Origin of the sequence: Enterobacter cloacae complex sp. 2024EL-00711, assembly GCF_047529885.1 — a bacterium.
Lineage (GTDB): Bacteria > Pseudomonadota > Gammaproteobacteria > Enterobacterales > Enterobacteriaceae > Enterobacter > Enterobacter ludwigii.
Map to the genome: position 1 here is coordinate 113,755 of NZ_JBLIZC010000008.1, position 55,473 is coordinate 169,227.

Consider the following 55,473-nt stretch of genomic DNA (forward strand, 5'->3'; position numbering starts at 1 on the left):
GGGTCTGGGCTACGTGTTTGTCCCGGACGGCGCTAAAGCATGAGGCGAATGCGCTTCTCTCCGCGAAGCTCATTTGCCCGTACGCTGTTACTGATTGTCACCCTGCTGTTCGTCAGCCTGGTGACAACCTATCTGGTGGTGCTGAACTTTGCGATCCTGCCGAGCCTCCAGCAGTTCAATAAGGTTCTGGCATACGAAGTGCGTATGCTGATGACCGATAAACTGCAACTGGAGGACGGCACGCAGTTAGTTGTTCCCCCGGCGTTTCGCCGTGAAATCTACCGTGAGCTGGGTATTTCGCTTTACTCCAACGAAGCGGCAGAAGACGCTGGCCTGCGCTGGGCGCAGCATTATGAGTTCCTCAGCCAGCAGATGGCGCAGCAGTTAGGTGGCCCGACGGAAGTGCGCGTTGAGGTCAACAAAAGCTCGCCGGTCGTCTGGCTGAAAACCTGGCTGTCACCCAATATCTGGGTGCGCGTCCCGCTGACCGAAATTCATCAGGGTGACTTCTCACCGCTGTTCCGTTACACCCTTGCCATTATGCTGCTGGCGATAGGCGGCGCGTGGCTGTTTATTCGTATACAGAACCGACCGTTGGTCGACCTGGAGCACGCTGCGCTGCAGGTCGGTAAAGGGATTATTCCTCCGCCACTGCGTGAGTACGGCGCCTCAGAAGTGCGTTCCGTGACGCGGGCCTTTAACCATATGGCGGCCGGCGTGAAGCAGCTGGCAGACGACCGTACGCTGCTAATGGCGGGCGTGAGCCATGACCTGCGCACGCCGCTCACGCGTATCCGCCTGGCGACCGAGATGATGGGCGAAGAGGATGGTTATCTTGCGGAGTCCATTAACAAGGACATCGAAGAGTGTAACGCCATCATTGAGCAGTTCATTGACTACCTGCGTACCGGGCAGGAGATGCCGATGGAGATGGCCGATCTGAATGCGGTACTCGGTGAAGTGGTCGCGGCGGAAAGCGGCTACGAGCGGGAAATCGATACCGACCTTCAGGCCGGTGAAATTCAGGTGCGGATGCACCCGCTTTCCATTAAACGTGCGGTGGCCAATATGGTGGTTAACGCGGCCCGTTATGGCAATGGCTGGATTAAAGTCAGCAGCGGGTCTGAGCTCAACCGCGCCTGGTTCCAGGTCGAAGATGACGGTCCGGGCATTAAGCCAGAGCAGCGTAAGCATCTGTTCCAGCCGTTTGTGCGGGGCGATAGCGCGCGCAGTACCAGCGGAACCGGCTTAGGCCTGGCGATTGTGCAGCGTATTGTAGATAACCATAACGGCTTGCTGGAGATTGGGACCAGTGAGCGGGGCGGTTTAAGCATTCGCGCATGGTTACCGGTGCCGGTGACGCGCGGGCAGGTGAGAGAGAGTTAAAAAAGGGTGGCAAAAGCCACCCTTTTTTTTGCAGGTCGGGTCAGCTGTTACAGCTTCGGTCCCGCACTCACCAGCGCTTCACCTGCCGGGGTATCGGTATACTTCTCGAAGTTCTCAATAAACAGTTTCGCCAGCGATTCTGCTTTCTCACGCCACTGCTCCGGTGAACCGTAGGTATTGCGTGGGTCGAGAATACGGGTCTCTACGCCCGGCAGCGCCGTCGGGATTGCCAGATCAAACATCGGCAGCGTGAAGGTTTCGGCGTTATCGAGTGAACCATCCAGAATGGCGTCGATAATGGCGCGGGTATCTTTGATGGAGATACGTTTGCCGGTGCCGTTCCAGCCGGTATTCACCAGGTACGCCTGCGCACCGGACGCCTGCATGCGTTTAACCAGCACTTCCGCGTACTGCGTCGGGTGCAGCGACAGGAACGCTGCGCCGAAGCAGGCGGAGAAGGTTGGCGTTGGCTCCGTCACGCCGCGTTCGGTACCGGCCAGTTTGGCGGTAAAACCAGACAGGAAGTGGTACTGCGTCTGGCTGGCGGTCAGGCGGGACACCGGAGGCAACACGCCGAACGCATCTGCCGTCAGGAAAATCACCTTCGTCGCGTGGCCCGCTTTTGACACCGGCTTCACGATGTTGTCGATGTGGTAGATAGGGTAAGACACGCGGGTGTTTTCGGTTTTCGAAGCATCGTCGAAGTCGATCGTTCCATCGGCACGCACGGTGACGTTTTCCAGCAGCGCATCGCGGCGGATGGCATGGAAGATATCTGGCTCCGCTTCTTCAGACAGGCGAATGGTCTTCGCGTAGCAGCCCCCTTCGAAGTTAAACACGCCGTCATCATCCCAGCCGTGCTCGTCATCGCCAATCAGACGACGTTTCGGATCGGTAGAAAGGGTGGTTTTACCGGTGCCGGACAGGCCGAAGAACACCGCCACATCCCCTTTTTCACCGACGTTTGCCGAACAGTGCATGGAGGCGATACCGCGCAGCGGCAGCAGGTAGTTCATCACCGAAAACATCCCTTTCTTCATTTCGCCGCCGTACCAGGTACCGCCGATCAGCTGAATACGCTCGGTCAGGTTAAAGGCAATGAAGTTTTCGGAGTTAAGACCCTGCTCTTTCCACTGTGGGTTCGTGCATTTCGCCCCGTTCATCACGATGAAGTCAGGGGTGAAATCCTGCAGCTCTTTGTCGTCAGGACGAATAAACATGTTTTTCACGAAATGCGCCTGCCAGGCCACTTCAGTGATAAACCGCACGGAAAGGCGGGTGTCGGCGTTAGCGCCGCAGAAAGCATCAACGATGAACAGACGCTTACCGGAAAGTTGATGGGTAACGAGCCCTTTCAGATGCTGCCAGGTTTCCGGAGAGAGCGGTTTGTTATCGTTCTTCCCTTTGCCTTTATCAGCCCACCACAGTGTGTCGCGGGTGGTCTCGTCTCGGACGATGTATTTATCTTTCGGCGAACGACCGGTAAAGATACCGGTATCGACGGCGATAGCACCAAGGTTAGTCAACACACCTCGCTCGTATCCTTCCAGTGCTGGATTGAGCTCTTCCTGATACAGCGTATCGTAATCGGGGTTGTAGACGATTTCCTGGACGTCGTGAATACCATAAGCCTTGAGATCTTGCGGGGTTAAACCAGTAACACGCATATCACTGCTCCTTAGCCAATATGTACTGTCTGAAATTGTAGGGTTTTTGTGAGGTTGTTAACCGCGACGGGGCTCATAGATTTACGCATCTGGACAAAACCCTTACTAACGGAAAACGCTGCGACTCCAGTCACAGGGCAGGCGGATTATCGCAGGAATCGCTTTTTGGTTGGGGAAAATGTTCCGAAAAGGTTAATGGCTGGTGATTTTATCGGAAGGAATGTGAATGTAATCGCATACACGTAAGAAAATTACGTAAGAGTTACAGTGTTAAAAACGATTCAGCCAGAGAGGGCTTTTTTGCACGTTGCCCTCTCGCAAAAGGGAGAGGGCAAAGTGAGGGCAGGCTTTGCTTAGTGGACCTGAGGATCCGCCGGGGAGGCGTTGTTGCGGATCTCAGCAATATCCATCGAATTGAACACGTAGTGCGTACCGCAGTAGTCACAGTGCATATCGATTTCGCCGTCTTCCGCCATGATGCTGTCGATCTCTTCATCCGGCAGCGTCTTCAGCGCGCCAGCGCAGCGTTCACGTGAACAGGTGCACTTAAATTCCACCGACTGTGGGTCGTAAACCGTCACTTCTTCTTCGTGATAAAGACGCCACAGGACATCGGTCGCCGACAGGGTGAACAGCTCTTCTGCTTTGACGGTTTCCGTCAGGGTCGCGAGGTGCTCGAAGTCGTTGGTCTGCGCGTCCTGCGCAGGCAGAACCTGCAGCAGCATACCGCCAGCAGCAGGCTGACCGTCTACTTCACCGGTGCGGATGAACAGACGCGTCGGCAGCTGTTCAGAACGCATGAAGTAATCTTCCAGGCAGGCCGCCAGCGTATCGCCTTCGAGGCCAACCACGCCCTGATAGCGCTCACCTTCCTCCGGGGAGATGGTGATGACCAGATAGCCATTACCCACCAGCGTTTTCAGGTCCGCGTTTTCAGGAACATCGCCCTGTACGCGCGCCACGCCGCGCATCTGCTGCTGGTTATTACCGTTGATGACCGCCAGGGTCATAGGGCCATCACCCTGCAACTGCACGGTGATATCCCCGGCAAATTTCAGGGTGGCAGTCAGCAGGCTGGTGGCAACCAGCAGTTCGCCCAACAGGGTTTTCACCGGCAGCGGGTAGTTGTGGTTTTCCAGAATCTGTTTCCAGGTTTCGGATACGGTGACCAGCTCGCCGCGCACGGCGAATTGTTCAAACAGATAGCGGTGTAATTGGTCGTGTTGGGCCATAATAGTCTCTCGTGCAGGTGAGGGTTACTCGGTCTCACCGTGTTTAAATTTCATCAGATCGCGGCGCTCTTTTTTATCCGGACGCCGGTCCGGGTGGGGCATTGTCAGCGCATTCATTTTGCGCGCCAGCGCGGTCTTCTCGCGTTTTTCAATGCTCTCAGCCGTCTCTTCATACAGCAGGACGGCTTCGGTTGCGGGCCGTCGTTGTTCAGTAATGGCTTTAATCACCACGGTACGTTCATCGTTGCCCTGACGCAGCGTTAAGGTGGCATTCAGTTCGACCAGCTTGCTCGGTTTGCTGCGCTGGCCGTTGTAATGCACTTTACCGCCGTCAATCATGTCGCGGGCAAGGGCGCGCGTTTTATAAAAACGGGCCGCCCACAGCCATTTATCCAGTCTTACCCCTTCAGAGGGTTTTTCTTTCATGGCCTCTCCTTCACGGTCAGTGAGGGGATCATCTGGCGATAGTCGTTCAGCCCCGGATGGCGCAGATAGCTTTTTTCAGCCAGGCCAGAGTCAGGATTGGTAACGCCCAGACAATAGCGAATGCCAAACCTGGCCGCGGAATCCAGAATAGGCTCGCTGTCATCAATAAACAACGTGCGTTCCGGCTGCAAACCGGTCTCTTCCGCCACCGCATGCCACAACCGCTGATCCTCTTTCGGATAACCAAATGTGTGGGTGGAAAGTAATAAATCAAGGTGCGAAGCAAGACCCGTATGCTCCAGCTTCACGGCCAGATTGTGAGGATGGGCGTTGGTCAGCAAGATACGGCGCTTGCCGCTCGCTTTCAGCGCATCCAGAAAAGGCACGGTATCCTCACGCAGTACGGCGCGCGGGCCCTGGGCGGTGGTCATGGCACAAATATCCAAACCGAGGCGCTCGCTCCAGTAGTCAAGACAGTACCAGTTTAGCGTATGCTGCACCGCGCTATATTGCGAACGAATGAATTCCTGCGCTTCTGCCGGGGAGATCCCCTGCTGTTCACCATAGGTTTCCGGAACCAGCTTTTGCCAGAAATAGTTATCAAAGGCGAGATCGAGCAGCGTGCCGTCCATATCCAGCAGAACGGTATCAACCTCCTGCCAGGCGATATCAAGATGCATAAGGGGGAACTCCAGCCTGAAGAAACGTGCGCGACAGGGTAGCACATCTTGTCGCGCATCGACGTTATCAGATCAGGCTCTCAGAGGAGGGGATCAGCTTAGGGTTAAGGCAATTTTCGTAATACTGCTGGATGTCGGCAAGCCTGGTGCGTGAGCGCTGATAGCGACGCAGCGCCATAAAACCGTTCCAGCAAATGCATACCAGCATCGCAATCATCAGCAGCGAGGTGCCGATGTAGCGCCACAGGCCTGCGCTGTCCGGCATGCGGTGCAGGCCGATGTGGCGCGTGCCGTTGGCATCGGTAAAGATACTCGTCACAATCCCTTCAGCGCTAAACGGCGTCTGCATCAGCATCTGCGCCAGGCGCTGGAACTGGCCCCACTGTTCCTGAGCCGGGTAGTCATAAAGTGCGACCTGCGGGTATGGCTGATCGACCAGGTCGCTCCCTTCATCACTGACGATCACAAAGCCGCCCGGTGCCGGGCTGTTCAGCGCCTGCGCCGCGCGGGTAGTTTCGCGCATCACGAAGGGTGCGGTTGACGTGGCGACCAGATTATCCAGCGACTCGGCGCTGACCGGACGCAGCAGCACGTTAACGCCATCCAGCCGGCCCGCTTCCGCGCGTTTCACCAGCGAATCCCAGTCTTTACTGTTACCCAGGTTCACAAGGGCGTTTTTGAGACGTACGCATTCGTCATGAGCGGAACACAAATCCTGCGTTTTCAGAACGATGTCACCAAAGTCGTCCAGAAGCACCATCCCCGATTTCTGAATGGCCGAGCGCAGGGCAGGGCTCACGCGTGAGTCGTCATCGGGTTTCGGGTGCAGTTGGCGGTTGACCGTCTGGGTAAGCGACGTGGCTTTATTAACAACCTCAGATTCCGGCAGCGGCAGCGGCGGCGCATCATTCCAGATAATTTGTGAGCAATCGAACGGCATGAACGGCGAGCTCTGACGCGTATTCCATGCGCCAGGCGTATGAATGTTACACATCCCGGTGCCCTTCAGGCGCAGCGTATCACCGACCCGCACGCCAGCCTCGTCCAGTTGGTTGACGCTGGTTGCCTCAATGGTTTGCGCTCCTTTTATCCATGACAGGGTAAATTTAATGGGCATATCCAGCGGGACAAACAGCAGAAGCATGATAAACACCAGCGCTGCCCCCCCGGCAATGACCGTACTGCGTAACCAGTGCTGAAGCGGGAAATTTTTTACTTCATCATGCAGGGATAAAAAGCGCCCCTGGCGCACCACATGGCGGTCAAGGTAGATATCGATATCGGTTTTCTGCCCTAAATCCTGGGCAATCCACGGCTGCCAGTGGCGCGGGTAGATAAGATCGATAATACCGAGCGAGATATTATTGAGGTGCTCCTGGTCACTCTCACCGAACAGACCCCAGCGCTTAGGAGTACCGCGCAGGCAGTGGATCTCACGTAGCGAGGTTTTTGCCGGCGGGGCAAAGAGCCCCCACAGCCCGGCTGCCAGCAACAGCACCGCACCGCCAGCCAGCCAGGGGACAAACACATCCGGCGTCAGCAGGCAGATGAAAAAGAGCAGGAACGCGGCCACGATCAGAATCGCTTCGCGAATGCCGTCAGGGCGGCTCAGGGCGTACTCTTCATGCGTCTCCTGGCGAATGTTCAACAGCTCGATCTGCTCTGTCTCTTCGCCACGAATGGAGGCCTGCGTTGAGCTTGCGCGTTCCAGCGCAAAACGCGGGGCTTCCTGAAGATATTCATTCAACGTATGGCCGTTGAGTGAGATAACCAGCGGCAACGAATCGGTATGGATCAGCTCTACGCTGTTTTCGTCATTAATGTACTGCTCCCAGGACGGGGGCAGATGCACTTCAACCGAATCCAGATAATAGCGCCATTTGTTGGGATCGTCTGTGGTGATGCCATAGCGGGTGATGGAGCGCGTCACACTGAGCACTGTGTCACTTTGCGCATTTAACTTGAGCGCCACCGGCGCAGCAGTTGCCCCCGTCGGCCCAGGTGTTAACTGAGAACGGTTCAGTGTTTCGAGATAGTTTTCTACTGCATCGCGCTCTTCTTGCGTCAGTTTACGCGTCGTCGCACCGGCAAAGGCGTTTAAAAAGGGCAGCCGGTAACGACGCCTTACGCGACGCCTGTATACCCACCCTGCAACCAATGCGCCGGCCAGCATAGCAGCGAGAACAATCAAAATGGTGCTCATGCTTTCCCCATCTTACTTATCTTCTTACAGGTGTAGTCAGTAGCACCTTTAACATTGAATGAGAGTCTGTGGTTGGCTATCGGCAAGTATGGAGTCGAACTTGAGCATTCTGAAGCGCATCCCAGTGACCGATGATGATAGCAAAGCCTGTTATGGCGCGATATCAGCAAATTCCTGGAAACATTTCAACCTCTTGACATTTGTTTTGAATTGAGGATTGATTCCTGTTACGTTGCATAAATGTAAATACAGAACAATTGACATTGCCGAAACCGTGCGGCGTATCGCACAATAAAGCCAGTTCCCACTGCTAAGACCCCATCACGATGAGCAAACCACTACAAAAACCCACCATTCTGAATGTTGAAACAGTCGCAAAATCGCGCCTGTTTAATGTCGAAAGTGTGGATCTGGAGTTCAGCAACGGTGTGCGTCGCGTTTACGAACGTATGCGCCCTTCTTCGCGCGAAGCGGTGATGATTGTTCCTGTCGTCGACGACCATCTGATCTTAATCCGCGAGTATGCCGTGGGAACCGAATCTTACGAACTTGGGTTCTCGAAAGGGCTCATCGATCCGGGTGAAACGGTCTTTGAGGCGGCCAATCGCGAGCTCAAAGAAGAGGTCGGTTTTGGTGCGAACGAACTGACGTTCCTGAAAAAACTGAGCATGGCACCCTCCTATTTTTCCAGCAAAATGAACATTGTGGTTGCTGAGGATCTCTATCCAGAATCGCTGGAAGGGGACGAGCCGGAGCCACTGCCCCAGGTTCGCTGGCCGCTGGCCCATATGATGGACCTGCTCGAAGACCCTGACTTTAACGAGGCCCGCAACGTGAGCGCGCTGTTCCTGGTACGCGAATGGCTGAAGGGGCAGGGGCGGTTATAACAGCCTGATGTCCACAACATGTGAGAGAACAAAAAAAACGGCAACCTGAGGTTGCCGTTTTTACGTTGCCCGTTAGAACAACTCGTGCGTTTCGCCGTTATCAATGATTTCTGTACCCACCTCATGCACCGCCTGTGTGGTCGGCTGCGTGCCCTCGATGAAATACTCTGCACGGCTATTGCCGCCATTGGCGAGCTGCCCGGTGCTGCGGTCGATATTGACGGTAACCACGCCCGGTGGTGGCGTCAGCGGTTGCTCCGGAACGCCTTCCAGCACGGATTTCATATAGGCATCCCAGGCCGGTTGCGCACTCTTCGCGCCGCCTTCGTAGCCAGAAATCTGATCTTTAATCGCGCCTGAAGCCGTGGTGCGGCCTAAATCACGGCGATGATCGTCAAAACCGATCCAGACTGACGTCACCACGCCCGGACCGTAACCGGAGAACCACGCATCTTTCGAGCTGTTTGTTGTCCCCGTTTTACCGCCGATATCATGGCGCTGTAAATCACGTCCTGCCCGCCAGCCGGTCCCTTGCCAGCCAGGTTCGCCGAAGATGTTGGTGTTCAGCGCGCTCTTTATCAGGAACGACAGCGGCGTGTTGATGACATGCGGTGCATACTCCTGCGCCCCGCTCTGCGCCACCAGCGACTGGTTAGCCTGTTCCAGCTGCGGCTGCGGCAACACAGGGTTCGTCTGCTCCTGAGACACGGCAACGTCTTCCATGTCCTTGTTTTCAATCACCTCAGATTTTGGCGTATTGCCGTAAATGACCGGAATATCGCAGTCAGGGCAGGCAATTTTCGGCTTCGCTTCAAACAGCACGCCACCCTGGTCGTTCTCGATTTTACTGATGAAGTACGGGTCAATCAGGAAGCCGCCGTTAGCCATCACCGAGTACCCCCGCGCCACCTGAAGCGGCGTAAAGGACGCAGAGCCTAACGCCAGCGATTCGGTGCGCACGATGTTCTGAGCCGGGAAACCGAAGCGTTGCAGATATTCCGCGGCATAGTCGACACCCATCGCACGCATTGCGCGCACCATCACCACGTTTTTCGACTGCCCAAGACCCTGACGAAGACGAATAGGGCCTGAATATTCCGCCGGTGAGTTCTTCGGTTGCCAGTCAGAACCGGCACCGGCATCCCAGCGGGAGATAGGCACGTCGTTCAGGATACTGGCGAGGGTCAGGCCCTTATCCATGGCTGCGGTGTAGAGGAACGGCTTGATGTTGGATCCAACCTGACGCAACGCCTGGGTGGCGCGGTTAAATTTGCTCTGGTTGAAATCGAACCCACCGACCAGGGCCAGCACGGCACCGTTCTGCGGATTGATGGACACCAGGGCCGAGTTAACGTCTGGCACCTGCGCCAGCCACCAGCTGTCGCCCACCTTGCGTACCCAGATTTGCTGTCCGGTCTGGACGACATCCGTCACTTTACGCGGCGTCGGGCCTTGCAGGGTGTCTGAGCGGTACGGGCGAGCCCAACGGATCCCGTCCATACGCAGGGAGACAGACGTTCCATCCGCCAGCGTTGCCACCGCTTCCTGCGGATCGGCCTGAGTCACCACGGCAGGAAGGAGCGGGCCATAGGTGGGCAGCGCTTTCAGCGTACTGGTGATTTTTTTGCTGTCCCAGGCGCTTTCGCCGACTTTCCACAGCACATTTGACGGGCCGCGATAACCGTGGCGCATGTCGTAATCCATCACGTTGTTACGCACCGCTTCCTGAGCCGCCTGCTGAACGTTGCGGGTCACGGTGGTGTAAACGCGGTAGCCATCTTCGTAGGCTTTATCGCCGTAGCGGCTCACCATCTCCTGACGCACCATTTCGGTGAGATAAGGGGCAGAGAAGGCAATCTCCGGCGCATGGTAGTTGGCATCGATGACATCGTTGCGCGCCTGTTCGTACTCGCTCTGGCTGATATAGCCTTCGCTCAGCATACGTGACAGGACGACGTTACGACGCGCCGTAGCGCGTTCAAGCGAGTAGAGCGGGTTGAAGGTCGATGGTGCTTTAGGCAGACCGGCAATGGTCGCCATTTCGCTTAACGTCAGCTGCTCGACAGGTTTACCAAAGTACACCTGCGCGGCCGCACCAACACCGTAGGCGCGGTAGCCGAGGTAGATTTTATTGAGGTACAGCTCAAGGATCTCGTCTTTGCTCAACAACTGCTCAATACGGATCGCAAGGAACACCTCTTTGATCTTACGGGTCAGGGTCTTTTCTGGGCTAAGGAAGAAGTTACGCGCCAGCTGCTGTGTAATGGTGCTTGCCCCCTGAGAGGCATGACCGGAGAACAGCGCAATACTTGCAGCACGGAAAATCCCCACCGGATCGACACCGTGGTGCTCGTAAAAACGGCTGTCCTCGGTAGCGATAAAGGCTTTGACCATCACGGGCGGAATTTGATTTAAGGTCAGCGGGATACGACGCTTTTCGCCGTACTGCGCCATTAACTCGCCATCGGCGCTGTAGACCTGCATCGGGATCTGGAGTCGCACATCGCGAAGCGTAGCGACATCAGGCAGCTGCGGCTCAATATATTTGTACAAACCATAAATCGAGCCTGCTCCCAGCAGAATGCAACAGACTGCAAGGATTAATAAATACTTTACGAACTTCACCGGAGATTTCCCATTTGGTTTCACTTGGGCAGTTTCTAAACAATCGCGCGGTAGTATAAAGGCAAGCCTGATTCATTGATATAGCCGTCACCTGACGGGCGATAAGGAGATCGTGAAGCATGGCTTTCAAAACATGGCAAACAGGCGTTCATATTCAACAGGATAGGGTGCAGATAGTGGCGCTGGCCCGGGAGCGGTCGGGCTGGCGTTTGTGCCGCTGGTGGGCGATCACTCTGGCCGACGGGATTATCCGGGATGGCAAAATTTGCCAGCCTGAACAACTGGTTGACGCCCTGCGCGACTGGCGGAAAACGTTGCCCCACTCCCACCGGGTGTTTCTCTCATTTCCGGCGGCACGCACGCTGCAACGATCGCTTCCCCGTCCGGGCGTGGCGCTGCGCGACAGCGAACAGCTCTCCTGGCTGGGGGCGACGCTCGCGCGTGAACTGGAGATGGCTGCTGACACGCTCTGTTTTGATTATGCGCAGGATACGTTCAGCAATACATTCCATGTCACCGCGGCACAAAACAACGAGATTCACCCCCTGCTGACGCTGGCAAAGATGTTGCGTTTACGGCTCGTGACGATCACCCCGGATGCCAGTGCGCTGGCGAACCTTCTCCCTGCGGTAGCGCCGGCGCAGTGTGTCGCCTGGCGGGATGGGCATCAGTGGCTGTGGGCGATGCGCCATCAGTGGGGACGGCGTTTTACCACGGAAGCGGAAAACGTGGCCGATCTCGCGGCACTGCTGGCCCTCACGCCGCAGGACATTGCCCTCTTTGATAGCCAGCGAGCCCCCTGGGACGCGCTGATTCGTTGCCATGCTCCTCTGCCGGCATGCGGCGCTGATTATACCGTCGCGCTGGCGCTGGCCATGAGTGAGGTGCCGGAATGAGCATGACGAACTTTCTGCCGTGGCGACGGCAGCGACGCGTGCGCTGCCTGCGATTCTGGGGCGTACTGTTTGTCGCTACGTGGCTGCTGATACTGATGGGGGTTTTCAGCCTGCGGATGAATCCTCTCGTGATGACGCGTGCGCTGCATATTCAACTGGCGGGCATGCAGTCCGTGCAGCAGGCGCTGGTGTCTCGTACAAGGTCAGGCACGGAGACGCCGACGCCCGCGCCAGCCCCTCAACGACGCGCCTGGCAGCCGGTGCTGGAGTCCTTTGCCGGGATGATGCCATCTCAGGTCTGGCTGACCGAACTGCGCTATCAGCCCCCTTCACTGATGTTAACCGGATATGCCGCAACACTCCCCGCGCTCTCTGCTCTGCGGGATGGGCTCGGAAAGATGGCGGGGTTTACCCCGGGGCCGACGGGGGAATTACAGCAGGATGACCTGGGGCGCTGGAGGTTCACCTTTCATCTGCGAAGCGAGGGCTAATGCGTGGAAACCTTGTTCGAACGCTGGTGCGAAAGCAGCCCCCGATGGCGGGTGCTGTGCTGGTGTCTGAGCGTTCTCTTTCTGGGGAGTACGACATGGGGCATGGTGCTTCGACCGGTTGCAAAGCAGGTGGCTGAACTTCAGCGGCAGGTCAGCGAGGCCGCACAGGTTAATGTCTCGCTATGGCCCGCCGCCAGTCAGGTGCCGCGGCGTCACGCCCCCCGTGAAGCCACGGTAATGACGCCTTTTTCGCCACTCGAGTTTCAGGGGGCGGGTACAAGACTGGTTCACTGGAAGCCGTCGCAAAACGGAGGGGAACTGACGCTGGATGCTGAATGGCAGGCCATCCCGATTGTTTTCAGCCGGCTGGCGCAGCGGGATGTTCAGGTTGCCGCCTTTGCTCTCTCTGCACAGGGTTCGGCATTACGCCTGCGGGTGGAGCTGGAGGAGCAGCATGCGAAATAGCGCGCGTTGCCTGCTGGTGAGTTGCGCCCTGTTAGTGACCGGGATGCGGGATCCTTTTCGCCCGCCGGATGACCCTTGTGCGGTAGGGCAACTGGCGCAGTGGCATTACCACGGGATGGTGGGCGGCACTCAGGACACTGGCATTTTACAGGACGGGCAAAAGCGCTGGCATCGCCTGACACCGCAACAACATCTCCCGGTGGGCTGGCGGGTAACGGCCCTCAATGAAAGGGAACTGGTCGTCGATGTGGGGGATGCATGTGAACCCAGACAATGGACGTGGCAACGAGAAGGAACGAAAAGGAATGAACATAAGGATAACGCTGTGTCTGCTGGCGTTCAGTCATCCGCTGTGGGCCGCCGCGCCAAAGCCGGTCACGCTGGTGGTGGATGAGGTACCGGTGGTGCAGGTGCTACAGGCGCTGGTCGCACAGGAGAACCGTAATCTGGTGGTATCGCCAGATGTCAGCGGCACGCTGTCGCTCAATCTGACACGCGTCCCCTGGCGACAGGCGCTACAGACGGTCGTCACCAGCGCCGGGCTTGTTCTGCATGAAGAAGGGGGGATTTTTTATGTTCACACCGCAGCCTGGCAGCGTGAACAGCTGGAACGCAAAGAGCAGGAGCGGACACGCCGACAGCTTGATGCACCGCTGGTCTCGCACAGCATACCTTTTTCTTACGCTGACGCCGGGGAGCTGCAAAAAGCGGCGGAAAAACTGCTCAGTCCAAAAGGGAGTTTGTCTGTCGACAAGCGTACCAACCGTCTGCTGATACGGGATAACCAGGCGGTGCTTGATACGCTGCAGAACTGGGCGACGCAGATGGATATCCCTGTCGAGCAGGTGGAACTGGCGGCGCATATCGTGACCATCAATGAAAAAAGCCTGCGTGAGCTGGGGGTGAAGTGGAATCTCGCCGACGCAACGGAGGCGGGCAAGGTCGGGCAACTCACAACGCTTGGCAGCGATCTGTCCGTGGCAAACGCCACCACCCATGTGGGTTTTAATATCGGGCGGATTAACGGCAGGCTGCTGGATCTGGAGTTGTCGGCGCTGGAGCAAAAGCAGCAGGTCGATATCATCGCCAGCCCACGACTGCTGGCCTCGCATATGCAACCGGCCAGTATTAAGCAGGGCAGTGAGATCCCATATCAGGTCTCCAGCGGTGACAGCGGGGCGACCTCCGTGGAATTTAAAGAGGCGGTGTTAGGCATGGAGGTGACGCCGGTGGTGCTGCCCGGCGGTCGCGTACGCCTGAAGCTGCACATCAGTGAAAATATGCCAGGACAGGTGCTGCAGCAGGCCGATGGTGAAACGCTCGCCATCGATAAACAAGAAATTGAAACCCAGGTGGAAGTAAAAAGTGGAGAAACGCTGGCGCTGGGCGGAATTTTTTCGCAAAAGAATAAAACCGGAAGCGATCGCGTGCCCGGGCTGGGCAACATCCCGTGGCTTGGACAGCTTTTTCGCCATGACGGAAAGGACAATGAACGACGGGAGTTAGTGGTGTTTATTACACCACGACTGGTCGGTATTCGCTGAAGAGTCACGATCCTCCCAATGATTTTGCATTCAGATTGTTGCAGATGTTTGACGTGGGGCATGAATTAGCATACAAGGAGTACCGATTTGAGTTGGACTTACGTCTTATTGCCTTATGCGTCTGGTGCGGTGATTTAATCAGTTGCCAAACAAGCCGGAGTATTGAGATAATTTTTAGTCTGACTCTCGCTCTATTGCATATGAGGTTTCAGTTCATGTCCTGCTACGCCGGGTGTCTGCGAAGCGGGGATTACCATTAACGAATAGTCTTAGTAGTACCGATAAAATGGCAGAGAAACGCAATATCTTTCTGGTTGGGCCTATGGGTGCCGGCAAAAGCACTATTGGGCGTCAGTTAGCTCAACAACTCAATATGGAATTTTACGATTCTGATCAAGAGATTGAGAAACGAACCGGAGCTGATGTGGGCTGGGTTTTCGACGTAGAAGGCGAAGAAGGTTTCCGTGACCGAGAAGAAAAAGTGATCAACGAACTCACGGAAAAGCAGGGCATTGTTCTGGCAACAGGCGGTGGCTCTGTCAAATCTCGCGAAACCCGCAACCGTCTCTCCGCCCGTGGCGTAGTGGTCTATCTCGAGACGACCATCGAAAAACAGCTGGCACGTACGCAGCGCGATAAAAAGCGCCCGCTGCTGCAGGTTGAAACGCCACCACGCGAAGTTCTGGAAGCGTTGGCCGATGAACGCAATCCGCTGTACGAAGAGATTGCTGATGTGACCATTCGTACTGACGATCAGAGCGCTAAAGTGGTTGCAAACCAGATTATTCATATGCTGGAAAGCAACTGATTCTGGCTTTATATACAATCGCCTGCGGGTAAAAGCATTAAAGGTGGATGTCGCGTCATGGAGAGGATTACAGTTACTCTCGGGGAACGTAGTTACCCAATCACCATCGCGGCTGGTTTGTTTAACGACCCAGCTTCCTTTTTACCACTGAAAGCGGGTGATCAGGCGATGCTGGTCACCAATGAGACGCTGGCTCCGCTTTATCTCGACCGCGTTCGCCACCTGCTTGAACAGGCGGGCGTTAAAGTCGACAGTGTGATTCTGCCCGATGGCGAGCAGTATAAAAGCCTGGCGGTACTGGATACCGTCTTTACCGCATTGCTGCAAAAACCGCATGGTCGCGATACAACACTGCTTGCCCTGGGCGGCGGTGTTGTGGGCGATCTGACGGGCTTTGCGGCTGCAAGTTATCAACGTGGTGTGCGTTTTATTCAAATCCCTACCACGTTACTGTCTCAGGTCGACTCTTCTGTCGGCGGCAAAACGGCCGTTAACCATCCGCTCGGTAAAAATATGATTGGCGCGTTCTACCAGCCGGCATCGGTGGTGGTGGATCTCGACTGTCTGAAAACCCTACCGAAACGCGAGCTGGCTTCTGGCCTGGCTGAAGTGATCAAATACGGCATTATTCTGGATGGCGAGTTCTTTGACTGGCTGGAAGAGAATATGGATGCGTTGCTGCGCCTGGATGAGGCGAAACTGGCTTACTGCATTCGTCGTTGTTGTGAGCTGAAAGCGGAAGTTGTCGCTGCAGACGAGCGTGAAACGGGCTTACGTGCTTTACTGAATCTTGGGCATACGTTTGGTCACGCGATTGAAGCCGAAATGGGTTACGGTAACTGGCTTCACGGTGAAGCAGTCGCTGCCGGAATGGTAATGGCTGCCCGCACTTCTGAACGTCTGGGGCAGTTTAAACCGGAAGAGACGGCACGCATCATCACGCTGCTTGAGCGTGCGGGCTTGCCGGTAACCGGGCCGAAAGAGATGTCGGCACAAGCGTATTTACCCCACATGATGCGCGATAAAAAAGTATTGGCAGGTGAGATGCGTCTTGTACTCCCGCTTGCAATAGGGAAGAGTGAAGTACGCGGCGGAGTGCCGCATGATGTGGTTCTTGGCGCTATTGCTGACTGTCAGCAGGCGTAACAACTAGAAAGGTCAGGCCACTGTTACAGGTGGTCGTTTAGCTTCAGGCGAAATGCAAAGTCGTTGGCATAAGCCTTTGAGTGGGGTGTTAAATGGATGAATTCAAACCAGAAGACGAGCTGAAACCCGATCCCAGCGATCGTCGTACTGGTCGTTCTCGTCAATCTTCAGAACGTGATAACGAGCCGCAGATCAACTTTGACGATGTTGATCTGGATGCAGACGATCGTCGCCCTTCGCGTAGCCGCAACGCGCGTGATGAGCGAGAAGAAGAAGAGGGTTATGAGTCCGAAGAAGATTCAATGGACGAAGAGCCTGTAGAGCGTCGCCCACGTAAACGTAAAAAAGCCGCTGCGCAGAAACCCGCCTCCCGCCAGTACATCATGATGGGACTCGGCGTTCTGGTGCTCGTGCTGCTGATTGTCGGTATTGGTTCTGCGCTAAAAGCGCCTTCGACCCCTTCCGGTGAGCAAGCGGCATCCACTGAGAAGAGCATCAGCCTCTCTGGTAACGATGCGACCGATCAGGCGAATGGTGCGCAGCCAGCGCCGGGTACCACCTCCGCCGAGCAGACTGCCGGAAATACAACACAGCCGCAGGATGTTTCTCTGCCGCCAGTTTCTTCTACCCCCGCACAGGGTCAGGCACCTGCCACGCCGGAAGGCCAGCAGCGTGTAGAAGTTCAGGGCGACCTGAACAATGCCCTGACGCAGCCGCAAAATCAGGCGCAGGTGGACAATGCCGTGGTTAACTCTACGCTGCCAACTGAACCTGCGACCGTTGCGCCGATCCGCGGTGGTAACGCTCAGCCGCAAACGGCTGCAACCGAAACCAAACCGCGCCAGACGCAACCTGCGACCCGTCCTGAACGTAAGCAGGCTGTGATTGAACCTAAGCGTGAAACCAAACCTCAGGCAGTCGTCAAAGCGCCTGAAGTGAAAGCGCCAGCTCAGACAAAACGTACTGAAACGGCCACGGTGAGCGAACCGGCAAAAGCACCGGTTACGCAGACAGCACCGAAAGCAACGGCGACCACCACGGCACCGGCTGCCACTTCGGCACCAACTGCAACTGCACCTACTGCAACTGCACCTGCAGCAACGGCAACAACCAGCGCCGCAGCAGGCAAGACTGCAGGTAACGTCGGTTCGCTGAAGTCAGCCCCGTCCAGCAATTACACGCTGCAGCTGAGCAGTTCGTCTAACTATGACAACCTCAACGGTTGGGCGAAGAAAACAAATCTGAAAAACTATGTGGTTTATCAGACGACCCGTAATGGTCAGCCGTGGTACGTGCTGGTAAGTGGCGTTTATGCTTCAAAAGATGAAGCAAAACGTGCTGTTGCAACGCTGCCCGCCGACGTTCAGGCGAAAAACCCATGGGCTAAGCCAATTCATCAGGTTCAGGCTGATCTGAAGTAATGTTTAAAGCGCAGGATGCTGTCGGAGCTTTCTCCACAGCCGGAGAAGGTGTAATCAGTTAGTCAGCATGAAAAAAAATCGCGCTTTTCTGAAATGGGCAGGGGGGAAATACCCCCTGCTCGATGATATTAAAAAGCACCTGCCGAAAGGCGAGTGTCTTATCGAGCCCTTTGTGGGCGCTGGATCGGTATTCCTGAATACCGATTTTTCTCGTTATATCCTGGCGGATATCAACAGCGACCTCATCAGCCTCTACAACATCGTCAAGCTGCGGACCGACGAGTACGTGGAAGAGGCTCGGAAGCTGTTTACACCCGAGCACAATAATCCGGACGTTTACTACCAGTTCCGTACTGAATTTAATCAGAGTCAGGATCCGTTCCGTCGGGCGCTGTTGTTCCTCTATCTCAATCGACACGGCTACAACGGTCTGTGCCGGTATAATCTTCGTGGTGAGTTTAACGTGCCGTTTGGCCGTTATAAGCGTCCGTATTTCCCACAGGATGAGTTGTATCACTTTGCTAAAAAAGCGCAGAATGCCGAATTCCACTGTCTCTCCTATGAAGAGTGCATGGAGCTGGCAGGCGTAAACTCGGTGGTCTATTGCGACCCGCCTTACGCACCGCTGTCCGCGACGGCAAATTTCACCGCTTATCACACCAACAGCTTCAGTCCGGCCGAGCAGGCCCGTCTGGCGGAGATGGCGGAAAAGCTGGTCAGCAAAAGAATTCCGGTGTTAATTTCGAATCACGATACCCCTGATACGCGCGAATGGTACAAAGCCGCGAAGCATTTTCAGGTCAAAGTGCGGCGTAGCATAAGCAGCAACGGCGGCACACGTAAAAAGGTGGACGAACTCCTGGCTCTTTATCGCCCCTGAGCCGTTTTGCCCGCCGGTAAACACATTTCAAGGAGATGCGGATGAAACAGTTTTTGATTGCTCCCTCAATTCTGTCGGCCGATTTTGCCCGCCTGGGTGAAGACACTGCAAAAGCACTCGCGGCGGGCGCGGATGTCGTCCATTTCGACGTTATGGATAACCACTACGTTCCTAATCTGACCATTGGCCCGATGGTGCTTAAAGCGCTGCGTAACTATGGTATTACCGCGCCGATTGACGTTCATCTAATGGTGAAGCCTGTTGACCGTATCGTGCCTGATTTTGCCGCTGCGGGAGCCAGTATCATCACCTTCCACCCTGAAGCGTCTGAACATGTGGATCGCACGCTGCAGCTCATCAAAGAGAATGGCTGTAAAGCGGGTCTGGTTTTCAACCCGGCTACGCCGCTGAGCTATCTCGACCATGTGATGGATAAGCTGGATGTCATTTTGCTGATGTCCGTTAACCCGGGCTTTGGCGGTCAGTCGTTTATCCCTCATACGCTGGATAAACTGCGTGAAGTGCGCCGTCGTATTGATGAGTCAGGTTACGACATTCGTCTGGAAGTCGACGGTGGTGTAAAAGTGAATAACATTGGTGAAATTGCGGCAGCGGGCGCGGATATGTTCGTTGCAGGTTCAGCGATTTTCGACCAACCGGATTACAAAAAAGTCATTGATGAAATGCGCCGTGAACTGGCGAAGGTAAGTCATGGATAAATTGCAGGCAACCCGGGGTATCGCATTTGACCTCGACGGCACGCTGGTCGACAGCGCGCCGGGCTTAACCAGCGCCGTAGACCAGGCGCTGTATGCTCTTGAACTGCCCGTTGCGGGCGAAGAGCGTGTCATCACGTGGATTGGCAATGGCGCCGATGTCCTGATGGAGCGCGCGTTGACATGGGCCCGCCAGGAGCGTGTGTCCCAGCGTTCCGCACAGGGTAAACCGAGCGTGGATCATGCGGATATCCCGCAGGAAGAACAGCTGCGTATCCTGCGTAAATTGTTCAATCGTTTCTATGAAGAGACGGTCGAAGAGGGCAGTTTCCTGTTCCCGGATGTCGCAGAAACGCTGAGTGCGCTTCATGCCAACGGCATTCCGCTGGGGCTGGTGACAAACAAACCGACACCTTTTGTCGCCCCTCTGCTGGAAGCGCTGGATATCGCGAAGTATTTTTCCGTCATTGTTGGCGGTGATGATGTGCAGAACAAAAAGCCGCATCCGGAACCGTTACTGCTGGTGGCAGGAAAATTATCCTTAACGCCCGCGGAGCTGCTCTTTGTCGGTGATTCCCGCAATGATATTCTGGCTGCCAGAGCGGCGGGTTGTCCTTCAGTGGGATTAACCTATGGCTACAACTACGGTGAGGCCATCACGCTGAGTGAGCCGGACGTCGTGTTCGACCACTTCAAAGATTTGTTGCCCGCACTCGGGCTTTCGCACAGTGATAATCAGGAATTGAATAATGACTAAGCCCATCGTTTTTAGTGGCGCACAGCCGTCAGGTGAATTGACCATTGGTAACTACATGGGTGCGTTACGTCAGTGGGTCAGCATGCAGGATGATTACCATTGCATTTACTGCATTGTGGATCTGCATGCTATCACTGCACGTCAGGATCCTGAGAAGCTGCGTAAAGCCACCCTGGACACCCTGGCACTGTATCTGGCCTGCGGAATTGATCCTGAGAAGAGCACCATTTTCGTTCAGTCTCACGTGCCAGAGCATGCGCAGCTGGGCTGGGCGCTAAACTGCTACACCTACTTCGGCGAACTGAGCCGCATGACGCAGTTCAAGGATAAATCCGCGCGCTACTCAGAAAACATCAACGCCGGTCTGTTTGATTACCCGGTACTGATGGCAGCAGACATTCTGCTGTACCAGACCAACCAGGTGCCGGTTGGCGAAGATCAGAAACAGCATCTGGAGCTGAGCCGCGATATCGCCCAGCGCTTTAACGCGCTGTACGGCGACGTGTTCAAAGTGCCTGAGCCGTTCATTCCAAAATCCGGCGCACGCGTGATGTCGCTGCTGGAGCCAACCAAGAAGATGTCCAAGTCTGACGATAACCGCAACAACGTTATCGGCCTGCTGGAAGACCCGAAATCGGTGGTTAAAAAGCTCAAGCGTGCGGTGACCGACTCGGATGAGCCACCTGTTGTGCGTTACGACGTGCAGAACAAAGCGGGCGTCTCCAACCTGCTGGATATCCTCTCCGGTGTGACGGGCCAGAGCATTCCTGAGCTGGAACAACACTTCGAAGGCAAGATGTATGGTCACCTGAAAGGGGAAGTGGCGGATGCCGTTTCCGGCATGCTGACCGAGCTGCAGGAGCGTTATCACCGCTACCGTAACGACGAAGCGTTCCTGCAGAAAGTGATGAAAGAGGGCGCGGAAAAAGCCAGTGCCCGCGCGTCTGAAACCCTTAAGGCGGTGTACCAGGCGATTGGGTTTGTGGGTAAACCATAACCCTGTTTTGTCGGGTAAGCATGAGCGCTCCCCGACAAAAAACGCGCTGAGCCAGACAAAAAACCGGGACATTCCCGGTTTTTTTACGCCTGAAAAACGCTTACTGCTGTGCGGCCGGGCCGCAGCCACCGATGATCTTCGAAATGGAAATTGCCGGGTGCAGCAGGTAATCATAGCTGCAATTATTTTTGGTATTTTGAACGTGACCGGTGCAGGCGGTCAGAGTCGATAACATGCCTACCAGAACGGCGGCTTTTGCCAGTTTAAACATACGCATTCCTTGTCTGAAAAAACGAAAATTCGATCTAACGTGAGGGAATAAATGGAAAAATTCCATTTCGCGGGCGGTATGTTATCGGGAGCGGTAAGAGGGGAGTAGTCCGCATAAGGACTACTCCGGGAAGGGGGAATATGCGTTAGTGATTCGAGAACCAGTTCAGTTTATCGCGCAGCTCCACCACGCGTCCGACAATAATCAGCGCCGGGCTTTCAACCTGCTGTGCCAGCTCACCTAACTGCGTCAGCACGCCGTTCACCACGCGCTGCTTAATGGACGTGCCGTTTTCTACCAGCGCGACGGACATATCCTCTTCCATGCCGTGCTCAAGCAGTTTGGCCTGAATGGTCGCGGCCTGGTTTAACCCCATATAGAACACCAGCGTCTGTTTTTCGGCGGCCAGGTTATGCCAGTCCAGCTCACTGCCGGTTTTCAGGTGTCCCGTCACCAGGCGTACGCTCTGGGCATAGTCACGGTGGGTTAGCGGAATGCCCGAGTAAGCTGAGCAGCCGGAAGCTGCCGTGATGCCCGGCACCACGGAAAACGGAATGCCCGCGTTGCACAACGTTTCCAGCTCTTCACCGCCGCGACCAAAGATAAACGGATCGCCACCCTTGAGGCGCACCACGCGTTTTCCTTTTTGCGCTTCGCGCAGCAGGATCTGGTTAATCTCCTCCTGCGGTACACAGTGGTACCCGGCACGTTTACCGACAAATACGCGGTCAGCATCGCGGCGGACCAGGTTCATTATCTCATCGGAGACCAGACGGTCATAAACCACAATATCCGCCTGCTGGATCTGCTGCAGCCCTTTCAGCGTCAGCAAACCGGCATCGCCCGGGCCGGCACCCACCAGCACCACTTCACCGCGATGATCCAGCGGCTCGCAGAGCAACTGCGCCGTCGTCTCTTCCACCGCTTTATGATCCTGATTCGCCAGCGACTGGGCCAGCCTGTCATTCACAAAGAATTTTTCCCAGAAGCGACGGCGTTCGCCCATGGTCGCGAAGGTTTGCTTAACCCGTGAACGCAGCTGCCCGGCATAGTGGGCAATCTGGCCAAGATGCTGCGGCAGGATGGCTTCCAGTTTTTCCCGCAGCAGGCGGGCCAGAACGGGAGAGCGGCCGCCGGACGATACCGCAATCATCAGCGGCGAACGGTCGATGATCGACGGCATGATAAAGCTGGCTTCCTTCGGGGCATCCACCACGTTACAGAAGATGCGGCGCGCTTCACAGGCGTCGCTGACGCGCTGATTCACTTCATCGTCATCCGTGGCGGCAATGGTCAGCCAGCAGGTATCAAGCAGGGATTCATTAAACCCCCCCTGCACCAGCGTGAGCATCCCTTCTTTTTCCCAGGCCTCAAACTGTGGGGCAAAAGCCAGGGCGTTAACGGTGAGTCGGGCTCCTGCTTCTAACAGCAAGCGCGCTTTGCGTTCAGCCACATCGCCGCCGCCTACAAGCAGACAGTCGCGATGGCGTAATTGACAGAAAATCGGCAGGTGGTCCACGACATTACCTCACAGCATTCAAGGAGGGGGTAAGAAATTGAGGTCAGGATAACAGCAGGAATCGTACAGAACATACGGTTTTTCCTGCCGTTACCCATAAGGGGTCATAAGCTTTTCATATTGAAAAGGCGAGAGATTAGCCTTTCAGCTGCACCTTACCGTCCTTCACGCGGACATCGTAGGGCTTCACGGAATAATGCTCATCTTCCATGCAATACCCGTCGCGTAAACGAAAACGCTGTTTCTTCAACGGGCTGGCGACCCAGAGTTCACCCTGATGCTCCGCGATTAATCCCCGGGACAGGACGCTGGCCTCAAAGAACGGGTCGATATTGCTGATGGCAAAAACCTGTTCATCATGGCGAGGGCGGAATATCGCGACCTGCTCGTTACCCAGCAGGGCACAGACCCCGGTGGCAGGCAGAATGTCGTTAATGTTGCAGATGTTTACCCACTGGCTCATGCGTTTTCCTCCACCAGAGTCACCGGAATACGTTCATAAGGTGTCGCCGGACGATGCTGCTCGCGTTCTGCCACAACCTGCACATTCGGGTCGCGCTGAGTGCTGTTGATAAAGTGTCTGAAGCGAGTCTGCGCCGCCGGGGTGTTGACGGTTTCAGTCCACTCGCAGATCACCGCCTCGCGCAGGCGCGCCATTTCCGCTTCCAGATGGTCGTTCAGGCCCAGTTTGTCGTCAATGATGACCGATTTCAGGTACTCGATGCCGCCTTCCAGGTTATCGAGCCAGGACGCGGTACGGGTCAGCTTATCGGCGGTACGGATGTAGAACATCATAAAGCGGTCGAGATACTGAATCAGCGTATCGCGGTCGAGGTCTGCAGCCAGCAGGTCTGCATGGCGTGGTTTCATGCCGCCGTTACCACAGACGTACAGGTTCCAGCCTTTCTCGGTGGCAATGATACCCACATCTTTACCCTGCGCTTCCGCACATTCGCGGGTACAGCCGGAGACGCCAAACTTCATTTTATGCGGTGTACGGATGCCTTTGTAGCGGTTCTCCAGCTCCACACCGAAGCCGACGCTGTCGCCTACGCCGTAGCGGCACCAGGTGCTGCCCACACAGGTTTTCGCCATACGCAGCGCTTTCGCGTAGGCGTGGCCGGTTTCGAATCCCGCGTCAATCAGCTGACGCCAGATTTCAGGCAGGTCATCTTTTTGTGCACCAAACAGGCCGATACGCTGAGAGCCGGTGATTTTGGTATACAGGTTAAATTCGCGCGCGATACGGCCAACGGCGACCAGCCCTTCCGGGGTGATTTCGCCACCGGCGGAGCGTGGGATGACGGAGTAAGTCCCGTCTTTCTGAATGTTCGCCAGGAAGTTATCGTTGGTATCCTGCAGCGGCGTGTGCTCTGGTTTGAGAACGTACTCGTTCCAGCAAGAGGCCAGCAGGGAACCCACGGTCGGTTTACACACTTCACAGCCATAACCCTGGCCGTGTTTCGCCAGCAGTTCGTCGAAGGATTTGATGCCTTCCACGCGGATCAGGTGGTACAGCTCCTGGCGAGAGTAAGCGAAATGCTCGCACAGGTTATTGTTGACTTCGATACCCTGTTTCGCCAGTTCTGCGTTCAGAACCTGTGTGACCAGCGGGATACACCCACCGCAGCCGGTACCGGCTTTGGTTTCCGCCTTCAGGGCCGCGACGGTATGGCAGCCTTTATTGATGGCCGAAATCAGCATGCCTTTGGTCACATCGAAGCAGGAGCAAATCTGCGCGCTGTCGGGCAGTTTATCCACGCCGATGGACGGCTTACCGCTGGACGCATGCGCCGGAAGGATCAGCGCGTCCGGGTTTTCCGGCAGTTCGATGGCGTTCAAGACCAGCTGAAGCAGGTTACCGTAGTCGCTGGTATCGCCCACCAGCACCGCGCCGAGCAGGGTTTTGTTGTCCTGACTGACGATAAGACGTTTGTACACCTCTTTGCTTTCATCGAGGTAAACATAGCTGCGTGCGCCCGGCGTGCGGCCATGCGCATCGCCAATACCGCCTACGTCTACGCCCAGCAGTTTCAGCTTGGCGCTCAGGTCAGCCCCTTCGAAGGCGTTCTGGTTGCCGAGAATATGGTCAACGGCAACCTGCGCCATTTTATAGCCAGGCGCGACCAGACCGTACACGCGGTTGTTCCAGCTGGCGCATTCGCCGATGGCGTAGATATCCGGGTCGGAGGTCTGGCAGGTATCGTTAATCATGATCCCGCCGCGCTGAGCGACGGCCAGACCGCACTGGGTGGCCAGCTTGTCGCGCGGGCGAATACCGGTAGAGAAGACGATAAAGTCCACTTCCAGTTCGCTGCCATCGGCAAAGCGCATGGTTTTCCGCGCTTCGGTGCCTTCCTGCACAATCTCTTTGGTATTTTTGCTAGTGTGAACCTTCACGCCCATGCTTTCGATTTTACGGCGCAACTGGTCACCACCCATGTGGTCAAGCTGCTCTGCCATCAGCATCGGGGCAAATTCGATGACGTGGGTTTCAACACCGAGGTTTTTCAGCGCACCGGCGGCTTCCAGACCCAGTAGCCCCCCCCCGACCACGGCGCCACGTTTACTGCGGCGTGCACATGATTCGATCGCATTGAGATCTTCGATGGTACGATAAACGAAGCAATCCTGCGTTTCCGAGCCTTTGATCGGCGGGATCCACGGGTACGAGCCAGTCGCCATGATCAGCTTGTCGTAAAAAACCGTACGTCCGGCGCTGGAGTGGATCACTTTTTCCTGACGGTTGATGGTGATAGCGCGTTCGCCCACCAGCACTTTCACGCCATGCTTCTCGTAGAAACCATCGCGCACCAGAGAGAGCTCTTCAGCGGTATGATGGGAGAAGTAGGAAGACAAGTGCACACGGTCGTACGCCTTGCGGGGTTCTTCACAGAACACGGTAATATCGAACTGGTTAGCATCGGCTTTATCGAGAAGATCCTCAATAAAGCGGTGGCCGACCATGCCGTTACCGATAATAGCGAGTCTGACTTTGCTCATTTTTGCCTCGATTTCTTTTCTATTACTGCCTACCTTAACGATTCAGCAGGGGCACTTATTGATGCAAATCAAATACGCCTTCGCCTACTCCTTAGGTGGTATATGGCTGATTTGTCAGGATTTTTATAAGTTGTGGAAATCGCTGGCTTTTCGAGGTCGCCGATTTTGTGTACAAATTAAGGGGCGCGTTGTCAAAAATGCGTACTCCCAAATTTCAGCCGCGTTTTTCAGGGGAAAGGCATGTCTACAACACCGCTTGGGCTTATCCAGAATGTTCGCTTACCGGGTCGCGAAGGGCTGTGGCAAATCGCCATTGAGCAGGGCCGTTTTGGTGGCATAACGCCGATGGGCGATACCGAAGACGAAAACGTAAGAATCTTAAACGCGCGTGGCGGCCTTGCCATCCCCCCGTTTATAGAACCGCATATCCACCTTGATACCACCCAGACGGCAGGCGAGCCGAGCTGGAACCAGTCCGGTACGCTGTTTGAAGGCATTGAGCGCTGGGCGGAGCGTAAGGCACTGCTTAGCCATGAAGATGTAAAAGCGCGCGCCTGGAAGACGCTGAAAGGGCAAATTGCCAACGGTATTCAGTTTGTGCGCACCCACGTGGACGTCTCTGACCCGACGCTCACCGCCCTGAAGGCCATGCTGGAGGTGAAGCAGGAGGTTGCGCCGTGGATCACGCTGCAAATCGTGGCGTTCCCGCAGGAAGGCATCCTTTCTTACCCGGACGGCGCGGCGCTGCTTGAGGAGGCGTTGAAGCTGGGCGCCGATGTGGTCGGGGCAATCCCGCATTTTGAATTCACCCGCGAGTATGGCGTGCAATCGCTGCACATTGCCTTTGAACTGGCGAAGAAATATGACCGTCCGCTGGATATCCACTGCGATGAAATTGACGATGAGCAGTCCCGATTTCTGGAAACGGTGGCCACCCTGGCTTATGAATCAGGGATGGGTCTGCGAGTCACGGCCAGCCATACCACGGCGATGCACTCCTATAACGGGGCATACACCTCGCGGCTTTTCCGCCTGCTGAAGATGTCAGGCATCAACTTTGTCGCCAATCCACTGGTGAATATCCATTTACAGGGACGCTTTGACGATTATCCCAAACGACGCGGGATTACCCGAGTGAAGGAGCTGCTGGAGGCGGGGATCAACGTCTGTTTCGGGCATGATGATGTCTTCGACCCGTGGTACCCGCTTGGCACCGGCAATATGCTGCAGGTACTGCATATGGGGCTGCATGTGTGTCAGATGATGGGGTATTCGCAAATCGACAACGGTTTGAACCTGATAACCCACAACAGCGCCCGAACCTTCGGCCTGACGGATTACGGTATCGAAACGGGAAATCTGGCTAACCTGATCGTGCTGCCTGCGGAGAGCGGGTTTGAGGCGGTGCGCTGCCAGGTGCCGGCGCGCTGGTCGATTCGGGAGGGGCGAGTGATTGCCACGACGCAGCTTGCGCAGACGTGGATCAAAATGGACGACGTTGCGGAAGAGCACATCTTCACGAAAAACAGCCCCTTCGCTGAGCGCAAAGGGGCGTAGGGGATCAGTGGGACGCCGCTGCCGTATTATGCTGGCGGTGGCGGGTCACAAAGCCCAGAACCAGGCACATCACAAACACCACCGCGTACAAACCGTTAGCGGTATGCAGCGCGGCCAGTGGGCCGCTGTGGGCGACGATCGGGCCGGTGACCACGAAGGTCAACATGGTGCCGATGGTGCCGCAGGTCAGCACGAAGTTCACCAGTTTCGGTGACGCCACTTTGGTCTGCAGAGAGCCCAGCGTAATGATAGAGGTGTAAATCGCGCTGGAGAAGAAGCCCAGGGTCAGGATGAACCACGGCATATGCTCCGGTGAACCGTTAATGAACAGGTACATCAGCACGGTTGCCATGCCCGCCAGCACGGTCAGAATGCGCTGCAGGTCGAAGAAGCGCAGGATGAAGCTAAACGCCCACATGCCGAACATGTAAGACATCCAGAAATCGCTCACCAGTTTACCCGCGTCGTTCAGGCTCATGCCCAGGCCTTTGGCGTATTCCGGCACCCAGGAGATAAAGCCCAGCTGACCGAGGATATAGCACAGTGCGGCCACGGAGAGGAACAGTACGCCGATACCCCATTTCTCTTTCGCGACCGGCTCGTCCGTGGATTGCGCTTTTTTGCCCAGAACCGGGAATTCACAGCCGAAGGTCAGAATAAAGATTGCCACGTAGACCAGACCGATACAGGCATAAACCCAGTACCACTCAATGCTGCGTGCCAGCAGAACGGCCGCTACCATCGGGAAAATCATCCCCGCCATGCTGAAGAAGGAGTCGGTAAACAGCAGACGTGCGCCACGCTGACGACCTTCATACATATGGGTAATCAGGAACGTACCGATGGACATCGTAATACCGCTCACCAGACCCAGCACAAACATGGCGGCAGAGAACAGGGCGATGCTGTGGCTCACCATTAAACCCGCGACCGCGGCGACCATCAGCACGAAACCAAAACGCAGCTGCGTTTTCAGTGGAACAATTTCCATCAGCCAGGCATTCAGGAAAATGGAGATCAGGATCCCGGCGTTGAGGAAGGTAAAGGTGTTACTCATGCTGGAAACGGGCAGCTGGAAGTAGTCTGCGATATTACCCATCACCATCCCGGTGACGATCACCAACGCGCCGGTCAGGGCGTAGGAGAAGAAGCTGATCCATGTGAGCTTGATACGATTGCTGTTAGTCATGTCTGGCCTGTTCAGGAAAAGAAAAGCGCCCGAGGGGCGCTGAGAGCGGGCAGATTTTAGACATTAAAGTGATCCATTCATATCTTTTAAGAGAAATTCGATCGCTATTGCAGGTTTTTATGTGATTCAGATCACATTAATAGGCGTCATAACCAATCGTTTGCGTGGTTACAACTGTTTCAATTTCGTAAAATTAGGTAAAAGGCTGGTCTCCGTTCATACTGCTCTTTAGAATCAAGCCATTCGCTTTTTATACTGCGCTTTGTTAAGGAATTCTCATGCTCAAATCAACGCTGGCGGCTGTCGCAGCTGTGTTTGCTCTTTCTGCCGTTTCCCCTGCTGCGCTGGCAGCCAAAGGAGACCCTCACGTTCTGCTGACCACCTCCGCCGGGAATATTGAGCTGGAACTGAATAGCCAGAAAGCTCCGGTTTCTGTGAAAAACTTCCTCGACTACGTGAATAACGGTTTCTATAACGGCACCACTTTCCACCGTGTGATCCCGGGCTTTATGGTGCAGGGTGGTGGTTTTAACGAGCAAATGCAGCAAAAGCAGCCTAACGCACCGATTAAAAACGAAGCGGATAACGGCCTGCGCAACACCCGCGGTACCATCTCAATGGCGCGTACGGCAGATAAAGACAGCGCCACCAGCCAGTTCTTTATCAACGTGGCGGATAACGCCTTCCTCGATCACGGCCAGCGCGACTTCGGTTACGCTGTCTTCGGTAAAGTGGTGAAAGGGATGGATGTTGCTGACAAGATTTCTCAGGTGCAGTCCCATGACGTTGGCCCGTACCAGAATGTGCCGACGAAACCGGTTGTGATCCTCTCTGCAAAAGTTCTGCCGTAACCTTCTTTGACACGGGCGCTTCTCGCCCGTGTTTCGCTCCCCTCCCTGCGAAAGCGCGTTTTGCTGCTTATACTTGTGGCACACGGACATCTTCAGGGAGGCCTTAAGTGAAAAAACTCACCGATAAGCAAAAATCCCGTCTCTGGGAGCAGCAGCGAAACAGTAATTTCCAGGCCAGCCGCCGCCTTGAGGGGGTTGATAGCCCGCTCGTTACGCTAAACGCCCAGGATGCGCAAAGCCGTCTTGAAGAACTCAGGAGGCACTATGAGCGATAAAATCGGTGACGATCGTGACCCGTATCTCTACCCGGGTCTGAATGTGATGCGTAACCGTCTGAATATCCGTCAGGCTGACCGTCTTGCAAAGGCATCCTATGAGATCACCGCGCTGCGGGTGGCGACGCTCGGCTTAGGCCCGTCGGCGCCGGGGTTGCCGCATCTCTGTGCAATCCACCGCCACCTTTATCAGGATATTTTTGACTGGGCGGGCGATATCCGCGAAATCGATATTTATCAGGGCGACACCCGCTTCTGCCACTTCGCCTACATCGAGAAAGAGGGCAATGTCCTGATGCAGGATCTCGAGGAAGAGGGGTATCTCAACGGTCTGCAGAAAGAGGAGTTTGTGGCCCGCCTGAGTCACTACTACTGTGAGATCAACGTGCTCCATCCCTTCCGGATTGGCAACGGTATCGCTCAGCGGATCTTCTTCGAACAACTTGCCATCCATGCAGGCTATCAGCTGAGCTGGAAAGATATCGACCCGGGAAAATGGGCGGCGGCCAACCAGAACGGCGCAATGGGCGATTTAACGGCCCTGAACGCCATCTTTGCCAAAGTAGTGAGCGAAGCGCGGGAAACTGAGTAGAATAGGGCGGCACGTTTTTCTGGAGCCGACATGATTCTGCTGATTGATAACTACGATTCCTTCACCTGGAACCTTTACCAGTATTTTTGTGAACTGGGTGCAGAGGTGGTGGTCCGCCGCAACGACGACATCAGCCTGGCCGAAATCGACGCGCTTGCCCCGCAGAAAATCGTTATCTCTCCCGGGCCTTGCACGCCGTCGGAATCGGGCATTTCGCTGGATGTCATTCATCATTACGCCGGTAAGCTGCCCATTCTTGGCGTCTGCCTGGGCCACCAGGCCATTGGGCAGGTGTTTGGTGCGACCATTGTGCGCGCCGCCAAAGTGATGCATGGCAAAACCGCGCCGGTGACCCATACCGGCACGGGCGTGTTTACGGGGCTTAATAATCCGCTTACCGTGACGCGCTACCATTCGCTGGTCATTGACCCGTCAACGCTGCCGGAATGCTTTGAGGTTACTGCCTGGAGCGATACCCGGGAGATCATGGGGATCCGACATCGTGAATGGGATCTCGAAGGGGTGCAATTCCACCCGGAGAGTATCCTCAGCGAGCAGGGACACCAGCTGCTGGCAAATTTCCTCAATCGTTGAATAGTGGTTGCCTTGCTGTGATTTTTTATGCATATTTTGTGATTATATTTTCACAATCACTGTGACATAAAATGGATGGTCATGACATGGCAACTGAACAATCTGCAATTACCCGCGCGACATTCGATGAAGTCATTCTGCCGATTTATGCACCGGCTGAGTTTATCCCGGTAAAAGGGAAAGGCAGCCGAGTCTGGGATCAGCAGGGGAAAGAGTATGTTGATTTCGCCGGCGGGATTGCGGTGACGGCGCTGGGTCATTGCCATCCTGCGCTGGTGGAGGCGCTGAAAACCCAGGGGGAAACCCTGTGGCATACCAGCAACGTCTTTACCAACGAACCGGCGCTGCGTCTGGGCCGCAAGTTAATCAGCGCGACCTTCGCCGAACGCGTGCTGTTTATGAACTCCGGTACAGAAGCGAACGAAACCGCCTTCAAACTGGCGCGCTACTATGCCTCCACGCGCCACAGCCCGTACAAAACCAAAATCATTGCTTTCCACAACGCCTTCCACGGTCGCTCACTGTTTACCGTTTCCGTCGGTGGACAGCCAAAGTATTCCGACGGTTTTGGACCAAAACCGGCCGATATTATTCATGTGCCGTTTAACGATCTCCATGCGGTAAAAGCGGTAATGGATGATCACACCTGTGCGGTGGTGGTGGAGCCGATCCAGGGAGAAGGCGGCGTAACGGCTGCCACGCCTGAGTTCCTGAAAGGGCTGCGCGACCTGTGCGATGAGCATCAGGCGCTGCTGGTATTTGATGAAGTGCAGTGCGGGATGGGCCGTACCGGCTCCCTGTTTGCCTACATGCATTACGGCGTTACGCCGGATATTCTGACCAGCGCCAAAGCGCTCGGCGGCGGCTTCCCGGTCAGTGCGGTATTAACGACGCAGGAGATTGCCTCCGCGTTCCATGTGGGTTCCCACGGCTCCACATACGGCGGCAACCCGCTGGCGAGTGCCGTCGCGGGTGCCGCGTTCGACATTATCAATACTCCTGAGGTTCTGAGCGGCGTCAACGCGAAGCGTGAGCTTTTCGTGACGCATTTGCAGCAGATTGATGACCAGTATGACGTCTTCAGCGAGATCCGCGGGATGGGGTTACTGATCGGCGCGGAGCTGAAGCCACAGTACAAAGGCCGCGCGCGCGATTTCCTGCACGCCGCCGCCCATGAAGGGGTGATGGTGCTCAATGCCGGGCCGGACGTGATGCGCTTTGCGCCGTCGCTGGTGGTCGAAAATCAGGACATTGAAGACGGGTTAAACCGTTTTGCCGCGGCGGTCGCGAAGATCGTAAACGCTTAAGACTCCGTTCGCGTTAAGCGACGGGTTAACCATATCCCATGGTGAGGGCGCTGACGCCATGCTACCGACGAAATGGTGTGCATGGTGTTCAGATGCCCGAGAACGCGCTGCAGATGCTGCTCCAGGGTGCTCATTGGCCCGTGGGTGAGCGTCTCTGGCGCCTCCAGAATGTTCGAATCCCCTGACTCGCCAGGCGCGTCATACTCGAGTCGCTGCTGACACCGCTGCAGGGCAATCTCACACGACTGCAGGTAGCGCTGCGCCAGATCGGGCGTCAGCATCGTATGTTCCCGCGCCAGCGTGGTCATGGCGTTGATGTGCTCAACGATAAACTGGCTGTGCGTCACCCAGAGCTTCATGTCCGCCAGATAGTGCGAGTTAAAGCCGGGCTCCTGCATTGCCTGATTCAGCGAGTTAAACAGGGCGTTATGCGCCTGGTTGACCTTCATCCGCTGATACGCCAGCGGGGAGGGCTGCGGGTCGTCACTCAGGATCAGGCGAATGGCCTGCTGGTCAGCCTCCAGCGCATCGTGGGCGTTCTGTCTGAGCAGCCCGCTTTGCCACTGAGGCCACAGCCAGACCATGCCGCCAAAGGCAATCAGGCAGCCGATCAGGGTATCGACCAGCCTGGCGATAATAAACTGCTCGCCGTTGAGCGTGAGCAACTGCAGGGTATATACCGCCGTTACCGTAAAGCCCACCATCGCCCAGCCGTAGTTTTTGCGGATGATCAGGTAGCTCACCATCGTGATCACCAGCATCCCTGCCAGCGTATAGCCTTCCGGCACGTGAAAGTGCAGCGTAACGCCCGCAATGATCAGCCCCGCCATCGTGCCGCCTGCCCGGTGCAGAATGCGCACCCGCGTCGCGCCATAGCCGTTCTGGGTGACAAACAGGATGGTCATTAAAATCCAGTACGGCTTGGGCAGATGCAGCGCCATGCCCATCAGGCTGGCAATGCTTAGCATCACGCTAATTCGCGCGGCGTTGCGCAGGGCAGATGATTTAAGGGAGAGGTAGCTTCTGAGCGCCGGCAGCAGCGGCAGGCGTTTTTGTTTGTCGGCCATCAGGTCGCGCGGATAAAGCGGACGCTGGGTTCGTAACACGCGGGCGATACGGCTGAAGTGCCAGGCGGCAAACTGGCCCACCGGGTTGTCTTCATGCTGACGGGCAATCTTCTCCAGCGCGCCGAGCTGTTTGTCCATGTTAAAGCGTGTGGGGTAGCGGTGATACAGAATGTCGTCAGCCAGCACCCGAAGGCGCGCGGAGACGGTTTGCGCGTTCCAGCGGATCACCGCTTCGGCATGGCTGCGCTCGACCAGTTTTTGCACCTCCTGCGGCTGGTGCAGGCTCACGGAGATATGCTCCTGTAAGTCCAGTCCCACCTGGAAGACGCGCAGCAGCCGCTTATATTCGTGGTTCTTATTGGCGGCGAGCATATGCAGCTGCTGATAACACTGGCTTATCAGGTCCACCACCTTTTGCTGACGCGTCAGCAGGGGCGGCAGTGATTTTTCTGGATCGGTATGCTGGGTGAGCAAGGTGTATTTGGCTTCACAGTAATCCGCCAGCTGCACGTAGAGCAGGCTAAGGGATTCCCGCAGCGGCTGTTCCCGCCACAGCCAGAACCAAAACCAGTTAAACAGCCCGTACCACAGCGTACCGAGGGCGTAGATCAGCAGCGGCTCCCACACCGGCATGTTACCCGCAAGGCTCAGCGTGAAGATGGCGGCAATCAGCGACGCGGGAAGCAAACGCGCGTGCAGTGAGCTGATTTCAGCGGTTACGCCCAGGGTCATCGCCAGGACGGTGAGGATCAGCGGCAGCGGGATATCGCGGGCCAGCAAAAGCTGCACGGCGAGGCTACAGCCTGCAAACAGCGAGCCGCCCACAATGAGCCGTTTGAAAAAGCGCTTATGCGGTGTATCCAGACCGGCAATGTTGCAGCAGGCGGGAACGAGAGAGAAGAGCAGACCTTGCTGAAGATGGCCCAGAATCAGGCCCACGGCCACAGGAAGGCACAACACCAGCGTTTGTCGCAGTGCGTAGTTAACTTCCGGGTGATAAATCAGCCTGCGCCACATGGGGAATAGAGACAAAAACGGCGTGACACCTTGCGATGGCACGCCGTTTGAGCGGAATTAACGCGTTCCGTAAACCACGATGGTTTTACCGTGCGCGGAGATCAGGTTCTGATCTTCCAGCATTTTCAGAATACGGCCCACTGTTTCACGGGAGCAACCGACAATCTGACCGATTTCCTGACGGGTAATTTTAATTTGCATGCCATCAGGGTGAGTCATCGCATCGGGTTGTTTCGCCAGATTCAGCAGGGTCTGAGCGATACGGCCGGTCACGTCCAGGAAGGCGAGGTTACCCACTTTCTCAGATGTCACCTGCAGACGGCGCGCCATCTGCGAAGAAAGACGCATCAGGATGTCAGGGTTAACCTGAATCAACTGACGGAATTTCTTGTAGGAAATTTCAGCCACTTCACATGCTGTCTTTGCACGAACCCAGGCGCTACGTTCCTGGCCTTCTTCAAACAGGCCCAGTTCACCGATGAAATCGCCCTGGTTCAGATAAGAAAGGATCATCTCTTTCCCTTCTTCATCTTTGATCAGCACTGCCACCGAGCCTTTGACGATGTAATACAACGTTTCCGCTTTTTCACCCTGGTGAATCAGCGTGCTCTTCGATGGGTACTTATGAATGTGGCAATGAGACAAGAACCATTCGAGAGTCGGGTCTGTTTGCGGTTTGCCAAGCACCATGCGCTGTTATCCTCTGTTATAAGCTGTCACCAGAGTCATAAGATGCATCCGGACTCTGGGGTTGCAATCGAATTCTTACCCATACCCTGGGAAGTCGGCTATCGTAACGTTTCGCAGCCAGTAAAGTTTGATGTCCTCTGCATACATGTGTAACGTCAATGTATTACTGTAGCATCCTGAGTGTTTTAGCATAGCTTTCGCCGCGTGTCTCCTGGTGTCTCGCTTCAGCATGACGCAGGTCGCCTTCCATTGCGAGAAATGTAACGCACGCGTAATCTGTCACCAAAAATGCAACGTTGGAGTGAGTGAATATGCAAGCGCGTGTGAAATGGGTTGAAGGTTTAACGTTCCTGGGCGAGTCCGCTTCAGGACACCAGATTTTGATGGATGGTAACTCCGGCGATAAAGCACCAAGCCCAATGGAAATGGTGCTGATGGCAGCAGGTGGATGCAGCGCAATTGATGTGGTGTCGATCCTGCAAAAAGGCCGTCACGATGTGACCGACTGCGAAGTAAAACTCACCTCAGAACGCCGCGAAGAGGCACCACGCCTGTTTACCCACATTAACCTGCATTTCATCGTCAGCGGGAAAGAACTGAAAGACGCGGCGGTCTCACGCGCGGTCGATCTTTCAGCGGAGAAATACTGCTCGGTCGCCTTAATGCTCGAGAAAGCGGTAAAAATTACGCATTCGTATGAAGTGATCGACGCCTGATATTGGGGGGGCATCGTTCACCCCGATGCCCTCACCGAAGCCCTCTCCCACGCGGAGAGGGAAATCATCAGGCGATTTTCTTCCCTTCTATCAACCGCTGCACCAGCGGCATCATAATTAATTCCATTGCCAGCCCCATTTTTCCGCCCGGAACCACTAACGTATTCATGTGCGAAATAAACGAGCCCTGCAGCATCGCCAGCAGCCAGGGGTAATCAATGCCGTCGAGATTGCGGAAATGGATAACCACAAAGCTCTCATCCAGCGACGGGATACTTTTGGCCGCGAACGGGTTAGAGGTATCGACTGTCGGTACGCGCTGGAAGTTGATATGCGTGCGGGAGAACTGCGGCGTCAGATAAGTAATGTAGTCTTCCATGGAGCGCACGACGGAATCCATCACCGCCTCGCGTGAATGGCCGCGCTCGCTGATGTCACGCGTCAGCTTCTGGATCCACTCAAGGTTCACAATGGGCACCACGCCAACCAGCAGATCCACGTGACGCGCCACGTCATGCTGCGGCGTCACCACGCCACCGTGCAACCCTTCGTAAAACAGGACGTCGGTCGGTTCCGGCAGCGGTTGCCAGGGGGTAAAGGTGCCTGGCACCTGGTTCCAGGGAACGGCTTCATCGTAGGTGTGCAGATATTTGCGTGACTGCCCCTTGCCGCTCTGGCCGTACTCCTGAAAGGTTTGCTCCAGCAGGCCGAAGTCATTGGCCTCCGGGCCGAAGTAGCTAATGTGTTTACCCAGATCGCGCGCCTTGCGGATAGCCATATCCATCTCCGGGCGCGTGTAGCGGTGAAAGCTATCGCCTTCGACCTCCGCCGCACGGAGATTCAGTTGGGCGAAAATCTTACGAAAAGCGAGGCTGGTCGTGGTGGTTCCCGCACCACTCGAACCCGTAACGGCAATAACCGGATGTCTGGCAGACATAGCAACTCCCTGACTGGAAAGGTTTAAAGATCAGCCATGAAACGCGTTGCGGGGCATGATATTGACCGTCTCATGCAGTTCAGACCATACCAGCACCACGTCGCCGCTTTTGAGCTGGCGCTTCACATCGTTGACCTTTTGCTCAAGCGAACGTTCATGTTCACCATAATCGGTACCTTCCCGCAAGACAAAGCTTTCAATCAGATTATCGAGCGTGTCGGGGGAGAGGTCCTGCCATGGAATAATCATTTTGCACCGTCCAGATAAGGGGTAAGCCAGTCAGGAATACGCGACTCCAGCCACATTTTCGGGCGGCGCAACGTTCCACCGATGAACCCCACGTGACCACCATGCTCTGTCAGCTGGTAGTGAACGTTGGCAGGCAAAAATTCCTGCGCGGGGATAGAGTGATGATCCATAAACGGGTCATCTTTGGCATGAATGATAAGCGTCGGTTGCGTGATCTTGCTGAGAAGCGGCATGGCGCTGCACTGGCGATAGTAGTCAATCGCATCGGCAAAACCGTGAATTTTGGCGGTGATCAGATCGTCGAATTCGCGGATGCGACGGACCTTTTTCAACTGACGCAGGCTCACCGGCAGCGTATCCGGATAGGCCTTCAACTTGCGCGCCGCGTTGGCTTTCAGCAGGTTGAGCAGGTAACGCTGATAGACCCGGGAAAAGCCTTTCTCCATATGGTAGCTGCACTGCTCCAGCATAAAGGGCGCGGAGACAATGACGGCCGCGTCCAGCGGCACGGTGTCGCCCTCTTTTGCCAGCAGGCACGCCAGCATATTGCCGCCCAGCGAGTAGCCCACGGCCGCCGTCGGGACGGTACCAAAGTTTTCCCGTAACCAGTGTAAAAACCAGGTGCCGTCTTCGGTTTCACCCGAGTGATAGATGCGCTTCTGGCGATTCGGTTCGCCGCTACAGCCGCGAAAGTGCATCACCACGCCGAGCCAGCCCCGCGCTTTGGCTGCCTGGATGAGCCCGTGTGCATAGGGGCTGTGCAGACTGCCTTCCAGACCGTGAAAGACCACCAGACGCGGCTTGTGGCGCGCCTGTTCTGGCTCTTCGCTCCATGCCAGGTCCAGAAAGTCACCGTCCGGTAAGTCCAGCCGTTGCCAGTGCGGCGTAAACTGAACCTTACGGCGGATGAGTCGCGGCAGCATGGTCTGCAGATGGCAATTGGCCACGCCGCGCATGGGCACGAACTCGGTGCTGTCTTCGGCGATGATGTCGAAGTCTGATGGAATGATTTGGCTCATAACGGCGATGCTAATTCTTGTCAGTTATTTTCTGTTCTTTCCGAATTGTACCCCGTTTAGCCTGGTTTTCCGAAACATGAACTGATCTCGATCACAAATATTTACCTTGATTATTACTCTCAGGCTAATGATTCCGCCCTGCGCTTAATTGATGACTTCCTCGCCACAGCGCACACTTTACTCAACGTTAAGCAAATCAGAATGATGTGCTGAATCAGGAGGTTAATAATGTTATCTGGGCAAACACCCACCCGGCAATGGAACACACGACGCACCGAGAAAGCGCGTCGTCTGGCATCCGTACCGGTGCAGGGCAAGGTACTGCCAACCGGCGATCTTGTCGCCATGCTGGAAAAACTGATCGCGCCTGGCGACAAAGTCGTTCTGGAAGGTAATAACCAGAAGCAGGCCGATTTCCTTTCACGCTCGCTGGCTGAAGTGAACCCGCAAATCGTGCATGACCTGCACATGATTATGCCAAGCGTGGGCCGTAGCGAGCATCTGGATATCTTTGAGAAAGGTATCGCCCGCAAGCTGGACTTCTCCTTCTCCGGTACCCAGAGCCTGCGCATCTCGCAGCTGCTGGAAGATGGTCAGCTCGAAATTGGTGCTATCCATACCTACATAGAGCTCTATTCACGTCTGTACGTGGATCTCTCGCCAAACGTGGCGCTGATTGCCGGCTTTAAAGCGGACCGAAAAGGTAATCTTTATACCGGCGCAAGCACTGAAGATACCCCCGCGCTGGTGGAAGCGGCCGCATTCCATGACGGCATTGTCATCGCACAGGTGAATGAGCTGGTGGACGACGAATGCGACCTGCCGCGCGTTGATATTCCCGGCTCCTGGATTGACTTCGTGGTGGTGGCCGACAAACCGTTCTTTATCGAACCGCTGTTTACCCGCGACCCGCGTCTCATCAAACAAGAACATATCCTGATGGCGATGATGGCCATTAAGGGCATTTATGCGGAACATCAGGTGCAATCCCTGAACCACGGGATTGGTTTTAATACCGCGGCGATTGAACTGCTGCTGCCGACCTACGGTGAACAGCTCGGCCTGAAAGGCAAAATCTGTAAACACTGGACCCTTAACCCGCACCCAACCCTGATCCCGGCGATTGAAAGCGGCTGGGTGGAAAGCGTGCACTGCTTCGGCGGCGAACTGGGGATGGAAGAGTACATTCGTGCACGTCCGGACATCTTCTTTACCGGTGCCGACGGCTCTATGCGTTCCAACCGCGCCTTCTGTCAGCTGGCAGGCCAGTACGCCGTTGATATGTTCATCGGCTCAACCCTGCAGGTTGACGGGTATGCCAACTCCTCAACCGTGACCCGTGGTCGTCTCTCTGGTTTCGGCGGTGCGCCAAACATGGGCCATGACCCGCATGGTCGTCGTCATGCCACCCCGGCCTGGCTGAACATGATCACCGAACCTGATCCGATGCAGCGCGGTAAAAAACTCGTCGTCCAGATGGTGGAAACCTTCCAGGCAGGCGTGAAACCGACCTTTGTGGAAAAACTCGATGCTGTTGACGTTGCGAAAGCGTCCGGGATGCCTCTGGCTCCGGTCATGATCTACGGCGACGACGTGACACATGTGCTGACGGAAGAGGGGATTGCTTACCTCTATCGCGCAGAAAGTCTGGAAGAGCGCCGGGCGATGGTTGCGGCCGTCGCGGGGATCACCGATATCGGTCTGGGCGTCGATGCCAAACGTGTGGCGCAGTTGCGCCAGAGCGGCAAAGTGGTTTACCCGGAAGATATGGGGATTCGCCGCACCGATGCCACCCGTTCTCTGCTGGCAGCAGGCAGCGTGTCAGACCTGGTTGAATGGTCTGGCGGTCTTTACAACCCACCTGCGAAATTCCGGAGCTGGTAATGAAACTTCTGCCCCAGATTCAGGTTGAAGGCGGTGCCGAATGGCTGGCGCGAACCGCCACGCAGTGTCTGATTGACGAAGCACAGTTAAGCCCGAAACCCGGTCTGGTGGACAGTCGGGGGAACGGCGCGCACCACGATCTGTCGCTCGCGTTGATGGAGCGTTCCGCGCGCAGCCTGACCCCCACGTTTCAGGCGCTGGCACAACACAGCTGGCAGCGTCCGGCGGATATTGCGCTCAGACAAACCATAGGGCGGCTCGGCCGTGAAGGTGAGCAGCAGATGATGGCGGCTACCGACGGTGTAAATACCCACCGCGGCGCGATTTGGGCGCTGGGGCTGCTGGTCAGTGCCGTGGCGATGCTCGGTGGCGATGCCAGCGCGCAGGCGGTAGCGAATACCGCGGCACAGCTGGCGAAACTGCCCGATGACGCGGCGCCGAAAGTGTTCAGCAAAGGGCTACGCGCCACGCGCCGCTACCGGGTTCCGGGCGCACGTGAAGAGGCTCAGCAGGCATTTCCACACGTGATGCAGCGTGCTCTGCCGCAGCTTCGTCTGAGCCGTCTTAACGGCAGCAGCGAAACGTACGCAAGGCTCGATGCGCTGATGGCCATCATGACGTCGCTTACCGACACCTGCGTGCTGTCGCGCGCCGGGATGGCGGGGCTGGAGGCCATGCAGAACGGTGCGCGTGCGGTGCTGAGCGCCGGAGGATGCGCGACATCCGCAGGCCAGATGGCGCTGGCGAGATTGGACCGTCACATGCTGGCACTCAATGCCTCACCGGGCGGAGCAGCCGACCTGCTTGCCGCCACGCTGTTTCTCGATCGCATCGAAACGCCTTATTCAAAGCATTAAGAGGATGTTATGGAAAAAATCACATTAACCATGCCAGCGAGCCGCGCGTTAAGCGGCAAAGCGCTCGCAGGGGTTGTTGGTTCCGGGGATATGGAGGTGCTGTTTGCCGCCGAACCGGGCCAGACGTTAACCATTGATATCACCACGTCCGTCGACAACAGCCGCGGTCGCTGGGAGGCGTTGTTCAACCGCCTGCACACCGTCAGCAGCCTGCCTGCAGGAAAACTGACGATCCACGACTTTGGCGCGACGCCGGGGGTGGCACGCATTCGTATCGAACAGGTTTTTGAAGGGGTGAGCCATGCGTGATGATCGGAGTTTTATTGAATTAAAAGCTCGCCAGCGTGCGCAGGCATTGCTGGACGACGGGAGCTATCGCGAACTGCTGGATCCTTTTGAAGGCATTATCTCCCCGTGGCTGGGGCCGCAGGGCATCGTTCCTCAGGCCGATGACGGCATGGTGGTCGCCAAAGGCACCATCAACGGGCAGCCTGCGGTAGTGGTGGCGATCGAAGGTGCGTTCCAGGGCGGCAGCATGGGCGAAGTGTCCGGCGCCAAAATGGCGGCCGCGCTGGAGCTGGCGGCAGAAGATAACCGCAACGGGATCCCGACGCAGGCGGTACTGTGTCTCGAAACCGGCGGCGTGCGTCTGCAGGAAGCCAACCTTGGCCTGGCGGCCATTGCCGATATTCATGCAGCAATTGTTGACCTGCGGCGTTACACCCCGGTGGTCGGGATTGTGGCCGGGACCGTGGGCTGCTTCGGTGGGATGTCTATCGCTGCTGCACTGTGCAGTTACCTGATTGTCACCCGCGAAGCGCGTCTCGGTCTGAATGGTCCTCAGGTTATCGAGCAGGAAGCGGGGATTGAAGAGTATGACTCCCGCGACCGTCCGTTTATCTGGAGCATGACCGGTGGCGAAGTCCGCTATGAAAGCGGCCTGGTAGATGCACTGGTTGGCGATGGCGTGAACGCGGTGAAAGCGGCGATGAACGACGCGATTGCCAAAGGCGTGCCTGCGAAACATCGCACCGATAACTATGACGATTACCTGAACCGTCTGACGAATTTCGACACCCGCAAACAGGCCGATGCCGAACAGATTAAAGCGCTCTTTGCCCGGGAGGTGAAATGATGACTAACTCAGTAAGCCGTGGCGAACTCTGGCTGCAAACGCTCGCGCCGAACGCCAGACGCCTGGAAGGGTTATGCCCGTCCGTACAGGCGGCCGATGGTGAACTTAACGGTGAAACGGTACGTTTTGTTGCCGTGGTACCGGATGCCAACAACCACTTCCCGCGCGCGGCGAAAGGGGAAGTCGGTCTGCTGGAAGGCTGGACGCTGGCGAAAGTGGTGAGCGAAACCGTTGCCGCCGATGCCAACAGCGCCGTGAAGCGCCCGATCGTGGCGGTGATTGACGTGCCAAGCCAGGCCTATGGCCGTCGTGAAGAGGCATTTGGTATTCACCAGGCGTTGGCCGGCGCGGCGGCGGCCTATGCTAACGCGCGTCTGGCCGGTCATCCGGTGATTGGGCTTATCGTTGGTAAAGCGATGTCCGGCGCGTTTCTGGCGCACGGGTACCAGGCAAACCGCCTGATTGCCTTTAACGATAAAGGCGTGCTGATCCATGCCATGGGTAAAGAGTCTGCGGCGCGTATTACGCTACGTACCGTGGATGCGCTGGAAAAACTGGCGGCAACGATCCCGCCAATGGCCTATGACATCAGCAACTACGCCACACTGGGGCTGCTTTCCAACCTGCTGGACATCAGCAACCCGGATGCCCCTTCTGAAAACGATCTGACGCAGGTGAAAGCCACGCTGCAACAGGCCATCCATGACGCTCGTCAGGACAACACCCTGAAAAACCGTCTCGGTGCTGACAATCGCCGCAGCTCTGTCCTCGTACGCGAACGCATGCGGGCAAGCTGGTAAGTAAAAAGAGACCTGCCAGATGCAATCCCCGCGGACGTAACCGTTACGTCCGCGCGGGAACCTGCATCCTGAAAATAATAATCATCGCGCCAGTGCTTAAACTTTTTTACTACAGGTGAATTATGACTTACGTAATTGTTCATGCTCTTGCACCGATTTTCGTCATCATGCTGCTGGGATTCTGGGCCGGTAAGGCAAAGATGGTCGATAACAAAAATGTCTCCCTGCTCAATATCTTCGTCATGGATTTTGCTTTGCCTGCCGCGCTGTTCAGCGCCACGGTGCAAACCCCGTGGACTGGCATCGTAGCCCAGTCACCGCTGATTCTGGTGCTGACCCTGGCGATGTGGATAACCTACGCGGCCATTTACTTCCTCGCGACCAGCGTCTTTAAAAAATCCCCACAGGATGCCGCCGTGCTTACGCTGACGGTTGCGCTGCCAAACTATGCCGCGCTTGGCTTGCCGATTCTGGGCAGCGTGCTGGGTGAAAGCTCTTCAACCTCACTGTCCGTGGCGGTCTCTATTGCCTGTGGTTCGGTACTGATGACTCCGTTCTGCCTGCTGATTCTGGAACGTGAAAAAGCGCGTGCCGAAGGCAATAACTCCGGTTCAACGCTCTCGATGCTGCCGGTGCTGATGTGGCGCTCGATTAAAAAACCGATTGTGATGGGACCCCTGCTGGGTGTGATTTTGTCTGCAGTCGGCATCAAAATGCCTGAACTTGTTCTGGCCGCCATTAAGCCACTGGGGCTTTCTGCAACGGCTGCCGCGCTGTTCCTGACCGGGGTGATCCTCTCTGCGCGTAAGCTGCAGATCAACACCATGGTGATTACCTCAACCGTAGCCAAGCTGCTGATCCAGCCTGCGATTGCCTGGGGTATCGTTCTGATCTTCGGTCTGCACGGCTCCGTGGCGATCACCGCTATCCTGATGATTGCGCTCTCTGCCGGTTTCTTCGGCGTGGTGTTCGGTAACCGCTTTGGCGTGCAGTCTCCGGATGCGGAAGCGGTGCTGCTGTTAAGCTCGGTACTGTGTATCCTGTCGCTGCCACTGTTTATCTCGCTGACTTCAGGAATGTAATCATGACCACAACATTACGCCCTCACGACCTCATCTGGCTTAACGCGCGTGACGCGCTGGAAGGCATCACTGACGACTGGGTGGATGCGGTATGGCATACCGGTTTACCGGTGGTCGTGCGGCGTGATGTTGATAACGCTGGCCGTATTCCCGTTGGCGTACGCGGTTTACGCCGCGACCAGCGGGCGGCCGGTTGGGTGAAGCCAGAAAACGTCGTGCGGGTGGTCTCACCCGAGGCGTTGAGCGTGACCGCCGATCTTCTGCGTTCACCGTTTGTGACTCAGCCACCGGTGCAGGTGGCGTTGCAACTTTCTCAGCAGGCATGGCCGTGGACGTGGGGAATTACGGGCAGCACGGGCTACGCCCTGGCGACCGGTATCCCGGTCATTCATGCCGACAGCGATCTCGATCTGCTGGTGCGAGCCCCTCAGCCTCTGTCGGCTGACGCTTTTCGTGTCTGGGCGTCACAGCTCAGCCGCGCGTTATGTCGGGCAGACACCCAGGTCGACACCCCTGAAGGCGGCTTTGCGCTGACGGAGTGGCTGCGCGACGGCAAAACGTTGCTGAAGACCCGCCGTGGGCCACGTCTGGTGGCGGACCCGTGGCACAGGGAGGAGTGATGAAAATACTGTTTACCTTTCCAGGGCAGGGCACCCAGCATGTCGGTATGCTGCAAAACCTGCCTGGCACGACGCTGGAGCAGGCCCGCGAGGTATTGGGTGGCGAAGTCGATACGCTGGATACCGCGGCAGCGTTAACCCACACGCGAGCCGTTCAGCTTTCGTTGTTAATTGCCGGTGTTGCCTGGGCGCGTGAGCTTGAACAACGCGGCGTGGCACCGGATATCGTCAGCGGTCTGTCTATTGGCGCGTATCCGGCCGCGGTCATTGCCGGTGCGCTGGAATTTGCCGACGCGCTGAAGCTGGTCGCGCTGCGTGGCGATCTCATGGAGCAAGCCTATCCGCACGGTTATGGCCTGACCGCGATAATGGGGCTGACCCTGCCTCAGGTTGAAGCGTTGCTGGAAGGCACCGGAACGTATATCGCCAATTTGAACGCGGAAACGCAGATTGTGATCGCCGGCACCGATGAGGGGATGGCGCAGGTGGCGAAACGCGCGCTGGCAAAAGGGGCTAATAAGGCGCATCGGCTGACCGTCAGCGTGCCTTCCCATTGCGAACTGCTGGCGGAGCCGGCGCACAAGCTGGTGGAGGCATTCACATCCGTCACGCTCACACGCCCGCGCTGTGCTTACCTGAGCGGCAGCACAGGACGCGTGCTCTGGACGCCTGAGAAAATCGCGGACGATCTGGCGATGAATATGGCGCGCACGGTGCGCTGGCAGGAAGCGGTGATTTCTGCCAACGAGCGTGAAGCTCGGCTGGCGATTGAAATGCCACCTGGTGGGGTACTGACCTGCCTGACGCGTCAGGCGGCCTGGGAAGGGGAGTCAGTTTCGCTGGAGCGCAGTGGTGTTGACGTGGCGGTACACCTGGCTAAGCGGCTACAGCGGTAGGGTCTGCGCAGGGTCGGTGGCGATACTGCGGGCATACATTCGCCCTTCGGCTGCCAGTGCCCGCAGGCTGGGGTCTTGCTCGCGGTTGCGGGCAAACACAATGGCAATCAACTGCTGCATCTGATACGGCTGGGCCAGCTTCAGTAGCTGTACTGAGTTCTCATACACTTTCTTCATTCTGCCTGGCATGAGCGTAAAGCCCACGCCCGCCTGCACCAGACTCAGCATCGAGAAAATGTCATTTACGCGGGTGACGATTTCCGGTTCGAAACCGGCAATATGAAACGCCTCCTGAAACCCGGCGTAGGTGGCAAACCCTTCCGACAGCGCGACAAACTTCTGGTCTTTGTAATCACGTAAGTCGGCAGGCCCGCTGGTGTTCAGCGTGGCAGAGGCCGGTGCGGCAAGAAAAATGTCGTCATGGAACAGGGGGAGCACTTCCAGACTGTTGCGGTCGATATCGCTTTCGGAAATAGAGATGAGGATGGCGTCGAGCAAACCGTCGTCCAGCATACGCAACAGGGTCTCGTTAGAGCCCATCGTCAGGTCCATCTCCAGGTCCGGACGGCGCAGTTTCATCCCCATAATCAGGCGTGGCACGGTTTCCAGCGTCAGCGAGTAGAGCGTGCCGACGCGCAGTCGTCCCTGGCCAACGCCGGCCGTTTTGCGCGCTTCTTCCAGCCCGCGCGCCATTACCTGCATCACTTCCTGACAATATTCCAGCAGCGTCCAGGCCGAAGGCAGCGCAATGAGATTGCGACCTTTGTGCGTAAAGAGCGGGCAGCGCACATTTTCTTCGAGAGTATGCAGCGCGCGGTGCACGCTAACGCCGCTCAGGCCAAGCGCTTCGGCGGTACGGGCGATATTGCCCTTCTCCATAAAGGTCATGAAGATGCTGAGTTTACGAAATGTAATGTCGCTCGTGATATCGAAACTCATAACCCTCCCGGGGATTTAGTCGGCCTGCAGCATGGCTTCCAGCTGTTCCTGGGCGTCCAGCCACGCCATCTCGCACGCTTCGAGGCTGGATTTCGTCTTAGCCTGTGTCTGCAGGCAGTCGGTCAGTTCCGCCTTACGGCTCTGGTCATACAGACCGCTGTCACCCAGCTTCTCTTCAACGGTAGCCAGCAGAGCGTTAAATTTCTCCATCTCCTTTTCGAGACGGGCAATCTCTTTACGCAGCGGCTGGGTCTGAGTACGCAGTTCCGCTTCACGGCGCTTCTGGTCTTTACGCGCCTGGGCGCTGTTGGCGTTATCTTTCGACGAGTCGTCCGGCTGGTTTTCCTGCTTCTGCACGTCCGTTAGCCACTGCTGGTAGTCTTCCAGATCGCCATCGAACGGCTCGACTTTGCCATCGTGCACTAAATAGAGATCGTCCGTTGTGGAGCGGATCAGGTGACGATCGTGCGAGACGACAACCAGCGCACCTTCAAACTCAATTAACGCTTCGGTCAGCGCCTGACGCATGTCGAGATCGAGGTGGTTTGTAGGTTCATCGAGCAGCAGCAGGTTCGGACGCTGCCAGACGATAAGCGCCAGCACCAGACGCGCTTTCTCGCCGCCGGAGAAACGTTCGGTGTTTTCGGTGACTTTATCGCCCTGGAAGCCAAAGCCGCCAAGGTAATCGCGCAGCTTCTGCTCCATCTCCTGCGGCGCCAGTCGCGCGAGGTGCTGGATGGGCGATTCATCCGCGCGTAAGAATTCCAGTTGATGCTGGGCGAAGTAGCCAAGCTTAATGCCTTTTGCCAGGCCGATCTCGCCGCTGACCGGGTTAAGCTCGCCCGCCAGCAGTTTAATCAGCGTCGATTTACCGGCGCCGTTACGCCCCAGCAGACCAATACGTGAACCCGGCACCAGGTTGAGCTTGATGGAGTCGAGAATAATGCGATCGCCGTAGCCAGCGCTCACCTTTTCCATCTTCAGCAGTGGGTTCGGCAGGCTCTCGGGCTCGCGAAAACTGAAGTGGAACGGGTTATCGACGTGCGCCGGGGCGATCATCTCCATGCGTTCCAGCATCTTGATGCGGCTCTGGGCCTGCTTGGCTTTAGAGGCTTTTGCCTTGAAGCGGTCAACAAAGCTTTGCAGATGCGCCACGCGCTGCTGCTGGCTTTCGTACATCGCCTGCTGTTGAGCAAGGCGCGTCGCGCGCTGGCGCTCGAATGAGCTGTAGTTGCCGGTGTATTCAAACAGGTTTTGCTGTTCGATATGAATGATTTTATCCACCACCGGGTCGAGGAAGTCGCGGTCGTGGGAGATCAGAATCAGAGTGCCCTGATAGCTCTTGAGCCACTTCTCCAGCCAAATAACCGCATCGAGATCGAGGTGGTTAGTGGGTTCATCAAGCAGCAGCAGGTCGGAACGGCAAATCAGTGCCTGCGCCAGGTTAAGGCGCATACGCCAGCCGCCGGAGAAGTCGCTGACGGGGCGTTCAAGCTGTTCGTTGCTGAAACCCAGACCGTGCAGCAGGCTGGAGGCGCGGGAGCGAATGGTCCATGCGTCGATGGCGTCCAGCTTACCGTGGACGGTGGCGATAGCATGACCGTCATTACGCTCGTTGGCGACGTTCAGTTCAGCTTCCAGCTTACGGTATTCACGATCGCCGTCGATAACATAGTCGAGAGCGGGTTCGCTCAGGGCAGGCGTCTCCTGATTTACCCAGGCAAGCTGCCAGTTAACCGGATAGGTAAAGTTACCGCCGTCAGCGCTAATCTCGTTTTTCAGCAGCGCAAGCAGGGTCGATTTTCCGCAGCCGTTTTTGCCGACCAGACCCACTTTTTGACCGGGATTGATGGTGGCGGAGGCGTTATCCAGCAGGACGCGCACGCCGCGGCGAATTTGTAACGAGGAGAAAACAATCATAGAAGCGCCGTATGTTCCGACTATGTTAATTTGTCATTATGATAATGTAAGGTGTGGGCCATTTTCCGCACCGGGCCGCCATGGTAGCCCAAAACAACGACGATACACAAAAACAGAAACAGAACCGGGAGGGGAGTGATGTCTCAGACAGCGAAAGTGCTGCTGCTGTATGCCCATCCGGAATCTCAGGACTCGGTGGCAAACCGGGTTCTGCTTAAGCCGGCTACTCAGCTCAGCAATGTGACGGTGCACGATCTCTACGCGCACTATCCTGATTTCTTTATTGATATTCCTTACGAGCAGGAACTGCTGCGTCAGCATGACGTGATTGTGTTCCAGCATCCGCTTTATACCTATAGCTGTCCGGCACTGCTGAAAGAGTGGCTGGACCGTGTGCTGAGCCGGGGGTTCTCCAGCGGGGTGGGGGGCAACCAGCTGGCGGGAAAGTACTGGCGCAGTGTCATTACGACCGGTGAGCCAGAGAGCGCTTACCGCCACGACGGTCTTAACCGTTATCCCATGAGTGATATCCTGCGGCCGTTTGAGCTGACGGCCGCGATGTGCCGCATGCACTGGATGAGCCCGATTATTGTCTACTGGGCGCGTCGCCAGAAGCCTGAAGCGCTGGCGAGCCACGCCAGAGCGTATGGCGATTGGCTGGCATCACCGATATCGGCGGGAGGTCGCTAATGGAAGGATCGAATTTACTCCTGGCCGGCGTGCTGTTTTTATTTGCCGCAGTGGTGGCGGTTCCGCTGGCCGCCCGGCTGGGCATTGGCGCGGTGCTGGGCTACCTGCTGGCCGGGATCGCCATTGGCCCCTGGGGGCTGGGATTCATCAGCGATGTGGATGAAATTCTCCACTTCTCTGAACTGGGCGTGGTGTTCCTGATGTTCATCATTGGCCTCGAACTGAACCCGTCAAAACTGTGGCAGCTCCGGCGATCGATATTTGGCGTGGGGGCGGCGCAGGTCTTGTTCAGTGCTGCGATTCTGGCCGGGCTGTTAATGCTGACCAACTTCTCGTGGCAGGCGGCGGTGATCGGCGGAATAGGTCTTGCGATGTCGTCGACAGCGATGGCGCTGCAGTTAATGCGTGACAAAGGGATGAACCGCAACGAGGCAGGACAGCTGGGCTTTTCGGTACTGCTGTTTCAGGACCTGGCCGTGATCCCGGCGCTGGCACTGGTGCCGTTACTGGCAGGCTCTGGTGACGATCATTTTGACTGGGTCAAAATCTCCATGAAGGTGCTGGCCTTCGCCGGCATGCTGATTGGCGGACGTTTCCTGCTGCGGCCGGTGTTTCGTTTTATTGCCGCCTCTGGCGTGCGCGAGGTGTTTACTGCCGCGACGCTGCTGCTGGTGCTTGGCTCGGCATTGTTTATGGACGCGCTGGGGCTGTCGATGGCGCTCGGTACGTTTATCGCCGGGGTGCTCCTTGCCGAAAGCGAATATCGTCACGAACTGGAAACGGCTATCGATCCGTTTAAAGGGCTGCTGTTAGGGCTGTTCTTTATTTCGGTGGGAATGGCGCTCAACCTGGGCGTGCTCTATACCCATCTGCTGTGGGTGGTGATGAGCGTTGTTGTGCTGGTGGCGGTAAAAACGCTGGTGCTGTACGTCATGGCGCGGATATACGGGCTGCGCAGTTCTGAGCGCATGCAGTTTGCCAGCGTCTTAAGTCAGGGCGGAGAGTTCGCGTTCGTGCTGTTCTCCACCGCCTCCTCCCAGAAGCTGTTTAAAGACGATCAGATGGCGCTGTTGCTGGTGACGGTCACGCTGTCGATGATGACCACCCCGCTGCTCATCAGGCTGGTGGATAAGCTGCTCTCGCGGCGCTTAAATCCGACAGAGGATGAAGATGAGATGCCGTGGGTGGAGGATGATAAGCCGCAGGTGATTGTGGTGGGCTTTGGCCGCTTTGGGCAGGTGATTGGACGTCTGCTGATGGCGAACAAAATGCGCATCACGGTGCTGGAGCGCGATATCAGCGCGGTGAACCTGATGCGTAAATACGGCTACAAGGTTTACTACGGCGACGCGACCCAGCTCGAACTGTTGCGTTCAGCGGGGGCAGAAGCAGCAGAATCCATCGTGATTACCTGCAACGATCCGGAAGATACGATGAAGCTGGTGGAACTGTGTCAGCAGCATTTCCCGCATCTGCATATTCTGGCGCGTGCGCGTGGACGTGTTGAAGCGCACGAACTGCTGCAGGCAGGTGTGAAACACTTCTCCCGTGAGACATTTTCCAGTGCGCTGGAGTTGGGGCGTAAAGCGCTGATTTCGCTGGGCATGCATCCCCATCAGGCTCAGCGGGCCCAGATGCATTTTCGCCGGCTGGACATGCGAATGCTGCGCGAATTAATGCCGGTACACTCTGATACGGCGCAGATCTCCCGCGTGCGGGAAGCGCGTCGCGAGCTGGAAGAGATTTTCCAGCGAGAGATGCAACAGGAACGACGCCAGCTCGATGGCTGGGATGAATTTGAATAAAGGGTAACGAAAGATGGCTGTACGTAAACGCTTTATTGCGGGCGCAAAATGCCCGAGCTGCCAGGCGCAAGATACGCTGGCGATGTGGCGGGAAAATAATATTGATGTCGTAGAGTGTGTTAAGTGCGGCCATCAGATGCGCGAGGCGGATAAAGAAGCCCGCGATCATGTTCGCAAAGAAGAGCAAGTTATCGGGATTTTTCATCCGGACTAGCGATATGCCCTGAGTTTTTTTAAGCTAAAGGGTACACGGGTGCAGATTTCCGCTACAATCTGCGCCAGCAATTTTCCCTTGCTCAGGAGATATCATGAAAGTAGCAAAAGACCTGGTGGTCAGCCTGGCCTATCAGGTACGTACAGAAGACGGTGTGTTGGTTGATGAGTCTCCGGTGAGTGCGCCGCTTGACTACCTGCATGGTCACGGTTCCCTGATTTCCGGCCTGGAAAACGCGCTGGAAGGTCACGACGTTGGCGACAAATTCGACGTTGCTGTTGGCGCGAACGACGCTTACGGTCAGTACGACGACAACCTGGTGCAGCGCGTTCCTAAAGACGTGTTCATGGGCGTTGACGAACTGCAGGTTGGCATGCGCTTCCTGGCTGAAACTGACCAGGGTCCGGTTCCTGTTGAAATCACTGAAGTGGAAGACGACCACGTTGTGGTTGACGGCAACCACATGCTGGCTGGCCAGAACCTGAAATTCAACGTAGAAGTTGTTGCGATCCGTGAAGCGACCGAAGAAGAGCTGGCTCATGGCCACGTTCACGGTGCGCACGGTCACGACCATGACCACGATCACGGCCACGACGGCTGCTGCGGTGGTCACGGCCACGATCACGACCATGGTCACGACCACGGTAAAGGTGGTTGCGGTAACGGCGGCTGCGGTTGCCACTAATTCCGTTATGCGGAAAATAAAAAAGCGGGATAATAATCCCGCTTTTTTTACGCCTCAATAATGAGGTGGTGGCGTCTCTTCTGACTGAGAGGCAATATGTGACGGCTGTGTGGCCTTCAGTTTGTCCGTCAGCAGGCGCATGAGATCCCGCAGTTTCGCCATTTCCAGTTCATGTGCGGTCACGGTCTGGTTTAGCTCTTCGATGGTGATGTCCTGAAAAGCCAGGCGGCTTTCCAGCTCAGCCATTCTCGCTTCTAACATTGTGTCCTTCATCATTCACCTCGTTGTATCTCATTAACCACAATCGGCCAGCGGCGGCGAAGTTTAACTGAGTTTATCCTTAAGTTCAGTATCTATCCCCTTGGCAAGAAACTTATTTAAACAAAAATAGTCTGAAAAGTGGCGAGAATCGGGAGAGTCTGTCTGTAGATTTCTTCCGCAACGTTTTATAGTACGTAACTCATTTACGTTTAACGCTGGGGTGAGAGTCCCCAGGCCCTGGAGATATGGATGAAATCACTGTTTAAAGTAACGCTGCTGGCGACGACGATGGCTGTTGCGCTGAACGCGCCGCTGTCCTTCGCTGCTGATACTGCTGCGAAGCCTGCTGCAACTGCAGACAGCAAAGCGGCGTTCAAAAATGACGACCAGAAATCCGCCTACGCACTTGGCGCATCTCTGGGTCGTTACATGGAAAACTCTCTGAAAGAACAAGAGAAACTGGGCATTAAACTGGACAAAGCTCAGCTGATCGCGGGCGTTCAGGACGCATTTGCAGATAAGAGCAAACTGTCTGACCAGGAAATTGAACAGACTCTGCAGGCGTTCGAAGCACGTGTGAAAGGTGCCGCTCAGACTAAGATGGAAGCGGATGCAAAAGACAACGAAGCGAAAGGCAAAGCCTACCGCGATACCTTTGCTAAAGAGAAGGGCGTGAAAACCTCCTCTACGGGTCTGGTGTACAAAGTTGAGAAAGAAGGTACCGGTGATGCGCCTAAAGACAGCGATACTGTCGTGGTTAACTACAAAGGTACGCTGATCGACGGTAAAGAGTTCGATAACTCTTACACCCGTGGTGAGCCTCTCTCCTTCCGTCTGGATGGTGTGATCCCAGGCTGGACTGAAGGTCTGAAAAACATCAAGAAAGGTGGCAAGATCAAACTGGTTATTCCACCGGATCTGGCATATGGCAAAACCGGCGTTCCAGGTATCCCTGCTAACTCTACCCTGGTCTTTGACGTAGAGCTGCTGGATATCAAGCCAGCGCCGAAAGCTGATGCGAAACCAGAAGCGCAGGCAGAACAGAAAGCTGCGACAGACGCGAAGAAGTAATGGAATGAAAACCGCCGCCTTTAAGGCGGCGGTTTTTTTTATTGTGGGGCAGATATAATTAACACTGGAAAGCGTTATGCACGCTGTATTAATTTAGTTGTCCGTGTAGATAATGAGCCTGCCCTGAAAACCTAACGACAGGCTCCTGAAAAGGAGTGTTTTTTTCATGTCCAGGTCGCTTTTAACCAACGAAACCAGTGAACTTGATTTACTGGATCAACGTCCTTTCGACCAGACCGATTTCGATATTCTGAAATCCTACGAGGCGGTAGTGGACGGGTTAGCGATGCTCATTGGGTCCCACTGCGAAATCGTATTGCACTCCCTGCAAGATCTTAAGTGTTCCGCCATCCGCATTGCTAATGGTGAGCATACTGGCCGTAAAATTGGTTCGCCAATCACCGACCTTGCATTGCGTATGCTGCATGACATGACCGGCGCGGACAGCAGCGTCTCCAAATGTTATTTCACCCGCGCCAAAAGCGGCGTACTGATGAAATCAGAAACCATCGCGATTCGTAATCGCGAGCATCGCGTGATCGGTCTGTTGTGCATCAACATGAACCTTGATGTGCCGTTCTCGCAAATCATGAGCACTTTCATACCGCCTGAAACGCCGGACGTTGGCTCCTCAGTTAACTTTGCCTCCTCGGTTGAAGATCTGGTGACGCAGACGCTTGAGTTCACTATCGAAGAGGTGAATGCCGATCGCAACGTATCGAACAACGCCAAGAATCGTCAGATCGTGCTGAATCTCTATGAGAAAGGGATTTTTGACATCAAAGACGCCATTAACCAGGTGGCCGATCGCCTGAACATTTCCAAGCATACGGTCTACCTCTACATCCGCCAGTTCAAAAGCGGTGATTTCCAGGGGCAAGACAAGTAATGCGTTTTTCGCTGATGGTGACAGGCCCGGCGTATGGTACTCAGCAGGCCAGCAGCGCGCTGCAGTTTGCGCATGCGTTACTGGCTGCCGGACATGAGTTGGTGAGTGTCTTCTTTTATCGGGAAGGGGTGTATAACGCCAACCAGTTTACCTCACCGGCCAGCGATGAATTTGATCTGGTGCGCGCCTGGCAGACGCTGAACGAGACAAGGGGGGTTGCGCTGCATATCTGCGTGGCGGCAGCCCTGCGTCGCGGCGTGACCGATGCCACCGAAGCTGAACGTCTTGGCTTGCCAGGGGCCAACCTGCAGCCGGGGTTTTCGTTGAGTGGTCTGGGCGCACTGGCACAGGCTGCGTTAACCTGCGACAGAGTGGTGCAATTCTGATGAAACGCGTGGCGTTTGTTTTTTCATCTGCTCCGCACGGTAGTGCGTCCGGCAGAGAAGGGCTGGATGCGTTGCTCGCAACATCAGCGCTGACCGAAGACATCGGTGTCTTCTTTTTAGGGGATGGCGTGTTTCAGCTTCTGGCGGGCCAGCAGCCGAAGGCTATTCTGGCGCGGGATTACATCGCGACCTTTAAAGTGCTGCCGCTTTACGACATTGAAACCTTTTTTGTCTGCGCTGATTCTCTGGCTGCGCGCGGTCTGAGCGATAAGACGTCTTTCGTACTGGATGTCACACTCCTCCCGGCCGACGCGCTGCGCGACCAACTTTCCCATTACGACACTGTTCTGAATTTCTGAGGCTGACATGCTCCATACCCTGAGCCGTTCACCGTGGCATTGTGATATCGACGCATTACTGAGCATGCTGCGCGAAGGTGATGACCTGCTGCTGATTCAGGATGGCGTACTGGCTGCGCTTGAAGGGAGTCGTTTCGTTGAAATTCTCAGCAATGCCCCCATATCCGTCTCTGCGCTGAAAGACGATCTTGAGGCTCGAGGTCTTTCTGGTCAAATTTCAGCCAAAATTGACGTGGTTGGCTATACTGATTTCGTCAATCTTACTGTGACACACGCCAGTCAAATGAACTGGTGATCCGAGATCGCTGTATATTTCTTGACACCTTTTCGACGTAGCCCTAAAATTTCGCGTCCTCATATTGTATGAGGTCGTTTTATTACGTGTTTACGAAGCAAAAGCTAAAACCAGGAGCTATTTAATGGCAACAGTTAACCAGCTGGTACGCAAACCACGTGCGCGCAAAGTTGCAAAAAGCAACGTGCCTGCACTGGAAGCCTGCCCGCAGAAACGTGGCGTATGTACTCGTGTATATACCACCACTCCTAAAAAACCAAACTCCGCACTGCGTAAAGTATGCCGTGTGCGTTTGACTAACGGTTTCGAAGTGACTTCCTACATCGGTGGTGAAGGTCACAACCTGCAGGAGCACTCCGTGATCCTGATCCGTGGCGGTCGTGTTAAAGACCTTCCGGGTGTTCGTTACCACACCGTTCGTGGTGCGCTGGACTGCTCAGGTGTTAAAGACCGTAAGCAGGCTCGCTCCAAGTACGGCGTGAAGCGTCCTAAGGCTTAATGGTTCTCCGTTAAGTAAGGCCAAACTGATTTATCTTAATGTCAAACTAAACTCGTAGAGTTTTGGACAATCCTGAATTAACAACGGAGTATTCCCATGCCACGTC

60 protein-coding genes (2 of these 60 cut by a window edge) are annotated in these 55,473 nt (G+C 55.9%); 41 read left to right on the top strand and 19 right to left on the bottom strand.

From position 1 onward, the window contains the following. Together ompR and envZ are read left to right on the top strand one after the other, a co-directional pair. Positions 1-43: the 3' end of a two-component system response regulator OmpR gene (ompR, locus tag ACMVME_RS19610; protein ID WP_006177890.1), read on the top strand. Its footprint begins 677 nt before the window's first position; only the last 43 of its 720 coding nucleotides appear in the window; the start codon falls outside the window, past its left edge; its stop codon occupies positions 41-43. Then, a complete protein-coding gene (envZ, locus tag ACMVME_RS19615; RefSeq protein WP_014171962.1) occupies positions 40-1,386 on the top strand; it encodes a two-component system sensor histidine kinase EnvZ in 1,347 nt (448 codons plus the stop codon). Before ompR ends, envZ begins: the two co-directional genes overlap by 4 nt. Positions 1,387-1,433: 47 nt before the next feature. Here the strand turns inward: envZ and pckA are convergent, their stop codons facing one another. From pckA to ACMVME_RS19640, 5 genes are all read right to left on the bottom strand, one after another. Next, entirely contained in the window at positions 1,434-3,053 is a 1,620-nt protein-coding gene (gene pckA / locus ACMVME_RS19620; RefSeq protein ID WP_014171961.1) for a phosphoenolpyruvate carboxykinase (ATP), read from the bottom strand. A 353-nt stretch (positions 3,054-3,406) separates the two neighbouring features. After that, entirely contained in the window at positions 3,407-4,285 is an 879-nt protein-coding gene (hslO, locus tag ACMVME_RS19625) for an Hsp33 family molecular chaperone HslO (protein WP_014171960.1), read from the bottom strand. 24 nt (positions 4,286-4,309) lie between these two features. Beyond that, positions 4,310-4,711 (bottom strand): ribosome-associated heat shock protein Hsp15, encoded by a 402-nt coding sequence (hslR, locus tag ACMVME_RS19630; RefSeq protein ID WP_020884572.1) that lies wholly within the window; start codon positions 4,709-4,711, stop codon positions 4,310-4,312. Beyond that, entirely contained in the window at positions 4,708-5,391 is a 684-nt protein-coding gene (gene yrfG / locus ACMVME_RS19635; protein ID WP_025202858.1) for a GMP/IMP nucleotidase, read from the bottom strand. Before yrfG ends, hslR begins: the two co-directional genes overlap by 4 nt. 67 nt (positions 5,392-5,458) lie before the next feature. Further along, positions 5,459-7,594 carry an intracellular growth attenuator family protein gene (locus ACMVME_RS19640; protein WP_068795413.1) on the bottom strand — a complete coding sequence of 712 codons (2,136 nt, stop codon included), beginning with the start codon at positions 7,592-7,594 and terminating at the stop codon, positions 5,459-5,461. Positions 7,595-7,920: 326 nt separating this feature from the next. Between ACMVME_RS19640 and nudE the strand changes: the two genes are divergently transcribed. After that, positions 7,921-8,481: an ADP compounds hydrolase NudE gene (gene nudE / locus ACMVME_RS19645; protein ID WP_014171956.1), complete on the top strand. Its 561-nt coding sequence runs from the start codon at positions 7,921-7,923 to the stop codon at positions 8,479-8,481. A 72-nt stretch (positions 8,482-8,553) separates the two neighbouring features. Here nudE and mrcA read toward each other — a convergent pair whose 3' ends face one another. Beyond that, positions 8,554-11,106: a peptidoglycan glycosyltransferase/peptidoglycan DD-transpeptidase MrcA gene (mrcA, locus tag ACMVME_RS19650; RefSeq protein ID WP_020884575.1), complete on the bottom strand. Its 2,553-nt coding sequence runs from the start codon at positions 11,104-11,106 to the stop codon at positions 8,554-8,556. A 119-nt stretch (positions 11,107-11,225) separates the two neighbouring features. Between mrcA and ACMVME_RS19655 the strand changes: the two genes are divergently transcribed. From ACMVME_RS19655 to trpS, 12 genes are all read left to right on the top strand, one after another. Then, positions 11,226-12,002 carry a DNA utilization protein HofM gene (locus ACMVME_RS19655; RefSeq protein WP_068795414.1) on the top strand — a complete coding sequence of 259 codons (777 nt, stop codon included), beginning with the start codon at positions 11,226-11,228 and terminating at the stop codon, positions 12,000-12,002. Then, entirely contained in the window at positions 11,999-12,493 is a 495-nt protein-coding gene (locus ACMVME_RS19660; RefSeq protein ID WP_047954770.1) for a PilN domain-containing protein, read from the top strand. The genes ACMVME_RS19655 and ACMVME_RS19660 overlap by 4 nt, the downstream gene beginning before the upstream one ends. Positions 12,494-12,496: 3 nt before the next feature. Next, entirely contained in the window at positions 12,497-12,958 is a 462-nt protein-coding gene (locus tag ACMVME_RS19665) for a HofO (RefSeq protein ID WP_068795415.1), read from the top strand. Beyond that, positions 12,948-13,352 carry a HofP DNA utilization family protein gene (locus ACMVME_RS19670; protein ID WP_068795416.1) on the top strand — a complete coding sequence of 135 codons (405 nt, stop codon included), beginning with the start codon at positions 12,948-12,950 and terminating at the stop codon, positions 13,350-13,352. The genes ACMVME_RS19665 and ACMVME_RS19670 overlap by 11 nt, the downstream gene beginning before the upstream one ends. Beyond that, on the top strand, positions 13,264-14,502 hold the full coding sequence (gene hofQ / locus ACMVME_RS19675; protein WP_068795417.1) for a DNA uptake porin HofQ: 1,239 nt from the start codon (positions 13,264-13,266) through the stop codon (positions 14,500-14,502). The genes ACMVME_RS19670 and hofQ overlap by 89 nt, the downstream gene beginning before the upstream one ends. Positions 14,503-14,788: 286 nt before the next feature. Continuing rightward, positions 14,789-15,310, top strand: a complete 522-nt coding sequence (gene aroK, locus ACMVME_RS19680; protein ID WP_003861630.1) for a shikimate kinase AroK — start codon at positions 14,789-14,791, stop codon at positions 15,308-15,310. A gap of 57 nt (positions 15,311-15,367) precedes the next feature. Further along, complete coding sequence (gene aroB, locus ACMVME_RS19685) at positions 15,368-16,456, top strand: 3-dehydroquinate synthase (protein ID WP_020884580.1); 1,089 nt, start codon at positions 15,368-15,370, stop codon at positions 16,454-16,456. 92 nt (positions 16,457-16,548) lie between these two features. Further along, positions 16,549-17,877, top strand: a complete 1,329-nt coding sequence (gene damX / locus ACMVME_RS19690; RefSeq protein ID WP_047366225.1) for a cell division protein DamX — start codon at positions 16,549-16,551, stop codon at positions 17,875-17,877. Positions 17,878-17,944: 67 nt separating this feature from the next. Beyond that, positions 17,945-18,757: an adenine-specific DNA-methyltransferase gene (gene dam / locus ACMVME_RS19695; RefSeq protein ID WP_014171946.1), complete on the top strand. Its 813-nt coding sequence runs from the start codon at positions 17,945-17,947 to the stop codon at positions 18,755-18,757. A 41-nt stretch (positions 18,758-18,798) separates the two neighbouring features. Further along, positions 18,799-19,476, top strand: a complete 678-nt coding sequence (gene rpe / locus ACMVME_RS19700) for a ribulose-phosphate 3-epimerase (RefSeq protein WP_014885523.1) — start codon at positions 18,799-18,801, stop codon at positions 19,474-19,476. Then, a complete protein-coding gene (gene gph / locus ACMVME_RS19705) occupies positions 19,469-20,230 on the top strand; it encodes a phosphoglycolate phosphatase (RefSeq protein ID WP_020884582.1) in 762 nt (253 codons plus the stop codon). The genes rpe and gph overlap by 8 nt, the downstream gene beginning before the upstream one ends. Next, a complete protein-coding gene (gene trpS / locus ACMVME_RS19710; RefSeq protein ID WP_014171943.1) occupies positions 20,223-21,227 on the top strand; it encodes a tryptophan--tRNA ligase in 1,005 nt (334 codons plus the stop codon). Before gph ends, trpS begins: the two co-directional genes overlap by 8 nt. 100 nt (positions 21,228-21,327) lie before the next feature. Here the strand turns inward: trpS and ACMVME_RS19715 are convergent, their stop codons facing one another. The 4 genes from ACMVME_RS19715 to nirB all read right to left on the bottom strand — a co-directional run bounded on the left by ACMVME_RS19715 (position 21,328) and on the right by nirB (position 26,020). Further along, positions 21,328-21,498 carry a YhfL family protein gene (locus tag ACMVME_RS19715; protein ID WP_020884583.1) on the bottom strand — a complete coding sequence of 57 codons (171 nt, stop codon included), beginning with the start codon at positions 21,496-21,498 and terminating at the stop codon, positions 21,328-21,330. 145 nt (positions 21,499-21,643) lie between these two features. Then, positions 21,644-23,017, bottom strand: a complete 1,374-nt coding sequence (cysG, locus tag ACMVME_RS19720) for a siroheme synthase CysG (protein WP_068795418.1) — start codon at positions 23,015-23,017, stop codon at positions 21,644-21,646. 136 nt (positions 23,018-23,153) lie between these two features. Then, a complete protein-coding gene (nirD, locus tag ACMVME_RS19725) occupies positions 23,154-23,480 on the bottom strand; it encodes a nitrite reductase small subunit NirD (protein WP_020884585.1) in 327 nt (108 codons plus the stop codon). Next, positions 23,477-26,020, bottom strand: a complete 2,544-nt coding sequence (gene nirB, locus ACMVME_RS19730; RefSeq protein ID WP_014171939.1) for a nitrite reductase large subunit NirB — start codon at positions 26,018-26,020, stop codon at positions 23,477-23,479. The genes nirD and nirB overlap by 4 nt, the downstream gene beginning before the upstream one ends. Before the next feature lie 240 nt (positions 26,021-26,260). Between nirB and ACMVME_RS19735 the strand changes: the two genes are divergently transcribed. After that, positions 26,261-27,577 carry a cytosine deaminase gene (locus ACMVME_RS19735; protein ID WP_414743489.1) on the top strand — a complete coding sequence of 439 codons (1,317 nt, stop codon included), beginning with the start codon at positions 26,261-26,263 and terminating at the stop codon, positions 27,575-27,577. 4 nt (positions 27,578-27,581) lie between these two features. On the opposite strand, the gene tsgA is transcribed toward ACMVME_RS19735, so the two are convergent. Next, complete coding sequence (gene tsgA / locus ACMVME_RS19740) at positions 27,582-28,766, bottom strand: MFS transporter TsgA (protein WP_020884588.1); 1,185 nt, start codon at positions 28,764-28,766, stop codon at positions 27,582-27,584. Positions 28,767-29,044: 278 nt separating this feature from the next. On the opposite strand from tsgA, the gene ppiA reads away from it, so the two are divergent. From ppiA to argD, 5 genes are all read left to right on the top strand, one after another. Continuing rightward, the gene (ppiA, locus tag ACMVME_RS19745; RefSeq protein ID WP_014171936.1) at positions 29,045-29,617 is read left to right on the top strand and encodes a peptidylprolyl isomerase A; all 573 of its coding nucleotides are present in this window, start codon (positions 29,045-29,047) and stop codon (positions 29,615-29,617) included. Positions 29,618-29,724: 107 nt separating this feature from the next. After that, entirely contained in the window at positions 29,725-29,892 is a 168-nt protein-coding gene (locus tag ACMVME_RS19750; RefSeq protein ID WP_014171935.1) for a YhfG family protein, read from the top strand. Continuing rightward, positions 29,882-30,484, top strand: coding sequence for a putative adenosine monophosphate-protein transferase Fic (locus tag ACMVME_RS19755; protein ID WP_020884589.1), 603 nt, complete (start codon positions 29,882-29,884; stop codon positions 30,482-30,484). Before ACMVME_RS19750 ends, ACMVME_RS19755 begins: the two co-directional genes overlap by 11 nt. Positions 30,485-30,514: 30 nt before the next feature. Continuing rightward, a complete protein-coding gene (pabA, locus tag ACMVME_RS19760) occupies positions 30,515-31,078 on the top strand; it encodes an aminodeoxychorismate synthase component 2 (protein WP_014171933.1) in 564 nt (187 codons plus the stop codon). A gap of 86 nt (positions 31,079-31,164) precedes the next feature. Continuing rightward, positions 31,165-32,385 carry a bifunctional acetylornithine/succinyldiaminopimelate transaminase gene (argD, locus tag ACMVME_RS19765; protein WP_187393664.1) on the top strand — a complete coding sequence of 407 codons (1,221 nt, stop codon included), beginning with the start codon at positions 31,165-31,167 and terminating at the stop codon, positions 32,383-32,385. Here argD and ACMVME_RS19770 read toward each other — a convergent pair. Both ACMVME_RS19770 and crp read right to left on the bottom strand, forming a co-directional pair. Then, entirely contained in the window at positions 32,382-34,469 is a 2,088-nt protein-coding gene (locus ACMVME_RS19770; protein WP_020884592.1) for a YccS/YhfK family putative transporter, read from the bottom strand. The genes argD and ACMVME_RS19770 overlap by 4 nt on opposite strands. A gap of 57 nt (positions 34,470-34,526) precedes the next feature. After that, positions 34,527-35,159: a cAMP-activated global transcriptional regulator CRP gene (gene crp / locus ACMVME_RS19775; protein WP_000242758.1), complete on the bottom strand. Its 633-nt coding sequence runs from the start codon at positions 35,157-35,159 to the stop codon at positions 34,527-34,529. A gap of 311 nt (positions 35,160-35,470) precedes the next feature. Here crp and ACMVME_RS19780 point away from each other — a divergent pair, with 311 nt between their 5' ends. After that, the gene (locus tag ACMVME_RS19780; protein WP_025202873.1) at positions 35,471-35,875 is read left to right on the top strand and encodes an OsmC family protein; all 405 of its coding nucleotides are present in this window, start codon (positions 35,471-35,473) and stop codon (positions 35,873-35,875) included. Positions 35,876-35,942: 67 nt separating this feature from the next. On the opposite strand, the gene ACMVME_RS19785 is transcribed toward ACMVME_RS19780, so the two are convergent. From ACMVME_RS19785 to ACMVME_RS19795, 3 genes are read right to left on the bottom strand one after another with little or no spacing between them, the layout of a single operon-like run. Then, the gene (locus tag ACMVME_RS19785; protein ID WP_014171927.1) at positions 35,943-36,812 is read right to left on the bottom strand and encodes a phosphoribulokinase; all 870 of its coding nucleotides are present in this window, start codon (positions 36,810-36,812) and stop codon (positions 35,943-35,945) included. Positions 36,813-36,842: 30 nt separating this feature from the next. Then, positions 36,843-37,061 (bottom strand): YheU family protein, encoded by a 219-nt coding sequence (locus ACMVME_RS19790; protein ID WP_014171926.1) that lies wholly within the window; start codon positions 37,059-37,061, stop codon positions 36,843-36,845. After that, complete coding sequence (locus tag ACMVME_RS19795) at positions 37,058-38,080, bottom strand: hydrolase (RefSeq protein ID WP_014171925.1); 1,023 nt, start codon at positions 38,078-38,080, stop codon at positions 37,058-37,060. Before ACMVME_RS19795 ends, ACMVME_RS19790 begins: the two co-directional genes overlap by 4 nt. 228 nt (positions 38,081-38,308) lie before the next feature. Here ACMVME_RS19795 and mdcA point away from each other — a divergent pair, with 228 nt between their 5' ends. The 8 genes from mdcA to mdcH all read left to right on the top strand — a co-directional run bounded on the left by mdcA (position 38,309) and on the right by mdcH (position 45,354). Further along, positions 38,309-39,964: a malonate decarboxylase subunit alpha gene (gene mdcA / locus ACMVME_RS19800; protein WP_014171924.1), complete on the top strand. Its 1,656-nt coding sequence runs from the start codon at positions 38,309-38,311 to the stop codon at positions 39,962-39,964. Continuing rightward, on the top strand, positions 39,964-40,821 hold the full coding sequence (locus ACMVME_RS19805; RefSeq protein ID WP_020884594.1) for a triphosphoribosyl-dephospho-CoA synthase: 858 nt from the start codon (positions 39,964-39,966) through the stop codon (positions 40,819-40,821). The genes mdcA and ACMVME_RS19805 overlap by 1 nt, the downstream gene beginning before the upstream one ends. A 9-nt stretch (positions 40,822-40,830) precedes the next feature. Then, positions 40,831-41,130 carry a malonate decarboxylase acyl carrier protein gene (gene mdcC, locus ACMVME_RS19810; protein WP_020884595.1) on the top strand — a complete coding sequence of 100 codons (300 nt, stop codon included), beginning with the start codon at positions 40,831-40,833 and terminating at the stop codon, positions 41,128-41,130. Beyond that, on the top strand, positions 41,123-41,956 hold the full coding sequence (locus ACMVME_RS19815) for a biotin-independent malonate decarboxylase subunit beta (protein WP_068795422.1): 834 nt from the start codon (positions 41,123-41,125) through the stop codon (positions 41,954-41,956). The genes mdcC and ACMVME_RS19815 overlap by 8 nt, the downstream gene beginning before the upstream one ends. Further along, positions 41,956-42,756: a biotin-independent malonate decarboxylase subunit gamma gene (gene mdcE / locus ACMVME_RS19820; protein ID WP_063157155.1), complete on the top strand. Its 801-nt coding sequence runs from the start codon at positions 41,956-41,958 to the stop codon at positions 42,754-42,756. Before ACMVME_RS19815 ends, mdcE begins: the two co-directional genes overlap by 1 nt. A gap of 122 nt (positions 42,757-42,878) precedes the next feature. Then, positions 42,879-43,838 (top strand): AEC family transporter, encoded by a 960-nt coding sequence (locus tag ACMVME_RS19825; RefSeq protein WP_049023801.1) that lies wholly within the window; start codon positions 42,879-42,881, stop codon positions 43,836-43,838. Between the two features lie 2 nt (positions 43,839-43,840). Further along, positions 43,841-44,458, top strand: coding sequence for a malonate decarboxylase holo-ACP synthase (locus tag ACMVME_RS19830; protein ID WP_041162886.1), 618 nt, complete (start codon positions 43,841-43,843; stop codon positions 44,456-44,458). Continuing rightward, entirely contained in the window at positions 44,458-45,354 is an 897-nt protein-coding gene (gene mdcH, locus ACMVME_RS19835; protein ID WP_020884598.1) for a malonate decarboxylase subunit epsilon, read from the top strand. Before ACMVME_RS19830 ends, mdcH begins: the two co-directional genes overlap by 1 nt. On the opposite strand, the gene ACMVME_RS19840 is transcribed toward mdcH, so the two are convergent. Continuing rightward, positions 45,343-46,293: a LysR family transcriptional regulator gene (locus ACMVME_RS19840; RefSeq protein ID WP_014171916.1), complete on the bottom strand. Its 951-nt coding sequence runs from the start codon at positions 46,291-46,293 to the stop codon at positions 45,343-45,345. The two genes, mdcH and ACMVME_RS19840, sit on opposite strands and share 12 nt — an antisense overlap. 15 nt (positions 46,294-46,308) lie before the next feature. Further along, positions 46,309-48,213, bottom strand: coding sequence for an ABC transporter ATP-binding protein (locus tag ACMVME_RS19845; protein ID WP_068795423.1), 1,905 nt, complete (start codon positions 48,211-48,213; stop codon positions 46,309-46,311). A 138-nt stretch (positions 48,214-48,351) separates the two neighbouring features. On the opposite strand from ACMVME_RS19845, the gene kefG reads away from it, so the two are divergent. The 4 genes from kefG (at position 48,352) to slyD (ending at position 51,607) form a co-directional block, all read left to right on the top strand. Next, positions 48,352-48,903: a glutathione-regulated potassium-efflux system ancillary protein KefG gene (kefG, locus tag ACMVME_RS19850; RefSeq protein ID WP_020884601.1), complete on the top strand. Its 552-nt coding sequence runs from the start codon at positions 48,352-48,354 to the stop codon at positions 48,901-48,903. After that, positions 48,903-50,708, top strand: a complete 1,806-nt coding sequence (gene kefB, locus ACMVME_RS19855) for a glutathione-regulated potassium-efflux system protein KefB (protein WP_020884602.1) — start codon at positions 48,903-48,905, stop codon at positions 50,706-50,708. The genes kefG and kefB overlap by 1 nt, the downstream gene beginning before the upstream one ends. A gap of 13 nt (positions 50,709-50,721) precedes the next feature. Continuing rightward, positions 50,722-50,922 (top strand): YheV family putative zinc ribbon protein, encoded by a 201-nt coding sequence (locus ACMVME_RS19860; RefSeq protein WP_013099038.1) that lies wholly within the window; start codon positions 50,722-50,724, stop codon positions 50,920-50,922. A gap of 94 nt (positions 50,923-51,016) precedes the next feature. Beyond that, positions 51,017-51,607, top strand: a complete 591-nt coding sequence (slyD, locus tag ACMVME_RS19865; RefSeq protein WP_014171912.1) for a peptidylprolyl isomerase — start codon at positions 51,017-51,019, stop codon at positions 51,605-51,607. A 54-nt stretch (positions 51,608-51,661) separates the two neighbouring features. Here slyD and ACMVME_RS19870 read toward each other — a convergent pair whose 3' ends face one another. After that, positions 51,662-51,880 carry a protein SlyX gene (locus ACMVME_RS19870; protein ID WP_020884603.1) on the bottom strand — a complete coding sequence of 73 codons (219 nt, stop codon included), beginning with the start codon at positions 51,878-51,880 and terminating at the stop codon, positions 51,662-51,664. 237 nt (positions 51,881-52,117) lie between these two features. Here ACMVME_RS19870 and fkpA point away from each other — a divergent pair, with 237 nt between their 5' ends. From fkpA to rpsG, 7 genes are all read left to right on the top strand, one after another. Further along, complete coding sequence (gene fkpA, locus ACMVME_RS19875) at positions 52,118-52,939, top strand: FKBP-type peptidyl-prolyl cis-trans isomerase (protein WP_014171910.1); 822 nt, start codon at positions 52,118-52,120, stop codon at positions 52,937-52,939. Positions 52,940-53,105: 166 nt separating this feature from the next. Continuing rightward, a complete protein-coding gene (locus ACMVME_RS19880; protein WP_014171909.1) occupies positions 53,106-53,828 on the top strand; it encodes a transcriptional regulator in 723 nt (240 codons plus the stop codon). Continuing rightward, the gene (gene tusD, locus ACMVME_RS19885) at positions 53,828-54,214 is read left to right on the top strand and encodes a sulfurtransferase complex subunit TusD (RefSeq protein WP_014171908.1); all 387 of its coding nucleotides are present in this window, start codon (positions 53,828-53,830) and stop codon (positions 54,212-54,214) included. Before ACMVME_RS19880 ends, tusD begins: the two co-directional genes overlap by 1 nt. Then, on the top strand, positions 54,214-54,573 hold the full coding sequence (tusC, locus tag ACMVME_RS19890) for a sulfurtransferase complex subunit TusC (RefSeq protein WP_020884605.1): 360 nt from the start codon (positions 54,214-54,216) through the stop codon (positions 54,571-54,573). Before tusD ends, tusC begins: the two co-directional genes overlap by 1 nt. Positions 54,574-54,580: 7 nt before the next feature. Then, positions 54,581-54,868: a sulfurtransferase complex subunit TusB gene (tusB, locus tag ACMVME_RS19895; RefSeq protein WP_014171906.1), complete on the top strand. Its 288-nt coding sequence runs from the start codon at positions 54,581-54,583 to the stop codon at positions 54,866-54,868. Positions 54,869-54,992: 124 nt separating this feature from the next. Then, positions 54,993-55,367 (top strand): 30S ribosomal protein S12, encoded by a 375-nt coding sequence (rpsL, locus tag ACMVME_RS19900; RefSeq protein ID WP_000246815.1) that lies wholly within the window; start codon positions 54,993-54,995, stop codon positions 55,365-55,367. A gap of 96 nt (positions 55,368-55,463) precedes the next feature. After that, positions 55,464-55,473: the 5' portion of a 30S ribosomal protein S7 gene (gene rpsG / locus ACMVME_RS19905; protein WP_003861706.1), read on the top strand. It continues 461 nt past the right edge of the window; only the first 10 of its 471 coding nucleotides appear in the window; the start codon lies at positions 55,464-55,466; its stop codon lies off the right edge, out of view.

Coding starts and splice junctions, on each gene's coding strand:
- fkpA (WP_014171910.1), top strand. CDS start 52,118: ATGAAATCACTGTTTAAAGTAACGCTGCTGGCGACGACGATGGCTGTT.
- ACMVME_RS19830 (WP_041162886.1), top strand. CDS start 43,841: ATGACCACAACATTACGCCCTCACGACCTCATCTGGCTTAACGCGCGT.
- ACMVME_RS19840 (WP_014171916.1), bottom strand. CDS start 46,293: ATGAGTTTCGATATCACGAGCGACATTACATTTCGTAAACTCAGCATC.
- ACMVME_RS19815 (WP_068795422.1), top strand. CDS start 41,123: ATGCGTGATGATCGGAGTTTTATTGAATTAAAAGCTCGCCAGCGTGCG.
- hslR (WP_020884572.1), bottom strand. CDS start 4,711: ATGAAAGAAAAACCCTCTGAAGGGGTAAGACTGGATAAATGGCTGTGG.
- ACMVME_RS19785 (WP_014171927.1), bottom strand. CDS start 36,812: ATGTCTGCCAGACATCCGGTTATTGCCGTTACGGGTTCGAGTGGTGCG.
- gph (WP_020884582.1), top strand. CDS start 19,469: ATGGATAAATTGCAGGCAACCCGGGGTATCGCATTTGACCTCGACGGC.
- ACMVME_RS19860 (WP_013099038.1), top strand. CDS start 50,722: ATGGCTGTACGTAAACGCTTTATTGCGGGCGCAAAATGCCCGAGCTGC.
- kefG (WP_020884601.1), top strand. CDS start 48,352: ATGTCTCAGACAGCGAAAGTGCTGCTGCTGTATGCCCATCCGGAATCT.
- mdcC (WP_020884595.1), top strand. CDS start 40,831: ATGGAAAAAATCACATTAACCATGCCAGCGAGCCGCGCGTTAAGCGGC.
- envZ (WP_014171962.1), top strand. CDS start 40: ATGAGGCGAATGCGCTTCTCTCCGCGAAGCTCATTTGCCCGTACGCTG.
- argD (WP_187393664.1), top strand. CDS start 31,165: ATGGCAACTGAACAATCTGCAATTACCCGCGCGACATTCGATGAAGTC.
- dam (WP_014171946.1), top strand. CDS start 17,945: ATGAAAAAAAATCGCGCTTTTCTGAAATGGGCAGGGGGGAAATACCCC.
- hslO (WP_014171960.1), bottom strand. CDS start 4,285: ATGGCCCAACACGACCAATTACACCGCTATCTGTTTGAACAATTCGCC.
- aroK (WP_003861630.1), top strand. CDS start 14,789: ATGGCAGAGAAACGCAATATCTTTCTGGTTGGGCCTATGGGTGCCGGC.
- trpS (WP_014171943.1), top strand. CDS start 20,223: ATGACTAAGCCCATCGTTTTTAGTGGCGCACAGCCGTCAGGTGAATTG.
- ACMVME_RS19870 (WP_020884603.1), bottom strand. CDS start 51,880: ATGAAGGACACAATGTTAGAAGCGAGAATGGCTGAGCTGGAAAGCCGC.
- rpe (WP_014885523.1), top strand. CDS start 18,799: ATGAAACAGTTTTTGATTGCTCCCTCAATTCTGTCGGCCGATTTTGCC.
- crp (WP_000242758.1), bottom strand. CDS start 35,159: ATGGTGCTTGGCAAACCGCAAACAGACCCGACTCTCGAATGGTTCTTG.
- ACMVME_RS19825 (WP_049023801.1), top strand. CDS start 42,879: ATGACTTACGTAATTGTTCATGCTCTTGCACCGATTTTCGTCATCATG.
- ACMVME_RS19845 (WP_068795423.1), bottom strand. CDS start 48,213: ATGATTGTTTTCTCCTCGTTACAAATTCGCCGCGGCGTGCGCGTCCTG.
- rpsL (WP_000246815.1), top strand. CDS start 54,993: ATGGCAACAGTTAACCAGCTGGTACGCAAACCACGTGCGCGCAAAGTT.
- tusB (WP_014171906.1), top strand. CDS start 54,581: ATGCTCCATACCCTGAGCCGTTCACCGTGGCATTGTGATATCGACGCA.
- ACMVME_RS19880 (WP_014171909.1), top strand. CDS start 53,106: ATGTCCAGGTCGCTTTTAACCAACGAAACCAGTGAACTTGATTTACTG.
- ACMVME_RS19640 (WP_068795413.1), bottom strand. CDS start 7,594: ATGAGCACCATTTTGATTGTTCTCGCTGCTATGCTGGCCGGCGCATTG.
- slyD (WP_014171912.1), top strand. CDS start 51,017: ATGAAAGTAGCAAAAGACCTGGTGGTCAGCCTGGCCTATCAGGTACGT.
- mdcH (WP_020884598.1), top strand. CDS start 44,458: ATGAAAATACTGTTTACCTTTCCAGGGCAGGGCACCCAGCATGTCGGT.
- pckA (WP_014171961.1), bottom strand. CDS start 3,053: ATGCGTGTTACTGGTTTAACCCCGCAAGATCTCAAGGCTTATGGTATT.
- ACMVME_RS19715 (WP_020884583.1), bottom strand. CDS start 21,498: ATGTTTAAACTGGCAAAAGCCGCCGTTCTGGTAGGCATGTTATCGACT.
- kefB (WP_020884602.1), top strand. CDS start 48,903: ATGGAAGGATCGAATTTACTCCTGGCCGGCGTGCTGTTTTTATTTGCC.
- ACMVME_RS19755 (WP_020884589.1), top strand. CDS start 29,882: ATGAGCGATAAAATCGGTGACGATCGTGACCCGTATCTCTACCCGGGT.
- mdcA (WP_014171924.1), top strand. CDS start 38,309: ATGTTATCTGGGCAAACACCCACCCGGCAATGGAACACACGACGCACC.
- nudE (WP_014171956.1), top strand. CDS start 7,921: ATGAGCAAACCACTACAAAAACCCACCATTCTGAATGTTGAAACAGTC.
- mdcE (WP_063157155.1), top strand. CDS start 41,956: ATGACTAACTCAGTAAGCCGTGGCGAACTCTGGCTGCAAACGCTCGCG.
- ACMVME_RS19790 (WP_014171926.1), bottom strand. CDS start 37,061: ATGATTATTCCATGGCAGGACCTCTCCCCCGACACGCTCGATAATCTG.
- ACMVME_RS19795 (WP_014171925.1), bottom strand. CDS start 38,080: ATGAGCCAAATCATTCCATCAGACTTCGACATCATCGCCGAAGACAGC.
- yrfG (WP_025202858.1), bottom strand. CDS start 5,391: ATGCATCTTGATATCGCCTGGCAGGAGGTTGATACCGTTCTGCTGGAT.
- tusC (WP_020884605.1), top strand. CDS start 54,214: ATGAAACGCGTGGCGTTTGTTTTTTCATCTGCTCCGCACGGTAGTGCG.
- ACMVME_RS19660 (WP_047954770.1), top strand. CDS start 11,999: ATGAGCATGACGAACTTTCTGCCGTGGCGACGGCAGCGACGCGTGCGC.
- ACMVME_RS19670 (WP_068795416.1), top strand. CDS start 12,948: ATGCGAAATAGCGCGCGTTGCCTGCTGGTGAGTTGCGCCCTGTTAGTG.
- nirB (WP_014171939.1), bottom strand. CDS start 26,020: ATGAGCAAAGTCAGACTCGCTATTATCGGTAACGGCATGGTCGGCCAC.
- tsgA (WP_020884588.1), bottom strand. CDS start 28,766: ATGACTAACAGCAATCGTATCAAGCTCACATGGATCAGCTTCTTCTCC.
- ACMVME_RS19655 (WP_068795414.1), top strand. CDS start 11,226: ATGGCTTTCAAAACATGGCAAACAGGCGTTCATATTCAACAGGATAGG.
- ACMVME_RS19770 (WP_020884592.1), bottom strand. CDS start 34,469: ATGTGGCGCAGGCTGATTTATCACCCGGAAGTTAACTACGCACTGCGA.
- ACMVME_RS19780 (WP_025202873.1), top strand. CDS start 35,471: ATGCAAGCGCGTGTGAAATGGGTTGAAGGTTTAACGTTCCTGGGCGAG.
- ppiA (WP_014171936.1), top strand. CDS start 29,045: ATGCTCAAATCAACGCTGGCGGCTGTCGCAGCTGTGTTTGCTCTTTCT.
- ACMVME_RS19805 (WP_020884594.1), top strand. CDS start 39,964: ATGAAACTTCTGCCCCAGATTCAGGTTGAAGGCGGTGCCGAATGGCTG.
- tusD (WP_014171908.1), top strand. CDS start 53,828: ATGCGTTTTTCGCTGATGGTGACAGGCCCGGCGTATGGTACTCAGCAG.
- damX (WP_047366225.1), top strand. CDS start 16,549: ATGGATGAATTCAAACCAGAAGACGAGCTGAAACCCGATCCCAGCGAT.
- nirD (WP_020884585.1), bottom strand. CDS start 23,480: ATGAGCCAGTGGGTAAACATCTGCAACATTAACGACATTCTGCCTGCC.
- aroB (WP_020884580.1), top strand. CDS start 15,368: ATGGAGAGGATTACAGTTACTCTCGGGGAACGTAGTTACCCAATCACC.
- ACMVME_RS19735 (WP_414743489.1), top strand. CDS start 26,261: ATGTCTACAACACCGCTTGGGCTTATCCAGAATGTTCGCTTACCGGGT.
- pabA (WP_014171933.1), top strand. CDS start 30,515: ATGATTCTGCTGATTGATAACTACGATTCCTTCACCTGGAACCTTTAC.
- hofQ (WP_068795417.1), top strand. CDS start 13,264: ATGAACATAAGGATAACGCTGTGTCTGCTGGCGTTCAGTCATCCGCTG.